Source organism: Staphylococcus caeli (assembly GCF_051413795.1).
Classification (GTDB): domain Bacteria; phylum Bacillota; class Bacilli; order Staphylococcales; family Staphylococcaceae; genus Staphylococcus; species Staphylococcus caeli_A.
The window spans coordinates 1-57,671 of the sequence record NZ_JBOIRQ010000012.1; the positions used below are offsets into that span (position 1 = coordinate 1).

General features: G+C 32.1%; 51 protein-coding genes and 1 pseudogene (1 of these 52 running past the window's edge). 14 read left to right on the forward strand and 38 right to left on the reverse strand.

Annotation, left to right across the window (positions count from 1 at the left end; all coding sequences use genetic code 11):
* Positions 1–112 precede the first annotated feature (112 nt).
* Positions 113–718 (forward strand): LysR family transcriptional regulator substrate-binding protein, encoded by a 606-nt coding sequence (locus tag ACSULM_RS07540; protein WP_436861817.1) that lies wholly within the window; start codon positions 113–115, stop codon positions 716–718.
* A 327-nt stretch (positions 719–1,045) separates the two neighbouring features.
* Here ACSULM_RS07540 and mprF read toward each other — a convergent pair whose 3' ends face one another.
* From mprF to ACSULM_RS07555, 3 genes and pseudogenes are all read right to left on the reverse strand, one after another.
* Positions 1,046–3,571 carry a bifunctional lysylphosphatidylglycerol flippase/synthetase MprF gene (gene mprF, locus ACSULM_RS07545; protein ID WP_436861820.1) on the reverse strand — a complete coding sequence of 842 codons (2,526 nt, stop codon included), beginning with the start codon at positions 3,569–3,571 and terminating at the stop codon, positions 1,046–1,048.
* 240 nt (positions 3,572–3,811) lie between these two features.
* Positions 3,812–5,038 (reverse strand): AI-2E family transporter, encoded by a 1,227-nt coding sequence (locus tag ACSULM_RS07550; protein ID WP_436861823.1) that lies wholly within the window; start codon positions 5,036–5,038, stop codon positions 3,812–3,814.
* Between the two features lie 449 nt (positions 5,039–5,487).
* Positions 5,488–6,545: pseudogene (locus tag ACSULM_RS07555) on the reverse strand (acyltransferase).
* Positions 6,546–6,799: 254 nt separating this feature from the next.
* On the opposite strand from ACSULM_RS07555, the gene ACSULM_RS07560 reads away from it, so the two are divergent.
* Positions 6,800–7,372: a hypothetical protein gene (locus ACSULM_RS07560; RefSeq protein WP_436861826.1), complete on the forward strand. Its 573-nt coding sequence runs from the start codon at positions 6,800–6,802 to the stop codon at positions 7,370–7,372.
* Positions 7,373–7,518: 146 nt separating this feature from the next.
* Here the strand turns inward: ACSULM_RS07560 and glcT are convergent, their stop codons facing one another.
* From glcT to parE, 4 genes are all read right to left on the reverse strand, one after another.
* Entirely contained in the window at positions 7,519–8,367 is an 849-nt protein-coding gene (glcT, locus tag ACSULM_RS07565; RefSeq protein WP_436861828.1) for a glucose PTS transporter transcription antiterminator GlcT, read from the reverse strand.
* Positions 8,368–8,580: 213 nt separating this feature from the next.
* Positions 8,581–10,023 carry an alanine/glycine:cation symporter family protein gene (locus ACSULM_RS07570; protein ID WP_436861831.1) on the reverse strand — a complete coding sequence of 481 codons (1,443 nt, stop codon included), beginning with the start codon at positions 10,021–10,023 and terminating at the stop codon, positions 8,581–8,583.
* 208 nt (positions 10,024–10,231) lie between these two features.
* Positions 10,232–12,634 carry a DNA topoisomerase IV subunit A gene (gene parC, locus ACSULM_RS07575; RefSeq protein ID WP_436861833.1) on the reverse strand — a complete coding sequence of 801 codons (2,403 nt, stop codon included), beginning with the start codon at positions 12,632–12,634 and terminating at the stop codon, positions 10,232–10,234.
* Positions 12,631–14,625, reverse strand: coding sequence for a DNA topoisomerase IV subunit B (parE, locus tag ACSULM_RS07580; protein ID WP_436861921.1), 1,995 nt, complete (start codon positions 14,623–14,625; stop codon positions 12,631–12,633). Before parE ends, parC begins: the two co-directional genes overlap by 4 nt.
* A 201-nt stretch (positions 14,626–14,826) precedes the next feature.
* Between parE and plsY the strand changes: the two genes are divergently transcribed.
* Positions 14,827–15,435 carry a glycerol-3-phosphate 1-O-acyltransferase PlsY gene (gene plsY, locus ACSULM_RS07585; RefSeq protein ID WP_069996500.1) on the forward strand — a complete coding sequence of 203 codons (609 nt, stop codon included), beginning with the start codon at positions 14,827–14,829 and terminating at the stop codon, positions 15,433–15,435.
* Between the two features lie 326 nt (positions 15,436–15,761).
* Positions 15,762–16,058, forward strand: a complete 297-nt coding sequence (locus ACSULM_RS07590) for a HesB/YadR/YfhF family protein (protein WP_436853786.1) — start codon at positions 15,762–15,764, stop codon at positions 16,056–16,058.
* Between the two features lie 158 nt (positions 16,059–16,216).
* Here the strand turns inward: ACSULM_RS07590 and menI are convergent, their stop codons facing one another.
* From menI to ACSULM_RS07605, 3 genes are all read right to left on the reverse strand, one after another.
* Positions 16,217–16,681, reverse strand: coding sequence for a 1,4-dihydroxy-2-naphthoyl-CoA hydrolase MenI (gene menI / locus ACSULM_RS07595; RefSeq protein WP_436861836.1), 465 nt, complete (start codon positions 16,679–16,681; stop codon positions 16,217–16,219).
* Between the two features lie 237 nt (positions 16,682–16,918).
* Entirely contained in the window at positions 16,919–19,627 is a 2,709-nt protein-coding gene (gene acnA / locus ACSULM_RS07600) for an aconitate hydratase AcnA (RefSeq protein WP_436861838.1), read from the reverse strand.
* A gap of 309 nt (positions 19,628–19,936) precedes the next feature.
* A complete protein-coding gene (locus ACSULM_RS07605; RefSeq protein ID WP_436861840.1) occupies positions 19,937–21,580 on the reverse strand; it encodes a glycine betaine uptake BCCT transporter in 1,644 nt (547 codons plus the stop codon).
* A 209-nt stretch (positions 21,581–21,789) separates the two neighbouring features.
* On the opposite strand from ACSULM_RS07605, the gene mscL reads away from it, so the two are divergent.
* Entirely contained in the window at positions 21,790–22,146 is a 357-nt protein-coding gene (gene mscL / locus ACSULM_RS07610; RefSeq protein WP_069996495.1) for a large conductance mechanosensitive channel protein MscL, read from the forward strand.
* Positions 22,147–22,224: 78 nt separating this feature from the next.
* Here the strand turns inward: mscL and sbcC are convergent, their stop codons facing one another.
* From sbcC to sosA, 7 genes are all read right to left on the reverse strand, one after another.
* Positions 22,225–25,254 carry an exonuclease subunit SbcC gene (gene sbcC, locus ACSULM_RS07615; RefSeq protein WP_436861842.1) on the reverse strand — a complete coding sequence of 1,010 codons (3,030 nt, stop codon included), beginning with the start codon at positions 25,252–25,254 and terminating at the stop codon, positions 22,225–22,227.
* A complete protein-coding gene (gene sbcD / locus ACSULM_RS07620) occupies positions 25,255–26,385 on the reverse strand; it encodes an exonuclease subunit SbcD (protein WP_436861844.1) in 1,131 nt (376 codons plus the stop codon).
* A 225-nt stretch (positions 26,386–26,610) separates the two neighbouring features.
* Complete coding sequence (locus tag ACSULM_RS07625; protein WP_436861846.1) at positions 26,611–27,078, reverse strand: CcdC family protein; 468 nt, start codon at positions 27,076–27,078, stop codon at positions 26,611–26,613.
* A gap of 202 nt (positions 27,079–27,280) precedes the next feature.
* Complete coding sequence (locus tag ACSULM_RS07630) at positions 27,281–27,520, reverse strand: YneF family protein (protein ID WP_436853779.1); 240 nt, start codon at positions 27,518–27,520, stop codon at positions 27,281–27,283.
* Between the two features lie 196 nt (positions 27,521–27,716).
* Positions 27,717–29,705 carry a transketolase gene (gene tkt, locus ACSULM_RS07635; protein ID WP_436861848.1) on the reverse strand — a complete coding sequence of 663 codons (1,989 nt, stop codon included), beginning with the start codon at positions 29,703–29,705 and terminating at the stop codon, positions 27,717–27,719.
* A 76-nt stretch (positions 29,706–29,781) separates the two neighbouring features.
* Positions 29,782–30,030 (reverse strand): DUF896 domain-containing protein, encoded by a 249-nt coding sequence (locus ACSULM_RS07640; protein ID WP_436861850.1) that lies wholly within the window; start codon positions 30,028–30,030, stop codon positions 29,782–29,784.
* A gap of 123 nt (positions 30,031–30,153) precedes the next feature.
* A complete protein-coding gene (gene sosA / locus ACSULM_RS07645; RefSeq protein WP_436853776.1) occupies positions 30,154–30,387 on the reverse strand; it encodes a DNA damage-induced cell division inhibitor SosA in 234 nt (77 codons plus the stop codon).
* 142 nt (positions 30,388–30,529) lie between these two features.
* Between sosA and lexA the strand changes: the two genes are divergently transcribed.
* Complete coding sequence (lexA, locus tag ACSULM_RS07650) at positions 30,530–31,153, forward strand: transcriptional repressor LexA (RefSeq protein ID WP_436861852.1); 624 nt, start codon at positions 30,530–30,532, stop codon at positions 31,151–31,153.
* A gap of 201 nt (positions 31,154–31,354) precedes the next feature.
* Here the strand turns inward: lexA and ACSULM_RS07655 are convergent, their stop codons facing one another.
* The 3 genes from ACSULM_RS07655 to rpsN all read right to left on the reverse strand — a co-directional run bounded on the left by ACSULM_RS07655 (position 31,355) and on the right by rpsN (position 33,826).
* The gene (locus tag ACSULM_RS07655) at positions 31,355–32,377 is read right to left on the reverse strand and encodes a CAP-associated domain-containing protein (protein WP_436861854.1); all 1,023 of its coding nucleotides are present in this window, start codon (positions 32,375–32,377) and stop codon (positions 31,355–31,357) included.
* Between the two features lie 10 nt (positions 32,378–32,387).
* Positions 32,388–33,365, reverse strand: a complete 978-nt coding sequence (gene guaC, locus ACSULM_RS07660; protein WP_436861856.1) for a GMP reductase — start codon at positions 33,363–33,365, stop codon at positions 32,388–32,390.
* A 191-nt stretch (positions 33,366–33,556) separates the two neighbouring features.
* A complete protein-coding gene (gene rpsN / locus ACSULM_RS07665; RefSeq protein ID WP_436861858.1) occupies positions 33,557–33,826 on the reverse strand; it encodes a 30S ribosomal protein S14 in 270 nt (89 codons plus the stop codon).
* 207 nt (positions 33,827–34,033) lie between these two features.
* On the opposite strand from rpsN, the gene rpmG reads away from it, so the two are divergent.
* Both rpmG and ACSULM_RS07675 read left to right on the forward strand, forming a co-directional pair.
* Positions 34,034–34,183, forward strand: coding sequence for a 50S ribosomal protein L33 (gene rpmG / locus ACSULM_RS07670; RefSeq protein WP_017724369.1), 150 nt, complete (start codon positions 34,034–34,036; stop codon positions 34,181–34,183).
* A gap of 272 nt (positions 34,184–34,455) precedes the next feature.
* On the forward strand, positions 34,456–34,851 hold the full coding sequence (locus ACSULM_RS07675) for a YxeA family protein (protein ID WP_436861860.1): 396 nt from the start codon (positions 34,456–34,458) through the stop codon (positions 34,849–34,851).
* A 108-nt stretch (positions 34,852–34,959) separates the two neighbouring features.
* Here ACSULM_RS07675 and ACSULM_RS07680 read toward each other — a convergent pair whose 3' ends face one another.
* The gene (locus tag ACSULM_RS07680; RefSeq protein WP_436861862.1) at positions 34,960–36,447 is read right to left on the reverse strand and encodes a catalase; all 1,488 of its coding nucleotides are present in this window, start codon (positions 36,445–36,447) and stop codon (positions 34,960–34,962) included.
* Positions 36,448–36,671: 224 nt separating this feature from the next.
* Here ACSULM_RS07680 and ACSULM_RS07685 point away from each other — a divergent pair, with 224 nt between their 5' ends.
* Together ACSULM_RS07685 and ACSULM_RS07690 are read left to right on the forward strand one after the other, a co-directional pair.
* Positions 36,672–38,117, forward strand: coding sequence for an amino acid permease (locus ACSULM_RS07685; protein WP_436861864.1), 1,446 nt, complete (start codon positions 36,672–36,674; stop codon positions 38,115–38,117).
* A 200-nt stretch (positions 38,118–38,317) separates the two neighbouring features.
* Positions 38,318–38,632, forward strand: a complete 315-nt coding sequence (locus ACSULM_RS07690; protein WP_436853768.1) for a hypothetical protein — start codon at positions 38,318–38,320, stop codon at positions 38,630–38,632.
* A gap of 53 nt (positions 38,633–38,685) precedes the next feature.
* Here ACSULM_RS07690 and ACSULM_RS07695 read toward each other — a convergent pair whose 3' ends face one another.
* Genes ACSULM_RS07695 through ACSULM_RS07710 form a run of 4 tightly spaced genes read right to left on the reverse strand, consistent with a single transcriptional unit; the run spans position 38,686 to position 42,806 of the window.
* Complete coding sequence (locus tag ACSULM_RS07695; RefSeq protein WP_436861866.1) at positions 38,686–39,492, reverse strand: Cof-type HAD-IIB family hydrolase; 807 nt, start codon at positions 39,490–39,492, stop codon at positions 38,686–38,688.
* 44 nt (positions 39,493–39,536) lie between these two features.
* Positions 39,537–40,457 carry a homoserine kinase gene (gene thrB, locus ACSULM_RS07700; RefSeq protein WP_436861867.1) on the reverse strand — a complete coding sequence of 307 codons (921 nt, stop codon included), beginning with the start codon at positions 40,455–40,457 and terminating at the stop codon, positions 39,537–39,539.
* 1 nt (position 40,458) lies between these two features.
* Positions 40,459–41,520, reverse strand: a complete 1,062-nt coding sequence (thrC, locus tag ACSULM_RS07705) for a threonine synthase (protein ID WP_436861868.1) — start codon at positions 41,518–41,520, stop codon at positions 40,459–40,461.
* A 5-nt stretch (positions 41,521–41,525) separates the two neighbouring features.
* Positions 41,526–42,806, reverse strand: coding sequence for a homoserine dehydrogenase (locus ACSULM_RS07710; protein ID WP_436861870.1), 1,281 nt, complete (start codon positions 42,804–42,806; stop codon positions 41,526–41,528).
* Positions 42,807–42,996: 190 nt separating this feature from the next.
* Here ACSULM_RS07710 and ACSULM_RS07715 point away from each other — a divergent pair, with 190 nt between their 5' ends.
* Complete coding sequence (locus ACSULM_RS07715) at positions 42,997–44,367, forward strand: aspartate kinase (protein ID WP_436861872.1); 1,371 nt, start codon at positions 42,997–42,999, stop codon at positions 44,365–44,367.
* Positions 44,368–44,522: 155 nt separating this feature from the next.
* Here the strand turns inward: ACSULM_RS07715 and ACSULM_RS07720 are convergent, their stop codons facing one another.
* Together ACSULM_RS07720 and ACSULM_RS07725 are read right to left on the reverse strand one after the other, a co-directional pair.
* Positions 44,523–45,116, reverse strand: a complete 594-nt coding sequence (locus tag ACSULM_RS07720) for a hypothetical protein (protein ID WP_436861873.1) — start codon at positions 45,114–45,116, stop codon at positions 44,523–44,525.
* A 111-nt stretch (positions 45,117–45,227) separates the two neighbouring features.
* Entirely contained in the window at positions 45,228–45,683 is a 456-nt protein-coding gene (locus ACSULM_RS07725) for a hypothetical protein (protein WP_436861874.1), read from the reverse strand.
* A 268-nt stretch (positions 45,684–45,951) separates the two neighbouring features.
* Here ACSULM_RS07725 and ACSULM_RS07730 point away from each other — a divergent pair, with 268 nt between their 5' ends.
* On the forward strand, positions 45,952–46,815 hold the full coding sequence (locus ACSULM_RS07730) for a hypothetical protein (protein ID WP_436861876.1): 864 nt from the start codon (positions 45,952–45,954) through the stop codon (positions 46,813–46,815).
* A 71-nt stretch (positions 46,816–46,886) separates the two neighbouring features.
* Here the strand turns inward: ACSULM_RS07730 and nucI are convergent, their stop codons facing one another.
* Positions 46,887–47,417, reverse strand: a complete 531-nt coding sequence (gene nucI, locus ACSULM_RS07735; protein ID WP_436861878.1) for a thermonuclease NucI — start codon at positions 47,415–47,417, stop codon at positions 46,887–46,889.
* Positions 47,418–47,587: 170 nt separating this feature from the next.
* On the opposite strand from nucI, the gene ACSULM_RS07740 reads away from it, so the two are divergent.
* Positions 47,588–47,779, forward strand: a complete 192-nt coding sequence (locus ACSULM_RS07740) for a hypothetical protein (RefSeq protein WP_069995823.1) — start codon at positions 47,588–47,590, stop codon at positions 47,777–47,779.
* 91 nt (positions 47,780–47,870) lie between these two features.
* Here the strand turns inward: ACSULM_RS07740 and ACSULM_RS07745 are convergent, their stop codons facing one another.
* The 9 genes from ACSULM_RS07745 to hflX form a co-directional block, all read right to left on the reverse strand.
* On the reverse strand, positions 47,871–48,473 hold the full coding sequence (locus ACSULM_RS07745; protein ID WP_436861879.1) for a response regulator transcription factor: 603 nt from the start codon (positions 48,471–48,473) through the stop codon (positions 47,871–47,873).
* Positions 48,470–49,564 carry a sensor histidine kinase gene (locus ACSULM_RS07750; RefSeq protein WP_436861880.1) on the reverse strand — a complete coding sequence of 365 codons (1,095 nt, stop codon included), beginning with the start codon at positions 49,562–49,564 and terminating at the stop codon, positions 48,470–48,472. The genes ACSULM_RS07745 and ACSULM_RS07750 overlap by 4 nt, the downstream gene beginning before the upstream one ends.
* Positions 49,561–50,295 carry an ABC transporter permease gene (locus ACSULM_RS07755; protein ID WP_436861882.1) on the reverse strand — a complete coding sequence of 245 codons (735 nt, stop codon included), beginning with the start codon at positions 50,293–50,295 and terminating at the stop codon, positions 49,561–49,563. The genes ACSULM_RS07750 and ACSULM_RS07755 overlap by 4 nt, the downstream gene beginning before the upstream one ends.
* A gap of 1 nt (position 50,296) precedes the next feature.
* Positions 50,297–51,163, reverse strand: a complete 867-nt coding sequence (locus tag ACSULM_RS07760) for an ABC transporter ATP-binding protein (protein ID WP_436861883.1) — start codon at positions 51,161–51,163, stop codon at positions 50,297–50,299.
* 203 nt (positions 51,164–51,366) lie between these two features.
* The gene (locus ACSULM_RS07765; RefSeq protein WP_436853754.1) at positions 51,367–51,564 is read right to left on the reverse strand and encodes a hypothetical protein; all 198 of its coding nucleotides are present in this window, start codon (positions 51,562–51,564) and stop codon (positions 51,367–51,369) included.
* Between the two features lie 611 nt (positions 51,565–52,175).
* Positions 52,176–53,516, reverse strand: a complete 1,341-nt coding sequence (gene glnA / locus ACSULM_RS07770; RefSeq protein WP_436853753.1) for a type I glutamate--ammonia ligase — start codon at positions 53,514–53,516, stop codon at positions 52,176–52,178.
* A 20-nt stretch (positions 53,517–53,536) separates the two neighbouring features.
* Positions 53,537–53,905: a MerR family transcriptional regulator gene (locus ACSULM_RS07775; protein WP_436861885.1), complete on the reverse strand. Its 369-nt coding sequence runs from the start codon at positions 53,903–53,905 to the stop codon at positions 53,537–53,539.
* A 243-nt stretch (positions 53,906–54,148) separates the two neighbouring features.
* The gene (locus ACSULM_RS07780) at positions 54,149–55,375 is read right to left on the reverse strand and encodes an aminotransferase class I/II-fold pyridoxal phosphate-dependent enzyme (protein WP_436861887.1); all 1,227 of its coding nucleotides are present in this window, start codon (positions 55,373–55,375) and stop codon (positions 54,149–54,151) included.
* Positions 55,376–55,390: 15 nt separating this feature from the next.
* On the reverse strand, positions 55,391–56,626 hold the full coding sequence (hflX, locus tag ACSULM_RS07785) for a GTPase HflX (protein WP_436861888.1): 1,236 nt from the start codon (positions 56,624–56,626) through the stop codon (positions 55,391–55,393).
* A gap of 103 nt (positions 56,627–56,729) precedes the next feature.
* Between hflX and ACSULM_RS07790 the strand changes: the two genes are divergently transcribed.
* Positions 56,730–57,203 (forward strand): glutathione peroxidase, encoded by a 474-nt coding sequence (locus ACSULM_RS07790; RefSeq protein ID WP_436861890.1) that lies wholly within the window; start codon positions 56,730–56,732, stop codon positions 57,201–57,203.
* A gap of 135 nt (positions 57,204–57,338) precedes the next feature.
* Here ACSULM_RS07790 and ACSULM_RS07795 read toward each other — a convergent pair whose 3' ends face one another.
* On the reverse strand, positions 57,339–57,671 hold the 3' portion of the coding sequence (locus ACSULM_RS07795; RefSeq protein ID WP_436861892.1) for an Ada metal-binding domain-containing protein. It continues 249 nt past the right edge of the window; only the last 333 of its 582 coding nucleotides appear in the window; its start codon lies beyond the right edge, outside the window; its stop codon occupies positions 57,339–57,341.

A 57,671-nucleotide genomic window follows, 5' to 3' on the forward strand; every position in this document is an offset into this window, starting at 1 on the left:
ATAAATCATCGACCAAGAAAGTGTCTTAATTGGTGTACACCTTATGAAATTTTCACTGTAAGTCTGTTGCAGTTAAATTGACAATTCATCAATGAAAAAAGAATTAGAATCTTTGAAAGAATTAACCACAGCATCAAACGGAACGGATATAAGAATTGGATTACTCCCTAGCTTTTCTTTATATAAATTAGATAAAAATATCCAACAAACGTTCGGCAAAGGGATATCAATTAAAATAGAAAGTAATACACATAACTTATTAGAATACTTATATAATGGTGATATTGATTTACTCATTGGTGATACAACCTCAATAAAGCACCATCAGTTATTTACAAAATCATTGTATAAAGAACCTTTTATGGTTGTTTTCTCGCAACATAATCTATTAAATGGTATGAACTCAATTAAATTAAATGACATATTAATGCAAAATATTTTTGTGCTAAATTCACCTTGCGATACGTTAACGTTTATTAAAAATGCTTTTTCTGAACATAGGCTAAACTTAGAATATAAATCTGATTTAGAGTCCATATTCGCTAGTATTAAAAATAATCAAGGTATAACCATCATGCCTCAATCATTAGCAAACAAAGTAGAACATATGAATCTAATATATAAACCTTTAGCACATTATGTAAGAGAAGTAGGTTTAATCGCCTATAGTGATCAAACTGTCGACCAGGTTTTCAATATTTTAAAAGATAAACATTGAAAACGCATTACTCCTTAACACGCTATAAGTATACTAATACACTTATATTCCAAAAAGAAATGATAAAGATAAAATAACTACTATAAATAAATTAATATTGCATTTCATCATTGAAAGCGTTTTCTATTGATGATATATTATGTGCATACCTAAATAAGAGGTAATTAGAAATTCAAACGTTAGAGTCAAAATGGTATTTAGTCAATATCATCGTTAGTTTATTACGTAGTTAATGACTTCTCCAGCAATTAACTACAAAAACCATTAAGCACTAATAACTCCTTAAAACACCCCACATACATATAGCATGTGGGGTGTTTCGTCTATTTATTTACTTTTTCTAATAACACGCATTACTTTTAACATACTCACCCATAATGAATGACGTTTACGATATACAAGAAATCTTGGTTCCCAATTTGGATTGAATTTTTCTTTATATTTCCTTAATCCTTGGAATCTATACAAGCCATTAAAGTGTTCAAATACACGTCCTGCTATACGTTCACCATAAAATGAGTAAGGAATCTGTCCAACATTGGACAACGTAGCCATCCCCATATTAAATCGTTCATAGTCATTGGCTTGTGACCAGAGCAGCATATTTAAATATAGTGCATCCATCAATGGTAATTCTATCTCAGGATTCCATCTAATCAAATCTACCGACATCGTACTTCTATAATACGTAGGCATCAACGAGCAAAATGCAATAATAGATTGATTTCCGTCTTTTAAAATTGCAATCGGTGCTTTTGATAAATAATTTTCATCAAAACTTCCCACTGAAAAATGCATTTCTTCTTTATCTGCTAACCATTCATCACTGATATGTTTCAACTCACTAATCAACGCTTGTGAGAATGGTGGCTCTAACACTTCAAAACTAATATTCAAATCATCTAGTTTATTAAGCGTTGCACGAAGCCCACGTTTCTTCTTACCAGAAGTTGTAAATGTTGTTAAGTCTATCACAGACTCTTCGCCCAATTTGAAAAATTGATTACCAAAACTATGGTATAAAGACATATTACGGTCCGTTACTTGATAGAAAATGATATCGTAACCCAAATACTCTGCTTCACGATAAAACACCTCTAACAAATGGTGGAATGCATCAGGGTTTCCAATTGGGTCACCTAACACGATATATGCATTATGTTGATAGCGATACATTAAAAATGCATCTTGTTTTTCATTAATAAAAAATTTCTTATCTCCACTATACATCAAATGACTTAAATAATTACCACCATATTGTTCTACAATAGCGGCACACGCCTCAATATCGTCACGCGTATTTGATGATCTATAACGATATTCAAACCACCAAACAATAACACCTACGATAATAGCAACTAGCAAAACTGTAAACCAGAAATAATATCTTAGGATAGAAGTATCTACTTCTATGTGATAAATATCTAATGTATAGAAAGTAGTAGAAATAACTAAATGATTAATATATAAAATAATGGCGCTAATAACAAAACTTAAGAATAGTTTATTATATCTAAATGGTCGTTTTATTACACGAGCCCTTCTATAAAATACTAACAACAATATTAGCATGACAATAAGCCAACTTAACAACATAAATGATGCATAAGTGTAAGCAGTCGCAACAAATATTAAAACTATCGAAATAATAGAAAATAAAATCGCACGTTTAGACAAGCGATATACGCCTACAACATTCAATAGCAATAACAAACACGCGCAAGTATGTACTGACACGATGATATAGTAAATATAATGATTCGGATCATACAAACCATCGTAGATAATTGTTAAATTGTTCAGGAAGAATACTAAACTTGTAAATAACAGAAGTACTGCAATTGAAAATGAAGGTGCACGCGCAATAATGTCTTTTTGATATGAGGCTAATAGCGATGTCATATCTTTAACAGGCACTGATATTCTTGAATCTTCCCAATAGCGTTTAGCAGTACCACGGAATTCGAATGTTGATAAAATCAATGCAACCAACACAGGGAATAGATAATATGCAAAACGATATAATAATAATGCTAAAACAATCTCTTCTTCAGGAACATTTATATGTTTTAGTCCTAAGAGTAAAACAAGGTCAAACGTACCAAATCCGCCTGGAATAAAACTAATTAAGCCTGATAACGCTGCAATTATAAATATCCCCATGAATGTTGAGAATGGCAATTGTACTCCAACCATCATTAAAGCCATATATAATACTAATGCGGCCACAAACCACTCTACACCTGAAACGATCGTGCAGTAAACACCTAGCAGTCTATGCGCTTTTTGTACTGGCTTTAAAATTGTCATAATTACAAAAGCTGGTAAAAATAACGCAACCACATACATCAACCATTTTATCCATGGATAAGGACTAAAAATATGTGATACATCAAATATATGCAACACTACTAAAATTGATAGCAAACTTAGCCCCGTTAACATTGAAATTAATACGATAGATATCGTATGAATGAGTGCTTTTTTATCTTCAGTTGCATTTTTATAAAATAAGAAACGGACACTTGCACCTATGAAACCACCGAAGCCTACAACAGCATTCAAAGCATTCACAATGTAACCGACACGAACCGTTTTTAATAACGATATTTTTAAATTTAGCGTTTTTGCTAATATGACATCATACATGGAAAGTACAATAATAGAGGCTCCACCAGCTAAAAATAACAACACAAGTGACACTCTATTTATTTTTCCAAATGAATGTAAAGTTTCTTTTAAATTTATATGCGATAACTCTTTATATAGTGTAAATACAACAATAATAAATAGTGCTACCGCAAAAACTATTTTCAATATAGAGAATAATCTACTTCTCATTTCCTTAGACATGTTTTCACTTCGCTTTTTGTTAATCTAATCTTCAATAAAAATATAGCACAATAATAATATATAAGAAATGAATTTTTAAGAATATATTCTAACATAATTGTTAGATGAATTATATAAATAAAAAAGTACAGTAATATACGATCAACACTAGAATTCGATCATATATACTGTACTTATAGAATCACTATCAATAGCAGTTAATAGCTATCCTCGAAATTTCAATAATATAATATTAACGCTTTATCGCGCGTCTTCTTCAGATGTAATTTCATATTCACCAGCATCCTCACCATAGTATTTGTTATATCTACGTTTATACATAGAGTATAAATGCGACACTAGTACTTTTAATATCGCATATGCAGGGATACCTAGTATCACACCTACTACACCTAATAGGTTTCCAGCACTCAACAAGATAAAGATAATTGTTAATGGATGAATTTTTAGTGTTTTACCCATGATATTCGGTGATATGAAATGTCCTTCAATAAATTGAACAGCCGTCCACACAACAATCAACTTTAATAGCATAATTGGTGATGTGATAAGCGCGATAATAATCGCTGGTGATATAGCAATCGTTGGTCCAATGTATGGCACAACACTTGTTACTGCCGCAATACAAGCTAAAATCAAGCTATAATCTAATCCAATAATACTATAACCTATGAATAGTAGAATACCGATACAAAATGACACAATAATTTGTCCTTGTATATACGAACCTACTTGAACACTCATTTTATCTAATAAATCATGAAAATCTTTTCTGAATTTTGGTGGCATTAATTTTGTTGAAAAATCTTTGAAACGATGGCCATCTTTAAGCATAAAGAATAATACAAATGGTGTCGTTGCGATGACAACACCTACATTAACAATCGCCTCAGCAAAGTTTCTTACTTTTGAACCAAAACCATTAAAATAGTCAGAAACCATAGATGGTAACTTTTTAGCTAAATCATCCAATTGTGTTTGAATTTGTCCATAAAAATTAGAAATCAAGGAATTCTTGGTAACATTATCGATAAATTGATTTACTTTATCTACATAATATGGGAAATTGTTGCCAAAAGTTTTAAACTGAGTCCCAATAACTGGAATCAATAAGTTAATTGCTAAGGCAATCACGCCAATGATAACCAAGAATAAAATGATAACGCCCCATAAACGTGATATATTATAGCGTTCCATTAAGTTGACTAATGGATTTAACAAATAATACAAAATAATCGATACAACAATCGGTGCTGCAATTGTGTTAAATACGATTATAAATGGTTTGAATATATAAGATACTTGATCAAATATAAATATTGCAATACCTAAAAGTATCAGCAAAAACAAACCAAATAATAAATCTTTACCGCCCATAAATTTCATGAAGCGGGTTTCAGGAAAACTAAGTCTTAATTTTTCTTTTTTCTTTTTTTCTTCTTGTCTTACATTGTCTTCATTCGACATATATAACTCACCATACCTTAACTTAATGCTTTGAATTTGCAATTATATATTCTATTCGATAATATACTGTACAAAATTATATCATAGAATGGCTTAATCGTCTTAATTACTTCGATTCTATCATATCACATACATACTATTACACATATTTATTCTATACCTTAACAATTACTTTAAAGTATGTAATTTCCATAAAAACAAACACATATAATAATATTTCTATATTAATTTTTATTTTAAAATTAAATCGAACAGAAGCTGGTGTTAACTAAGACGTTTTCATAACCATTAATGTCGAAGGAAATTCGGAATAAAAAGTTTGATATAAGCACATTTTCACTTCAATTATTTACCGACTAATTGAACAGGAGTCCGAAACAACTATTTTTGTCTCAGACTCCTGTTTTTTTACCTTCTATTTTTAATTGTAATTATATTTTTTTAGCGTACTATACGCTTGTATTTGTTGTTTTAGCCGCTTTTTTCTTTGGAATAGGAACAATATAATTACCATATGGTAATTTACCAATAAGGTAAACAATCAGTACTGAGAGCGCAACTGTTAATATAAACACACCAACAAATTTACTTTTAGGCGCAATGCTTTCTATCACTGGTAGACGCTTTACAAATTGAATTGCTACGTAATGTACTAAATAAATACCCATAGAGTAATTGCCAATTAAAGTTAATGTTTTTAGAATTATTTCATTTTTTTGACATGCTCATATAAATAATTTAGAAAAACAATAAAGAATGGAATATATATCATATTCGATATCGTAATAGAGCTTTGTAAATTGTTTAAATCGATGCTTAATAATAAATCAATCAATAAGAACCCTATAATAATTGATAAAATGGCCTTATATTTAAATATTAGTTTTCTAATTTCATTATAAAATTTAGCATATACAATACCTAGCATAAAGAACGATATCCAATTCATAATAAATAATTTATCATTTACAAAACGCTCAATACCACCGCCACCTAGAGAAACAGGTCCCATTCTAATCCAAATAATATTGGCGATAGTAGCTAAAATATAGATTCCAATAACTGGCCAACCTTTTTTGAATTTTTGTAAAATTGGAAATAAAAAATAAAATTGGATAACTGTCAAAATAAAATAAAGGTGGAAATTAGCTTTTCCATATATAAAGTAATTCAATAATTTTCCATCTTCTTCAAGGTTATGTAAGTAGAAAGCTCTGTATATTAAGTAAAATACAGTCCAAATGATATAAGGAATAAATATTTTACTAAAACGCGATTTAACAAAATAATCAAAATTAAATCCTCTGTTAACTACTGAAATTGTTAGTAAAAAGGCACTAATTACTGCGAAAATAGGTGTACCTAATCTTGCTATTTGATTAACGTAACCCAAACCATCTGATGCAAAGGCACTTCCCGATAAGGCAATGCTATTAACTGTATGTATAGCAACAACTAACATGGCAGCTACAGATCTTATTATAGGTATCTCATCGTAATACTTCATCTGTATAAATCCTCCTAATCTCAAATTAGACAGAATATTAAGTATAATATAATCCAACTTTACGGTAAACTGTTTTTACAATTAAAAAATAAAGTTAACAACTTTATTACGTGCAATTCATATTTCCAATAGTTACCTTTAAGTTCCATACCAATAAATATTTTATTTTCATTAAAATCACTTTATTTAACATAAATAAAATTGTATAATGTATCAATACATATATCACACAACTTAAATACAGGAGTATTTCATTGAAAAAGACAATTATCATTTTATTCATTTTTTTAATCAGTGTAGCTGGTTGTAGTTACACTGGAAGTTCTAAAAAGCAAATAAGTGACCCTATGTCATTTGCAAAGGCAAGATTAGGTAGTACATTCTATTCTAAAAACGACAACACAACTTATAAATCAATTCAGAAATTCACAAATAATAACACAACTCCAGACGGTATCACTTCAACAGATAATAAAAATTTTAAAACAAAGTTCAGTTATTTAGTTGTTGAAAATACAAAAACCCATGAACGTTACTTAGGTTACTTTGGTGACATCATTAATGAAACACCAAACCCTATAAAATTTACTGGCGATGTAAAAATAATAATAGGAAAAAATACTGTTCTAGATATGCCCAAACCTACTTCATTAGTAGATGAATTAGATGTAGGTACTAAAAAACGTGGATATGCACTTACTAAATTAGATTCTAAAAAGCAACTCAAACATATAGAAATTGAAATTAACAAACCATTAGATACATATCACCAACAAGATTATAGTGAAAAAGTTGAAATAACACTTTATGATAAACACAAAAAATAAACCAATTAAGGATGCACTTTCATCAAATAGTTTGTTTATATGAAAACACACAAAAAACCGAATGCGACTAATGGCATTCGGTTTTTTGTTGGTTATAAATTCGAATTAGTTCGTAATTTAAGTGTAATTACAATTTATTCAGGATCTCATTCAACCTTTTGATTCTCCATAAAGTGATAAACATGTAAAGTTAGATAAATTACTTCAGCTTCATATACTTTAACATTTAATTCCTGTTGTAAAAACTTCATGATTTTCAATGCAATATTAAATGCAACTGGATATTGCGTTTTTAATAACGCTTCAAACGCATTCTTTTTTTGCAATGATTCACCGTTTCTCAATCTTTTAATCAAAAATTGTATGTGCCTAATAAACCTCTGATATTGAATTGATTCCTTATCTATTTTATGTTTTAAATCATGTTCTAAAATAAAAATACTTTTATTAATTAATCTATTAATTAAATCCATTTCTCTCATCGATAATGATTCTGTATTAGATGCAATATGTAATGCGATAAAGCCAATTTCATCTTCTGGAAACTGTACGTCAAGTACATGATTTAAACGTTCAATTACTTTTTCTGCTATTTCATAAGCTTCGCTATATAATTGTTTTGTTTCCTCCACAAACGGATTATTAATCAATTGATTCTGTTTTAATCGTTTATACGCAAAAATAATATGATCTGTTAAAGAAATGACTAACTTTTGATTATCTACTTTCATCACAGCGTTTGTAATGATATTAACTGCATCAATGACAGCTTGAATTAATGTATCATCTGCCAATTCCATCAATGTTTTATAGTGATCTTGTTGCGGTTTTTGATCCAAAATATATACTTTTTCAATGGTCTGATTGTCCTGTAGTATCATTCCACTTTTCTTATTAAATCCAATGCCTTTAGCAATTAGTACAAATTCCTGTTGAGCTTTAGTACAAATAATAACATTATTATTTAACACCTTAGTTATTAGGTATGCATTCACATCAATCATCCTTCTTTTTATGTCAATAGATATTATATAGCGAATGATTAAAAATTGAAAGAAATAATCCCATGTGATATATAATTCTGAATTCCTAAATATACTTTTTTAATAATTAAATAAAGCGTCTTTCAAATGAACACATTTTCGTGCTCGCTTCGAAAGACGCTTACAGTTTTTATCGTAAGTCATATTCAATTAATTTATTACGCTTTACTTTTTCATGCCCCAACTTTCAATACCAAATAAATTGATTTCCAATTCTTCTGGTCTGAACACAGGTTTTTTACCTGCTTTACGTTGACGCTGATAATCGTTCATTACTGCAAAAGCAATATTCGATAAGCCAATAATTGCAACTAAGTTGACGATTGCCATTAGTCCCATAAATACATCTGCAGTGCTCCAAACTGTCTCAGTTTTAATAACTGCACCTACAAATACAAGTACGACAACTAAACATCTAAAAATAAATAAAATTGATTTGTTTTTAGATAAAAACTCAATATTGGATTGTCCGTAGTAGTAATTACCCACTACAGAAGAGAATGCGAATAGTGTAATGGCAATAGTTAAGAAAATACCACCTGCACTACCAAGGTGTTCATTTAATGCTGATTGTGTTACTGCAACCCCTTGCGCTGCATTTTCACCAAATTCTAATCCTGAATAAAGTAAAATCATAATTGCAGTAGCAGTACACACTAACATCGTATCAAAGAATACACCAAGTGACTGAATAAGCCCCTGCTTCACTGGGTGAGGCGCAGCTGCTGTAGCAGCTGCATTTGGCGCTGACCCCATACCAGCTTCATTGGAGAAGAGGCCACGTTTTACACCTTGAAGTATAGCTGCACCTACAGCCCCACCGGCTGCTTGCTCAAATCCAAATGCACTTTTAATGATTGTTGTAATCATTGGAATAATTTGATCATAATTTATAATCAAAATTACAACTACTAAGCCAATGTATATAAGTGCCATAACTGGAACTATAATCGATGATAGTTTAGCAATGCTACGCACACCACCGAATATAATAACTGCAGTTAAAATTGCCAATATAATACCTGTAATAAATGGACTAACATTGTATTGCGTTTTTAATGATTCTGCAATTGTGTTAGATTGAACGGTATTAAATACAAATGCAAATGTAACTGTGATCAATATGGCAAATACAATACCTAGCCATTTTTGATTTAAACCTTTTGTAATGTAATACGCCGGTCCTCCACGGAAGCCACCTTCTTCATCAGGTACTTTATATACCTGTGCAAGTGTTGCCTCAATAAATGCACTGGCTGCACCAATAAAAGCAATAAGCCACATCCAGAACACGGCACCAGGTCCTCCAAGGACTATTGCCGTAGCAACACCAGCAATATTACCCGTTCCAACTCTTGATCCTGCGCTGATAGCAAATGCTTGGAATGGTGAGATTCCTTTTTTACCACTATCTAATGTTTCTGGTTTCTCACCAATTGCACGAAACATTTCTGGTATCCATCTTAATTGAACAAACTTAGAGCCGATTGTAAAGAATATACCGGCTGTAATTAACAGTCCAATCAAATATTGCGACCAGATTAAATCATTCCCGACTTGAACAAATGCTTTGAACCAATCCGGAATTAAACTATCAAAATCTTTCAATTTAATCCCTCTCATCTATGTAATTTTCAATATCAAATTAGAGTAAGAGACTTATAGCCAGTAAAATAAGAAAAAGTGTGTACCAGGCTAAGGCCTAGTACAACGCTTTTTTGACTGCTATAAATCTCTCTTTTTAAATATTTATTGCACCTAATTGGTATTTTATCACTATATAGTTGTATTTACTAATAATTTTTTAAAAGCTGTATTAGTAAACCTCTAAATCTATAATTTCACCAAACTCATTGGTATCAACAATAAAGCTACCATTCGTGTATTGTTCAGATAAATGGATATCTTTAACTGCACCAGATTCATGTTTCTTTTCTGAATAAATTGTATAGCTTACTTGATGAGGCTGTACAACTTTGGCTGCTACAATACGATGAGGTGTCTTTTTAAGTTCTTTCAATAACGTAATACCTCGTTGTGCACGTTTCGCTGTTTGCAGTACTTTAAAGGCAATACGTTTTAACGCGCCTCTTTGTGTCGCCATTAATATTGTATGCGCTTCGTTAACTACTTGTGATAACACAACAAAATCGCCATCTTTTAAATTAATCGATTTCACACCTGCAGCTCTTAAGCCAGTATCTGACAATTCGTCACTGCTATATGTGAGCGACATTCCTTTATTCGTAAGAACAGTAATCAATTCTGGTGTATCAATACGCATAACGTCAATAATCTCATCCTCACTTTTCACTTTCATAGCAACAAGGGGTTTATTATAACGGGAAGTTTTAAACATAGACACATTACTACGTTTAATCATACCATTTCGTGTAGCTAACACATAAAATGCTTCAGGTTTAAAATCACTTTCACAATACGCGTCTACAACAAACTCACCCTCGTCAAGTGGCACAATTTGCGAAACATGTTGTCCTAAATCCTTCCACTTAATTTCAGCTAATTTATGGACAGGTATAAAGAGATAGCGTCCTTTATTAGTAAATACGAGTGCTGTATCTAGCGTATTAACTTCTTGATATTTCATCATCGCGTCGCCATCTTTAACACCAATTTCTTCCACACCACTTGCATTGAAACTACGCACAGATGTACGTTTAATATATCCATGTTTAGTTATGCTCATGATAACAGTTTCACTAGGTATCATTACTTCTTTATCAATTTTAATTTCAGTAATTTCTGCTTCAATCGCAGACAAGCGCCCTTGTTTAAATCGATTGCGAATGTCTGTTAATTCTTCTTTGATAACATTAAGTAGCGCATCATGATTATCTAAAATATTTCTTAGACTTTCAATAAGTGCTTTTAACTCGTCGTGTTCTTGTTGTAATTGCACAATATCTGTATTTGTTAAACGATATAATTGTAAAGTTACTATCGCTTCAGCCTGTGCTTCTGTAAAATCAAATTCAGCGACTAAGTTATCTTTTGCATCTTTTTTATTTTTAGAAGCTCTGATTAATTTAATAACTTCATCTAGAATAGATAAAGCTTTCATTAGACCTTCAACAATATGCATTCTACTTTCTGCATGCTCTAACTCATAGCGCGTACGTTTCGTCACTACATCAATTTGATGATTTAAATAGCTATCAATAAATTGGCGCAGCCCCATTAATACAGGACGACCATCACTAATTGCGACCATATTAAAGTTATAAGCAACTTGTAAATCTGTATTTTTGTATAAGAAATTTAGCACAGCTTCACTATTTACATCTTTTTTCAATTCAATCGCAATACGTAATCCAGTTCGGTCTGTTTCATCTCTGACTTCAACAATACCTTCAACTTTCTTATCTGCTCGTAGTTCGTCCATTTTCTTAACAAGTGCACTCTTATTGACTTCATAAGGTACTTCAGTCACTATTAATTGTTTTCTGCCATTACGTAATTCTTCGACTTCAACTTTTGAACGAACGATAATTTTACCTTTACCGCTTTCATAAGCTTTTTTGATTCCATCAACGCCCTGAATAATACCACCAGTTGGAAAGTCAGGACCTTTAATATATTTCATTAATTGACTAACAGTGATATCCGGATTATCAATATATTTCAATGTGGCTTGTATGACTTCACCAAGATTATGCGGTGGAATATCTGTAGCATAACCAGCTGAAATACCTGTACTACCATTTATTAATAGGTTCGGCAATCTAGCTGGCAATACCATTGGTTCCATTGTCGTATCATCATAGTTAGGCATAAACGGTACAGTTTCTTTATTAATGTCACGTAGCAATTCTTCTGATATACGGCTTAATTTCGCCTCTGTATAACGCATTGCTGCGGCTGGATCATTATCAATACTACCGTTATTCCCTTGCATTTCAATAAGTACATGGCGCAATTTCCAGTCTTGACTGAGTCGAACCATAGCATCATAGACAGACGAATCCCCATGAGGGTGGTACTGTCCAATCACGTCACCGACTGTTTTAGCACTTTTACGGAAATTTTTATCATATGTATTCCCGCTTGAATACATTGCATATAAAATACGTCTTTGAACAGGTTTGAGCCCATCACGAACGTCTGGCAATGCACGCTCTTGAATGATGTATTTACTGTATCTACCAAAACGATCGCCAATAACATCTTCTAGCGATAAATCTTGAATTATTTCACTCAATTTACTTCCTCCTCATTCGGATGATCCTGTTCCAATATTTGAATTTCATTATTATCTAAAATACTTTGCTCTTCTTGTAGACCAAATTCAACGTGCTTTTCAATCCATTCACGTCTTGGAGCAACCTTGTCACCCATCAACGTTGTTACACGCTTAGACGAACGTAATTCATCTTCAACCTGAACTCTGATTAATGTTCTAGTATCTGGATTCATCGTAGTTTCCCATAATTGGTCGGCGTTCATTTCACCTAAACCTTTATAACGTTGCAATGAAAAACCTTTACCTAATTGTTTTTGTAGCTTTTCAAGTTCTTCGTCAGTCCAAGCATACTCTATTTTTCTAGATGCACCTTTACCTTTTTCTAATTTATAAAGTGGTGGCAGTGCAATAAACACTCTTCCAGCTTCAACAAGCGGTTTCATATATTTGAAAAAGAATGTTAATAACAACACTTGGATATGGGCACCATCTGTATCGGCATCTGTCATAATAATAATTCTATTATAATTACTATCTTCGATTTTAAATTCATTACCCACACCTGCACCTATAGTATGGATGATCGTATTGATTTCTTCGTTTTTGAAAATATCGTCTAAACGTGCTTTTTCAGTATTAATTACTTTACCTCTAAGCGGTAAAATTGCTTGATATTTACGATCTCTTCCTAATTTTGCTGAACCACCCGCAGAATCACCCTCAACTAAGTATAATTCTTTCTTCTCAGTATTTTTACTTTGTGCGGGTGTTAATTTCCCTGAAAGCAATGTATCTTTGCGCTTATTCTTTTTACCTGAACGAGCGTCTTCACGCGCTTTACGTGCAGCTTCACGTGCTTGTTGTGCTTTTAGTGCCTTTTTAACAAGGGATTTTGATAATTGTCCTTTTTCTTCTAGATAATAAGGTAATTTATCTGCTACGACAGCATCGACAGCACTTCTTGCTTCAGGTGTACCTAATTTAGACTTTGTCTGTCCTTCAAATTGTAATAATTCTTCTGGAATACGAATCGAAATGATTGCAGTAAGTCCTTCTCTGATATCGTTTCCATCTAAATTCTTATCTTTTTCTTTTAATTCATTGATACGACGCGCATAATCATTGAACACTCTTGTCATTGCAGTCTTAAATCCGACTTCATGGGTACCACCATCTTTAGTACGCACATTATTAACAAAACTCAATATTCCTTCTGAATATTGATCGTTATATTGAAACGCAACTTCTACTTCAATATTATTTGCTTCTCCAGTAAAGTCTGCTACATCATGCAATACTTCTTTTCCTTCGTTTACATAAGCTACGAATTCTTTAATACCATCTTCATAATGGAATACATCTTCACGTTCTTTTCCAGCTCTTAAATCTTTTAATGTGATTCTTAGGCTTTTCAATAAAAATGCTGATTCTTGTAAACGTTCACTTAAAACATCGTAATTAAATGATGTAGAGGCAGTAAATATTTCAGGATCTGGTTTAAATGTAACTTTTGTACCTGTTCTCTTTGTTTTACCATGTTTTTCTAGACCAGTTGTTGGTTTGCCACCATCAGCAAAACTTTGTGTATAAATATTGCCATCTCTATGTATTTCAACTTCTACCCATTCACTTAATGCGTTTACTACAGACGCACCAACACCGTGTAATCCACCTGATGTTTTATAGCCACCTTGTCCAAATTTCCCACCTGCATGAAGTACTGTGAAGATGACTTGTACAGTAGGTTTCCCTGATGTATGAATACCTGTAGGCATCCCACGTCCATCATCTTCTATCGTAATACTTTCATCCTTATTAATAGTCACTGATATTTCATTTCCATAACCATTTAATACTTCATCGACGGAATTATCGACAATTTCATATACTAGATGATGTAATCCACGTTTATCGGTAGAACCAATATACATCCCAGGTCTCTTTCTAACGGCCTCTAATCCCTCAAGTACCTGGATGGAATCATCCGAATAATTATTTTTCTTATTCATTGTCAATCGTTTCGCCCTCCTACAAACGTACGTTCGTTTTTAAAACTATACATTAGTTATTCTTATATATTTCACGACAAATTGCAAGTATCAAATCCATTTTCAACTAATAAATCATAATCTCTTTCAAATTTTTATTCGTCTTTTCATGGTCTTATATGGTAGAATAATTTTAATGTCATTAAAGGATGTGGATTATATATGATGATAGTAATCATGTTAATACTAAGTTACCTTATTGGTGCTTTTCCAAGTGGCTATGTAATAGGTAAATTATTTTTCAAAAAAGATATTCGTCAATTCGGTAGTGGTAATACGGGGGCAACAAATAGTTTTAGAGTATTAGGAAAGCCTGCTGGTTTCATTGTAACTTTCCTAGATATTTTCAAAGGATTTATTGTCGTATTCTTCCCACTTTGGTTGCCAGTACATGCAGAAGGTCCGATAAGTACATTTTTCACAAATGGTCTCATCGTTGGTGCTTTTGCTATACTTGGACATGTGTACCCAGTTTACCTCGGGTTTAAAGGTGGTAAAGCCGTTGCAACAAGTGCGGGTGTCATACTTGGCGTTAATCCAGTCTTATTATTAATATTAGCAGCAATTTTCTTTGGAATATTATATTTAACAAAGTATGTATCCCTTTCAAGCATTATTGCTTCGATTTGTTGTGTCATTGGCGCACTATTAATTCGGGATTATATCTTGTTTATTGTGAGTATTGGCGTAGGTGTACTGCTTATAATTAGACACCGAACTAATATTGTTAGAATATTCAAAGGTGAAGAACCTAAAATAAAATGGATGTAGCTATTACAAAGATCACTGAATAAAGTTAAATACTTATAAAATTTAAAGTTGAGCCGGAGTCTTAAAAACTCCGGCTTTTTGCATTTTTAGATATAAATAGTTTATCATTTATATCATAATATATTTATAATAATTAAAAGTCATTGCGATAAACCTATGACTGTCTAATTCACAGTTTTGTAGAAAACAATAACATAATTTATTGCAAAATTATGTTATACTATCTTTAATATTACTGAAAATGGGTAATATATATACACACTAATTTATATTAGTAACCAACGCGCACAAGTTTATTACTTGTGAATCGAAAGGAGATTTTTATAGTGAAAATAGAACTTTCAGATAAGGCTGTGTCTTGGTTCAAACAAGAGCTTGAGTTACCTGAAGATGACAAAGTGTTACAATTTTTTGTTCGATATGGTGGAGAATTCCAGCTTAAACAAGGCTTTAGCCCAGCATTCAGCGTAGATAAGAAAGAAGATATAGAAATTGGTTACGAAAATCATTATGACGGTCTAGACGTTGTAATTTCAGAAAAAGACTTATGGTATTTTGAGGATAGTGATTTATTTATTGATGTGAATGATGGCATCGATGAAATTTCATATACTGCAAAATAATCATTTTTAATATGAATAGTTTCAAGTGAATATGTTTTCTTTTGTGGAATTGATAATTCGACTTGAAACAAATTTTAAAAAATAGCGGCACGCATTGATATTTGCGTGTCGCTATTTTTTTACATATACTATATGAATTGTTTTATTGATACCAATCTCTACAATGAAATACCCTCTGTTATTTCAAAATCTTCTTCCATCTTATTACGTTTATCAACTTCTGCGTATACTTTATGCCACTCTGGAAAATACTTATCTAACCGAATGGGCTTAAAGTCTTCTTTTTTTATACATGTCAATGTAGTAGAACCCGTTGTCGCAAGTTCACCTGATTCATTATAAACCTCATATTTATAAATCGAACGCAGTCTTGAATATTTATCCACCCACGTCTTTATCGTTACTTTTTCTGGATAAAAAATAGATTTAATATATTTGATATCTAAATCTACTACTGGTGAAATAACACCTGAATCTTCCATATCTTTGTAACTAAAACCTAACTTTGATATGTAATCCGTTCTTGCTACTTCAAACCATGTAGGATAATTACCATGATAAATAACACCCATCTGATCCGTTTCTGAATAACGTGCCTCAATTGTTGTTAAACTATAAATCATCTTATTGCCCTCTTTTCAATCTTTCATTTCATACACTTTTACTATTTAAATATTAACATAAATCACGTCCTGATACAGAAACCCCATTATTTTAAATAGAAAAATCTAATATACCAATTCTTAAAAACGAGAAATTTTCGGGATAAAATGCCTGCTTCAAAAATCTATCTGTATTCACTGCATTATAAAAAGAGGTTGAAGCAATATCGCCCCAACCTCTGTAAGTTAATAATTTAATTAATTTTGGCCTGCAAGTTTATTTCTTAATACAAGTTGTAAGATACCACCATGACGATAGTAATCCATTTCAACATTTGAATCGAAACGAGCAATTGCTTTAAATTCAATAACTTCGCCATTTTCTTTCTTAGCTTGTACTTTTACTAAGTCATGCGGCTTAACATTTTCATCAATGTCAACAGAGATAACTTCAGTACCATCGATACCTAAACTATCAGCTGATTCACCTTCTTGGAATTGTAACGGTAATACGCCCATCATTACTAAGTTTGAACGGTGAATACGTTCATAACTTTGAGCAATAACCGTTTTAACACCTAATAAGTTTGTACCTTTAGCTGCCCAGTCACGTGAAGAACCCATACCATAGTCATTACCTGCTAATACAACTAATCCAGTACCGTCTTCTTTGTATTTCATAGCTGCGTCAAATATAGACATTTGTTCGCCTGTTGGCCAATAAGTAGTATAACCACCTTCTGTACCTGGCGCTAATTGGTTTTTAATACGAATATTGGCAAATGTACCACGTACCATAACTTCATGGTTACCACGACGAGAACCATATGAGTTAAATTGACGAATTGGTACGCCATGTTCGATTAAATATTTACCTGCTGGTGTATCTTTACCGATTGCACCTGCTGGAGAAATATGGTCAGTCGTTACAGAGTCACCAAATTTGCCCATTACACGTAAGTTATTTAATGCATCAATTGTTCCAGGTTCTTTAGATAAACCTTGGAAGAATGATGGATTTTGAATATATGTTGATTCTGGATCAAAATCATATAATGGCTGATCCGTAACATCAATTTCATTCCACATTTCATTGTTGTTATATACAGTTTCATATTCTTCTTTGAATAAAGCTGGTGTTACAACTGTATCTACAGTGTCTGAAACTTCTTTGATTGATGGCCAAATATCTTTTAGATATACATCTTCGCCATCTTTACCTTTACCAAGTGGTTCATTTTGCAAGTCAATATCAACCGTACCTGCTAATGCATAAGCAACAACTAATTGTGGTGATGCTAAATAGTTTGCTTTAACTAATGGATGAATACGACCTTCAAAGTTACGGTTACCTGATAATACAGACGTAACTAGTAAATCTTCTTTAGCAATCGCTTTTTCGATTTCTTCTAATAATGGACCAGAGTTACCAATACATGTTGTACAACCATAACCAACAAGGTTAAAGCCTAAATCATCAAGATATTTATCTAATCCTGAATCTCTTAAATAACCTGTTACAACTTTAGAACCTGGCGCTAATGAAGTCTTAACATATTCTGGTACTTCAAGCCCTTTTTCAACTGCTTTTTTAGCAACAAGTCCAGCACCTAACATTACATATGGGTTAGATGTATTTGTACATGATGTAATAGCAGCAATCGCTAAATCACCAGTCTTCATCGTTGTTGAAGTGCCATCTTTAAATTCGATTGTTGCAGTCTTATCAAATTCGCTTTCGTCGAATCCATGACCTTGGTTACCAGCTGGAGCAGTAACAGATTTTTCAAATTCTTTCTTCATATCACTTAAGAAAATTAAGTCTTGAGGACGTTTTGGTCCTGATAATGAAGCTTCAACTGTAGATAAATCTAACTCTACAACATCAGTGTAGTCTGGCTCATCTTTATCTACTGTAAAGAACATGCTATTTTCTTCTAAATATGTTTTAACAAGTTCAATTTGTTCTTCTGAACGACCAGTTAAACGTAAATATTTTAATGCTTCTTCATCAACTGGGAAGAAACCACATGTTGCACCGTATTCAGGAGCCATGTTAGCGATTGTTGCACGGTCAGCTAATGGTAAGTGTTGTACACCAGGACCGAAGAATTCAACAAATTTACCTACAACGCCTTTTTTACGTAATTCTTGAGTAACGCGTAATGCTAAGTCTGTTGCAGTAGCACCTTGTGGTAAAGCATTAGATAATCTAACGCCTATAACTTCTGGAATTGGGAAGTATGAAGGTTGTCCTAACATACCTGCTTCGGCTTCAATACCACCTACACCCCAACCTAATACACCAAGACCATTGATCATTGTTGTATGAGAGTCCGTTCCTACTAATGTATCTGGGAATGTAACTGTTTCACCGTCAACTTCACGAGCATGAACTACATTCGCTAAATATTCTAAGTTTACTTGGTGAACAATACCAGTTGCTGGTGGTACAGCACTATAGTTATTAAATGCTTTTGTCGCCCAGTTTAAAAATTGGTAACGTTCATAGTTTCTTTCAAATTCTAATTTCATATTACGTTCTAATGCATCTGGATTTGCATAACTATCTACTTGAACAGAGTGGTCAATGACTAAATCCACAGGTACTTCTGGATTAATTTTATTTAAATCGCCACCTACATCGTTCATCGCTTTACGTAATGAAGCTAAATCTACGACTGCAGGTACACCTGTAAAGTCTTGTAAAATAACACGTGATGGTTTGAAAGGCACTTCACCTTCTGAACCTTTAGTAAAATCAGACAATGCTTTAATGTGCTCGTCAGTAATTACAAAACCATCTTCTTGTCTTAACACTGATTCTAGTAGTACTCTAATTGAATATGGCAATTGCGATACCTTAGTTAAACCTTGTTCTTCTAAAGTATTCAAATCATAGTAAGTGTATGATTTCCCGTTTAAATCAAACGATTTTTTCGCTTGCTGCTTAATATTAGAAGCCATATAAATCCCCCTTGAAATTTTTGTTATATATGCCGTTAATTAAATTGTATAATTATATGTAGTTTAAAACAACTAGATAGCGTTAGAAACCTCTGCAATTTAGTTTCGAATTTTCAATCGGTATGTATAAGAAATACTTATCATTAGCTAACTGTGTAATAAGTTATTATTATCAATTGAGAATCATTATCACTTCTATTTTCTTTAAAATCTCTAATCATACTTATTTTAAAGTTAAATTATGCATTGAATAACATAAAAAAGCTAAGGACCTCAATGATCCTTAGCTTTTAAAAATGAACAAAACTATTACTTTTCTGATTTTTCAGCGTTTCTTAAAGGTGTACGTTTTTCAATAATATCTTCTTCATAATCTTCTTGTTGATGTTGAACATAATCTTGTAATCTATGTTTATTCGGTGTCAATGTTAGACCTAAGAATTTACGTTCTTGGTTCGCATCTTTATAGAATGAAATCATCATCATTATTACTACAAAGGAGAACGGCAAGGCACTTATGATAGCGGCACTCTGAATTGCATTGAGTGCTTTTGCACCGTCACCGCCACCAGCAAATAATAATACGAATGCGATTAATGATTGTGACACACCCCATGTTACTTTAACAACATTTGAAGGCTCTAAAGAACCATATGTCGTTTGCATACCTAGTACGAATGTAGCTGAGTCTGCTGATGTGATAAAGAATGAAGCGATTAGCACTAATGCGATAATGGATAATATCATTCCTAATGGAAGATGGTTAAACACACCAAATAATTGTGTTTCAGCAGTCATGTTGAATAGCTCTGGATGTTTTTTACCTGTTTCAATGCCTAAGACACCAAATACACTAAACCAGATAAAGCTAATAATAACTGGTACTAAAAGTACGCCTCCGATAAATTCACGAATTGAACGTCCTTTAGAAACACGTGCAATGAATATACCTACGAATGGGCTCCAACTTAACCACCAACCCCAATAGTAAAGTGTCCAACTAGACATCCATTCACGTTTTTGAGGGTTTTGCGCTGCAGTATCAAAAGTATTTAATAAGAATGAATTTAACAAGCTACCTGTTGAACTTGTCATCATGTTTAATATTAAAACAGTTGGTCCAATGATTAATACTGCAATCATCAATATTGCACCTAAGCTAATGTTTAAGTTACTTAAGTATTGGATACCTTTACTTAAGCCTGACCAAGCACTCATAATAAATAACACAGTTACTACAACTATGATTATCGCTTGTACCCAAACATTATTTGGTATACCGAATAAGTAATGTAGCCCACCATTGATTTGTAATGCTCCCATACCAAGTGATACAGCAACACCTACTACTGTAGCGAATACAGCAAGTACATCAATGATTGTCCCAATTGGGCCTTCAACTTTATTTCCTAAGATAGGACGTAATGTTCTTGAAATCAAACCTGGTTCGCCTTTTCTAAATTGGGCATATGCAAGTGCTAATGCAACTACGCCATAAATTGCCCAAGCATGGAATCCCCAATGGAAAAATGTTGAACGTAGAGCTTCTGTATATGCGGCAGTAGTTTTTGGATCTGCATTAGGTGGTGACGCAAAATGAGCCATTGGCTCTGCTGCACCATAGAATACTAACCCAATCCCCATTCCAGCACTGAATAACATTGCAAACCAAGAAACCGTGTTGAATTCTGGCTTGTCATTCGGTTTTCCTAATTTCAATTTACCAATCGGGCTAAAGATTAGGAAAATACAGAAGAAGACAATAAATGTTGTAAGAATTAAGTAATACCATCCAAGTTTATCCGTTATCCATAGTTTTATGTTATTAGTAACTGAATCAAATTGTGCTGGCATAATCGCACCAATTATGACTACAATTGCTACTAATATTGCACTATAGATAAAAACCGGAGATATCTTCTTACCATTAGGTTGGTTACTAGAAGAATTCATAATTAATTACTCCCTTTCTTATCATATTAAATTTTCGAACTCCAAAATAGAAATTTTAGCTTTTCTAAATATCTCTATTTTATGTAATAGCCACGTATTACGATAACAAAACAATGAGTTAATTTCAAATTTCGTTAAAAAAACTATTTTCTTAAATTTCAATTTAATGTATACTAATCTTTAAATTCAATTTAAGAGGAGTTAATTATATGTTTAAGGAATTTAAAGAGTTTGCACTTAAAGGCAACGTATTAGATTTAGCAGTAGCTGTAGTTATGGGTGCAGCATTCAATAAAATTGTTACAGCCTTAGTTTCTTACATTATTATGCCATTAATTGGTTTAATATTCGGAACAGTTGATTTTGCTAAAAGTTGGTCATTTATGGGGATCAAATATGGTATGTTCGTTCAATCAATCATAGACTTTATTATCATTGCATTTGCATTATTTATCTTTGTAAAAATAGCAAATACTTTAATGAAAAAAGAAGAAGAAGAAGAAGAAATCGAAGAAAATACAGTATTGTTAACTGAAATTCGCGATTTATTACGTGAGAAGAACTAAATATTTTTAAAAGACCAATCAGATGGATGCATTTGATTGGTCTTTTCTTATATTCAATTACAAATAATGAAGGTACAGTTATTGTTTCTTAAATTGTGCTGAACTTTGATATTGTTCTGTTATAACTTCTAAAATTATTGGAATTCTCTGTTTCAACTCACTTACATGTGAAATAATACCTACCATTCGTCCACTAGATTTCAAACTTAAAAGTGTATCTAATGCCGTTTCTAAAGTTTCTTGATCTAGCGTACCAAAACCTTCATCGACGAACATTGAATCTAATGCTATTCCACCCGACTCTTGTTGAACAATCTCACTTAATCCTAGGGCTAAAGCTAATGAAGCTTGGAAAGTTTCACCACCAGATAAAGATGTAATATGTCGTGATTGATTTGAGTGAGAATCAAACACGTCAATTTCAAGTCCACTGTAGCCTTGTGAAATTTGTGATCTTCTCGTTAATTGATATCTTTGACCAGTCATTAGTGCTAATCTTTGATTAGCTTGAGCTAGAATTCTTTCTAAGTAGTAAATTAATACATAGTTCTCAAGTGTTAATTTTTGATCATTTTTTCCTGCTAAAATCTCTGCTAACTGGAAAATTTCTTGTTGCGTTTGCAACGCATTGTTTAGTGTTTCTATTATAGTTTTTATTTCGTTTATTTTTTTCTGGTTAAATGCCATTTTATAATCATGTTGATTTAATGTTGTGGATATCGTTTCTAGGTTTATTTGCTTATTTTTATAGTCTTCAGTTAACTTTTCTATATCTTCTGGTTTTCTTCCCCTAGTTTCTTCATTTAATTGGTTAATTATTAATTCAAATGATTGTTTCGATTTTTTAAATGATTCTACTTCGTTTTCTAGTGTTTCTTTTTCTGATGATTGAGCTGTTGCTTGATAAACTTGGTCAAGTGATGTAAATCCGATACTCTGCATTTCTTCTTGGATTTTACTGTCATTTTTTTCAATATCATTTTGTAACTCATTTTTATTTTTATCTAAATAACTTTTACTATTACGTTCCACTGCTAGCGTACCATTTAAATTTTGAATTTTTTGTTCTAATTCAGTTGTTTTATTGTCAAATTCACTCACTTTATTAAAATAGTGGTTAAAAATGTCAACGAATTGACTTACAACCTTATAGCCTGTTGTGTTCTCAAAATCGTTAATAATCGTTTCATTATGTGTTAATTTATGCTCTTTATTTTGTATAACTATCTGCAATTCATGATAATTTTTTTCTAATTTCTGCTGATTTAAGTTCAATTTTTCGATAGCTTCATTTTCTTTTTCAACTATAATTTTTTCTTCTTGTTTATTAGAAACCTCTAATTCAAGTGTTTTGTAATCAGTTAATTCAATCGATTTCAAATCATATTTAAGTAATTGTTCGTCAATATATTGCAATTCACTCTCATATTTTATTTTACTTTCCTTTAATTTATTTCTTTGTGTTTCGAGTTCTGTGAGTTGCTTTTCTCTTTTGATTAATTCTTCAAAATTAATATGTTCTTCTATAGTATCGATATGACTTCCACAAATGGGACAAGTATCTCCTAATTGGATTGAGGATTGTATTTGCAGGATTATTTCTCTCTTATCATTCAAATGAATATTTGTCTTATCGATAGTTTGATATTTATCTATTAATTCAGCTAATTCACATTCCGTTTCTTTCAAAACCGCTTGCTTTTGTGCCTTCCTTTTTGACAATTCATCATAATCTCTTTTATCTTGTTCGTTTTGTTTTAACGTTTTAATTTCGTTTTTTAAATCATATATTTCTTCATTTATATATTCTAATTTTTTATAATTTGGTTGCCGTTGTTTTAATTGATTTTGTATATCTATTATTTTATTTTTTTCGCTTTCTAATTGGTCACCCAATTTCGAAAGTTCCACTTTATATAACGTGTAATGATTATATGCTTGGCTATATTTTGAAGATTTATCATAAAAAACCTTCGTTTTATCAATAAATTCACGATATTGTTTTATTTTATCTGCATTTATTTTATACAAATCTAATTCATTAATACTTTTTTTAATTTTTTCTTCAAGCTCTTTTAAATACTGCTTTTTTTGCTGTATTTCAATATTTATTTTCTCGTTTTTTGAAATTAAATTTTCTTTTGAGTCTAATAGATTTGCAATTGGTCGTACTTCATTAATTTCTTTAATACGTTTCATTTTATTTTTGATTTCATCTTCATTTAGCAACAATAAATTATATTCTTTTCGTTTAGCCTCTAATTGTTTTAATGATTCTTTTAATTTCACATTATCATTTAATTTAATTTCTGCTTGGTTTAATAGTTCTTGATTGGATTCCTTTTGTTGCTTCAAATCCTTTTGAATTGCTATCGCTTGCTGTTCAAATTCTGGTAATACTTCGAGCAAATGATTCATTTGTCTAGCATTAATCATTTTGTATTCATATAAATTGTCATCATCAAATGTTTCGATTTCTTGCCAAAAATTTTCTAACGTATTAAATTGTTGTTCAATGTGTTGTCTAACCTCTTTCACATCATCTGTGAGTTGTTTTTGTATTTCTTCAAACCTTTGGCTATTAAACAAAGTTCTTAAAATCTCTTGTTTTTCTGAACTTTTTGATAACAGAAATCTTTTAAACTCTCCTTGAGGTAAAATAAATAACTGTCTAAATTGTTCTGCATTTACACCTAATAATTGTTTGATATATTGATTTCCATTGTTTATTTTACTTTCTCTAAGTATAAATTGATCATTTTCTAGTTGATATACTGCTAGTTGACCCAGTGTTTTATTTTTATTTCCTTCTTTTATAAAAGCACCTTGCCGTTGAATTTTAAAAACATGATTACGTAAGTTGAATTCAAATTCAACTTTCATAGGCATGTTATTTTCCGCAAAATGACTTCTTAAATCTCCTTCTTTTCTGTCTTTGGTTGAAGCTTCACCAAATAATGCATATACTATTGCATCGAAAATCATAGTTTTACCGGAACCTGTTTTACCACTAATTAAAAATAGTTGATTGTTATTCACATAAGTAAAATCTATCGTTTCATTCAAAAATGGTCCAAAATTATTTAATTCCAATTTAATAGGTCTCATTTAGTTAGTATCTCCTTCTAGTAATTGAGACATAATTTTTCTTACTTTTTCATTTTGACTTTTAGTAAGTTGTTCATCTGTAATACTTTGATAAAAATTTTCTATTATCGTCGTATCATCTAGTTTTTGTATTTCAATATTTTCATGATGTAATGGTGTATTAAAATCAAATGTCTGATTAGTAAGCGCCAATGTATTTGGATATATTTGTTTTAAATGCATCATTGGATCATTCACATGAGACATATGCTTTAATTTAAAATGAAAATAATTATCCTTATGCTTAACGGCTAATTTTTCTTGAATGGCATCTTCATAATCTCCTTCAATAACTTCCAATTGTCGTAATGGTTGTAATTGAATAAATTTATCAGTAATCTTGTTTTCTATAATTTCTAATTTCTTATATCCTTTAGGTTGATTCGCTTCTGAAAAAGAATACTGTAAAATTGATCCACTATAATTAATAAAATTTGATTTGATACTAAAAGGATGGTGCAAATGCCCTAGCATGACTCTATCAAATTGATGAAAAGCGTCCTCAGACACAGATTCCACTGTACCAATTGTGAGTGGCCTTTCCGATTCTGATCGTATCCCGCCTTGCACAGTTAAATGGCCAATTAAAATGTTAATTTTTTCTTTATCCATAACTTCTGACATTTTTTCCAAGGATTTTTTTAGAGCCTGTTGATGTGTCTCTATAGATTTATCATCAAAAAAAGATTGTACCTCATTAATAGTTGCAAATGGCAGCGTATAAAAATCAACATTCCCAATCGAAATTGGATTGTTAATATCTTGAAGGTTCGTACGAATATACATTCTAGACTTTTCAAACCATTTTGCACCATAGTTTAACCGCTCTCTACTATCATGGTTACCATTTGTCATTATTAAAGGTATATTCATCTTCAAATTCAAAGTATCAATGACAGATTCTAATAATTGTATCGCATCTTTATTTGGATAACTCGTATCATATAAATCTCCTGCAACTACAATGACATCTGGTTGTTCTTCTTCCATTGCCAATATAAATTTATCTAGTATATACTGTTGATCTTCTAATAGAGATTTACCATTTAAAATTCTTCCCAAATGCCAATCAGCCGTATGTATAATTTTCATATAATCACCCTCCACAGAACATTTGTTCGTATATAATTTTAGCTCAATTTTCCCTTCTTATCAACTAAAAAAAATAAGGCTGGACAATTTTGTCACAGTCTCTAAGTTATAGTTTTAACAATCAATGACTGATTGAAAACAAAAGATATTAATCTACTCTAATCTATTTATTAAATCTATCCTAGTACGTATTCAAATTGCTAAGTTAATTTTGAATATATTACATTATTTTATTAACGTTTTTTTAACTTTCTTATATTTATATAGCATAGCTAAACGCCAAGGAACAATCATGCAAAAAGCGAGTAAGAAAAACATACCAGCTATTTCTCCAGGATCTATTTGATTACTAATAAAAATTTTAATTACCGTACGTATTAACAATAGTGAAATTAAAATGATTGGAAAAGCTTTAGATCGTTTCATATATATTTCACTACCTTGCGTTTCAAACCTAGAAGTCCAAATTAAAATTGTAGAAAATAAGACTCCTAGTATAATACATTCTATTATTTCTAATCCTGTTAACCTAAAATATGGTACGACATACATTAATGCACCTGTCGCCATGAAAAAGGGTGGAAGTATAATTTTCTTTTCATTAACCGGAAATTGCTGTGCCTTCATTCTTATAATGATTACGCCAATACCCATTATAAATGCAAAAGCAATCGAAAAAATTAAATACAACATGCTTACACCTTCTTTACGTCTCTAAAAGTGATATTTACTTTCGTTAGTATATCATTTAACAAAGTAATAATCAGTAATTATAAATCGAATTCTATATAATTTTTAGATAACTAAATGTTCTTATCACCATAACCCCGCCACAGACAAAAATAAGGGCTGACAACTACTTCTTGGAAGTAGCTCTCAGCCCTTTAATGATGCGTTATTTAGACTTTTTCATTTGGTCTTGTTGATTTTTATTCATCATAGACATCATTTGATTTATTTTCTTTTGAGAAGGTTTTTGACCCATTTGCATCATCATCATACGTAGCATTTCTTCATTGATTGGTGGGTTCTTTTTAAGATAATCCATCATATATTTTCTTGCAAGTAAAAATCCACCTACTAAACCTAAAATTAATGCTAACACGATTAATACAATTGCTAACCAAGTTGCCATTGTTTCACCCACTTTCCTATCCTAATGAATTTTACTAAAATAAGTGCTCCATTTCAAGAGCAATAATATTTATATTACTTTCGACTTATGTATTATATCAACTCGAAAATCATTTTGTAAATATTAGCTTTTATATCACAGAAAAATGGTATGAGCGTTTAATTCTCATACCATTTAACTTAGTACCTATTTCAAATTAAAATGTTTGAATTTGATTCAAAATATTTTCTTTTGTAAAACCATATTTTTCAACAACTAAATCACCAGGCGCACTTGCTCCAAAACCATCGATACCGATAACTTTACCTTCAGTGCCTACATATTTATGCCAACCAAGCGGTGATGCCATTTCGATAGCTACACGTTTAGTGATTGATGCTGGTAATACAGATTCTTTATATTCATCTGATTGTTGATCAAAAGCATTCCAGTTTGGCATAGATACAACACGTACGCCTTTACCTTGTGCTTCTAAATCTTTAGCAGCTTCTATTGCTAAATTAACTTCAGAGCCTGTAGCTAATAATAAGAACTCTGCAGCTTTATCCGATTCAAATACTACATATGCACCTTTACGCACACCTTCTTCTACGGTCTTTTTGTCAAGATCCATTGTAGTTAAGTTTTGACGTGTTAATACTAATGAAGTTGGTGTTGATTCTGATTCTAATGCTACTTCCCACGCTACTCTTGTTTCGTTACCATCAGCTGGACGAATTACATTCATGTTTGGAATTGCTCTTAAACCTGCTAATTGTTCAATAGGTTCATGTGTAGGTCCATCTTCACCAACAGCAATTGAATCATGTGTAAATATGAATGTAGAATTAAGTCCCATAATTGATGATAATCGTAAAGCTGGTTTTAAATAATCGCTAAATACGAAGAAAGTTGCTCCATATGGGTGTAATCCACCGTGTGCAGCCATACCATTCACTGCAGCACCCATTGCAAATTCACGTACACCAAACCAGATATTTTTACCTTCTGGTGTCGCTTTATCAAAATCTGGCGCTTCTTTTACGTTAGATTTATTTGAACCAGCTAAGTCTGCTGAACCACCAAAGAATGAAGGTACCGTCTTGCTTAGCGCTTGTATTACTTCACCTGAATCTGCACGAGATGCACCACTATGTCCAGCTTCAAAATGCGGTAATGCCTCACTATAATCTACTGGTAATTTCCCACTAATTGCTAATTTGAATTCTTCTGCAAGTTCTGGATACTTAGTAGTATATTCTTCGATAAGTTTATTCCATGATTCTTCTTTTTCATTTGCACGTTTTAACATACTTTGTTGGAATATTTCATATACTTCTTCAGGTACATTGAAACGTTTTTCAGGATCTAATCCATATTTTTCTAACGCTAATTTTCTTTCATCTTCTCCTAATGGCGCTCCATGAACACCATGCGTACCTTCTTTGTTTGGTGCACCAAAACCTATAATTGTTTTAATTTCAATAATAGTTGGCACATCTTGAGATTTAGCTTCTTCAATCGCTTTATCAATTGCGTCTAAATCATTACCATCTTTAACAAGTATGTGTTTCCAACCATATGCTTCAAAACGCCCTTTAATGTCTTCAGAAAATGCTTTATCCAAGTCACCATCTAATGAAATATCATTTGAATCATATAGTACAATTAGTTTATCTAATTGATTATGACCAGCTAATGAAGCTGCTTCATGTGATATTCCTTCCATTAAATCTCCATCAGACGCTAACACATATGTGTAATGATCAACAACTTTAGCATCTTGTTTATTAAATTTACCAGCTAAATGTTTTTCAGCCATAGCCATACCAACAGACATTGCAAACCCTTGTCCAAGTGGACCTGTAGTCACTTCAACACCATCTGTATGTTTAAACTCAGGATGACCAGGAGTTTTTGAACCCCATTGTCTGAATTGTTTTAATTCTTCTAATTCTAAGCTTCCTGATACATGTAACAAACTATATAAGAGAGCTGAACCATGACCTGCTGATAACACAAAACGATCTCTATCAAAGAAATTTTTCGATTGGGGGTTAAAGTTCAAATGACGCGTCCATAATGTATAAGCCATCGGAGCAGCACCCATAGGTAATCCTGGGTGTCCTGAATTAGCCTGTTCAACTGCATCGATACTTAACGCTCTAATCGTATCGACTGCTAATTGATCTTTTTCTTTATTCATCTATATGACTTCCTTTCTTCTAGCAAGATTCTAACCTATTATACCTTATTTATTATTCATTTAACAAAAAATTGATTTAGTCTTTTCCTTCTTGTTCTTTTGCATCTAAAATATTTTTTACTTTGTCAGGAGTAACATCATTTCCTTCTGGGTCAATAACTCTTGTACTCTCTATTTGTTGTTTGAATTTTTTTCTGAACGATTTTAAATACGCTTCTCTTAATTTAGATTGCTCTTTAGCTTCTTTTTCTGTCAATCCTTGTTCTTTTTTCTTTTTTGCCAATTCATTAATTCGTTCTAAATCTACGCCATCTACATTAGTCATGACATACCTCCGTTATTTTTTCATATAGAAAAATATAACAAAAAATTGAGCGAAACAAAATCGTTTCGCTCATTATCCCCAGTCTCTTCATACACCTCTATTCTATTTATATATACGCTGTTACTAATGTACTGAAGCAAAAACAGGTTGAGCTTCATGTTCGCTTTTTTGCTCTGTTTCAACATTTTTTTGTTCGTTGTCACTTGATTGTTGCACCATTTGATGATCTGTCATTTCGTACGTTTGTTCTGAATTCGCATTGTTATGTGCACTTAATATAAATAGTGCGCATAGTACCATTGTTACAACTAATACTACCATATAAGCTTTTATTTGAGATTTATTTATTTTTATCATTTAAGGTCACTCCTAGAACATTTGTTTGTAATAATACTTTATCAGAACGCTTGTTCTGTGTCAACACCGAAACGAACAAACGTTTGTAATTTATAGTTACACATGCTATAATTAAGTCAAATTAAATTAGGGAGTGCCTATTATGAGAGAGTTAACAAAAAGACAAAATGAAATATTTGAATATATAAAACAAACTGTTCATTCGAAGGGATATCCACCAAGTGTAAGAGAGATTGGCGAAGCTGTTGGCTTAGCTTCTAGTTCAACTGTGCACGGACATTTATCTAGATTAGAAGAAAAAGGCTATATAAGAAGAGATCCAACTAAGCCACGTGCTATCGAAATTGTAAACGAACAATTAGGTGAACCAATTAACATGGAAGAAACTATCCATGTTCCTGTTATAGGTAAAGTAACTGCAGGAATACCTATAACAGCTGTGGAAAATGTCGAAGAATATTTTCCTTTACCAGAGCATTTTACTTCGACACATAATAGCGATATATTCATATTAAATGTTGTTGGGGATAGTATGATTGAAGCTGGGATACTTGATGGTGATAAAGTAATTGTTAGAAGCCAAACAATTGCTGAAAATGGCGATATTATTGTTGCTATGACCGAAGAAAACGAAGCTACTGTTAAACGTTTTTTCAAAGAGAAAACGCAATATCGCTTACAACCTGAGAACAGCTCAATGGAGCCAATATATTTAGATCAAGTTGCTGTACTAGGTAAAGTAGTAGGATTATTTAGAGAAATGTAATTAACTGAATCAACAAATCAAAGACACTCTCAAAAAAATAAGAGGTTGCGCATTTTGCGCAACCTCTTATTTTTCATTCTTTTTCTCTAAAATATCTTTCACTTTTTCAAGTATATCTTCTGTTCGATCTTCTTTATTAGTTGTCATAAATTATTCATCCTCACACGTTTAAGGATACCCTTATGCAACACAAAATAAACATTAACCAGAATAATTTTCTGTCCAATATGGTTGTCTATCTTCATTGAAATCAACACCCACACCAAGTGTTTTAAAGTCTTGTTTTAATATATTTTTTCTGTGTCCTAACGAATTCATTAATCCTTCGTGTGCATAAATACTGCTTGTTTGTCCATAAGCTAAATTTTCGCCAGCGGTATTAAAATCATGACCATCAGCTTTTAACCTGTCAAATGGAGACTCCCCTGATAAGTTATTGTGATCAAAATAACGATTATCAGCCATATCCTTACTGTGTTTTCTTGCAGTATTGGATATACTTTCTGAATAATTTAAAGGCTCTAATTGATGTTGAACACGTTCAGCATTGACTAAATCAAAATTTTGCAATTCAAAACTTTTAGCCAATCCATCTGAAGGTGCGCCATACTGTTCTTGCAAGCGGTTCTCCATCTTATCACTTACTTGTAGAAGTGCCGTTAAATTATTATCTCTATGCTTATCATAGAACACAGTTGTATATATTTGATCTTTATGAAAATTATCAAAACCATCATCTTGAACGTCGAATTTTACTCGTCCTTTTTGCTTTTCAGTAATAGGCTGACCTAATCGTTCTCGCACAACTGATTTAGGCGAGCCATACTTTATCTTTGATTTAGAAGAAATAACATTTTGATTACTATATAAAGCATGTACTTTATGATCAATGTAACTTACCATTACAAATGATTTATAATTGTTAGAGAAGTACGTATACCATTTTGTACCATATTCGTTTGATGTTACTCTTTGAGGCGTACCAAGTTTATCTTCAACATCTTGTTTCGACATATTCATTTGAATATTGTTTACAGCAAAATCTTGTTTACTAGGTACTTTTAATGTATCGGTTGTCATTGATTTATCCGTAGTCCAACTATTCACTTTAGATTTAAAAGTTTGCTGTAATGAAACCATTGGTGCTGCTTCTTTAATAGGAGCTATTAGGACAATCGCCAAGAAAATTACTACGTATAATAAAAATTTTCTAATTTTATACACCTACTAAAATTTAGTCTCTATCACCATTAAAAATTGAATTTCTAACAATAACATAATCCACTTTTCTTAATGAATTTAAATCTTTGCCACCTGCATATGAAATTGAACTTTGTAGATCCTGTTGCATCTCAATTAATGTATTAAATAAAGAACCTTTGTGTTCAACAAACATTTTTTTACCTTCTACATTCTTATGTTCACCCTTTTGGAACTCTGATGCACTACCGAAATACTCTTTATACATTTTGCCATCTAATTCAACAGTTTCACCTGGTGATTCTTCATGTGCAGCAAATAATGATCCAACCATAACCATTGATGCGCCAAAGCGAATAGATTTTGCTATGTCTCCATGAGTTCTAATACCACCATCAGCAATGATTGGTTTACGTGCCGCTTTACTACAGTGATTTAATGCAGATAACTGCCATCCACCCGTACCGAATCCAGTTTTAATTTTAGTAATACAAACTCTACCCGGACCAATACCTACTTTAGTTGCATCAGCTCCAGCATTTTCTAATTCGCGAACACCTTCAGGCGTACCTACATTACCAGCAATTACAAAGACTTCTGGAATGTGTTGTTTGATATGTTTAATCATATTGATAACAGAATCAGAATGACCATGTGCAATATCAATCGTAATATACTCAGGAATTACATTTTCAGCTGCTAATTTTTCAACAAAATCAAATTCACGGTCTTTCACACCTACAGAAATAGAAGCAAACAAACCTTTATCTTGCATTTTTTTAGTAAATGGAATTCGGCCTTCTTCATCAAATCTATGCATAATATAGAAATAATCATTTTCCGCAAACCACTCAGCTAATGTTTCGTTCATAACAGTTTGCATATTCGCTGGAACAACTGGTAATTTAAAGCTTCTTGGTCCAAATTCAACAGTTGTATCACACTCAGAACGACTATTTACAATACATTTATTCGGTATAAGTTGGATATCTTCGTAATCAAAAATTTTCATTATTTAACAAACCCCTAACATTTTTAATAAAACATTTATATAATGGTAAGATTTTCATTATAAATATGATAATTACTGTAGAAATAATCAATTGATTCGCTATAATTCCCGAACAATAATATTTATATTATCTTAACCAATAGATAATATACATTGTTTTAAACTAAATGTAAATGGACTTGAGTCTGAAATTACCAACTTGATTTTTTAACACCTGGAATTTGCCCTTTGTGTGCATATTCCCGTAATGCAATTCGTGACATTCCAAACTTGCGATATACACCTCTTGGTCGTCCTGTGACCTTACAGCGACGGGTTAACCTAGTTGGCGATGAATCTCTAGGTAACTTTCTTAACGCTTCGTAATCTCCCTTTGCTTTTAATTCTTGACGCAATTCAAAATATTTTGCTACCATGCGTTCTCTTTTTTGTTCTTTTGCTATTTTAGATTTTTTAGCCATTATAATTCTCTCCTTACTTTTAAATCGTAATAATTACGTTTTATATCATAACATAAATACTTCTCAGTTCAACTCTTATTTTTATATACAGTAATTTTTTCATTTTAAATAGAAAATTAAATACCTTTAAAATTTGATTGAAAAGCTCAAATCTATGTGCTAAAATTATAAAACGTAATCATTACTGTTAAGAAAGAGGTGTGCAATTTGCGCGTAAATATTACATTAGCATGTACAGAATGTGGCGATCGTAATTATATTTCTACGAAAAACAAAAGAAATAATCCTGAACGTATTGAACTTAAAAAGTTCTGTCCAAGATTAAATAAATATACATTACATCGCGAAACAAAATAATATAATGCAAATCTTATCTTTTAAATACGACAAATTTAGAAATTAATGAATAGCATTGTTTTTTAGACCAGTACAATTAAGTACTGGTCTCTTTTTATGTACTTATATTAAATACTTTAAAAATATTCACCTATATAATTTTATCTACCTACAAAGCTCTTCTCATTATCGTCAAAGTGAAATTCATCTTACATGACATGACATTTCTGTTCGTTGTTTTATTAATTATTATCCCTATATAATATATGCAACAACTAAAGGAGATGAACAAAATGAAAAAAGTCTTTTTATTATTAACTGGTTTCTGTTTTATAATTTTATTGTCTTTAATAGCCTTATCAGTGTTAGCGTTTTCCAAATCCAATAGTGAAAGCGAAATATCGCAAATCATCGATCAGTATAATCCACTAGTAAAAAAACAACACTCGTACCTCATCACTAAACAAAACCCGGATCAATTATTAGAACATGGCAGAGTAAGCTATACTCAAAATGCTGTTGATGAACAAGGAAATGTAACTCAACTAACATTTACAGCAATTGAAAAGTTAAAACCAAATCGCTATTTGAAAGTGACACACAAAAAAGATTATGTTAAAACATATGAAGAAGTTAATGAAAAAGAAGTCCCTACTAAAGCTTTAAAAGAATTATATAAAATGAAATGACACTAATTAAGCGACCCTATATATACCCAAAAAAGCCAACGAAACTAATTGTTTTCGCTGGCTTTTTGCATTAAACATATATCACTTTTTTAAATTTGAATTATCGAATTAATCTTTAATTTCTAAGTCAACGTCATTAATATCAATGCCTAGTGCTTTAGCTACACCTTTACCATATTCACTATCTGCTTTGTAACAATGACGAATATGACGATGTTGTACTTCTAATGTTGTTCCTTGCATTTCATTCGCTGTGTTCTGGAAGATACGTTCTTGTTGTTCTTTAGACTGTAATCTAAATAAACGACCTGGTTGTTCGAAGTAGTTGTCATCATCTTGACGATAATCATATTCATAAGCTTCTCCTTCAACTTTTAGACCAGGTTTTTTAAATTCTGGTTGATCCTCAAATGCGCCGTTACTATTTGGATAATAATGTGTGCTACCACCTTGATTATTGTCTAGAATTCTCATTTGACCGTCTCTACTAAACGGACAAATATTTTCAACACCTACACCTTTAGGTTGGTTGACTGGAATTTGCCAATGGTTAACGCCTAATCTATAACGTTGTGCATCACCATATGAGAAGATACGTCCTTGTAACATTTTATCTGGTGAGAAATCAATACCAGGAACTATGTTTGTTGGAGCGAATGCCGCTTGCTCTACATCTTGGAAGTAGTTATCTGGGTTACGGTTAAGTTCCCACTCACCAACTTCGATTAATGGATAGTCCCCTTTATACCAAACTTTAGTTAAATCAAATGGATTATCTTTATGATTTCTTGCTTGTTCTTCTGTCATAACTTGGATGTACATTTTCCATTTTGGATAATCTTTATTTTCAATTGCTTCGAATAGATCACGTTGCGACGATTCTCTATCTTCTGCAATAACTTTTGCCGCTTCATCAGGCTGTAAATTTTCAATACCTTGTTGAGTTCTGTGATGGAATTTTACCCAAACTCGTTCGCCTTTATCGTTATACATTGAATACGTATGTGAACCAAAACCATGCATATTTCTAAAACCTTTTGGAATACCACGATCAGACATCAAAATAGTAACTTGATGCAATGCCTCTGGTAATGATGTCCAAAAGTCCCAGTTATTTTGTGCACTACGCATATTTGTTCTTGGATCACGTTTAACTGCGTGGTTTAAGCTTGCAAATAATTTAGGGTCTCTAAAGAAGAAAACAGGCGTATTGTTACCTACTAAATCCCAATTTCCTTCATCTGTATAAAATTTTAATGCGAAACCACGGATGTCACGTTCTGCATCTGCAGCACCACGTTCACCTGCTACTGTTGAAAAACGCGCAAACATTTCAGTTTGTTTACCAACTTCAGAAAAAATACTAGCTGATGTATATTGTGTAATGTCATTAGTTACTGTGAAAGTACCAAATGCACCAGATCCTTTAGCATGCATACGGCGTTCTGGTATAACTTCTCTATCAAAGTGAGCCATTTGCTCTAAAAAGTACCAATCTTGCATTAATAGTGGGCCTCTAGGACCTGCAGTCATACTATTCTCTCTATCTGAAACAGGCGCACCAAATAGGCTTGTTAATTTTTTATTATTACTCATTATATTTCCCCCTAACATGGTCTAAATAATAATTATTATTATCTAACACTTATTTTAATGTATAGTTATTACAAAAGCAACTTATGACTTATTAATTTCATAGACAATTTTCGAAATATTTAAACATTTTGTGTCAATTGCTCAATAAAAGCATTGATTGTGCTATATAAAAGCATTAGAATGGAGTGTATATAAATTTTTAATCAATTACAGGAGACTTTATTATGGCACAAAATAATATGAATCGTGGTCTTAACTCTCGTCATATTTCAATGATTGCAATTGGTGGCGCAATTGGTACAGGCCTATTTGTTGCAACAGGAAATGTGATTTCACAAGCAGGACCTGGTGGTGCTATACTCGCCTATTTAATTATAGGAATAATGTTATATTTCTTAATGTCATCCATTGGCGAATTAGCAACATTCTATCCAGTTTCAGGTTCTTTTAGTTCTTATTCTACACGTTTTGTAGATAAATCTTTAGGTTTTACTATGGGATGGTTATATTGGGCAATTTGGTTACTAGTAACAAGTGTTGATATCATCATTGCTTCAAGCGTACTTTACTATTGGGATGCTTTTCAATTTTTCAGTCCAGTAACATGGAGTATTATTTTTTTAGTTATACTATTTTTACTTAACATCTTTTCCGTCAAAGCCTTTGGAGAAACGGAATTTTGGTTATCACTGATTAAAGTTATCACTATTATCGCTTTCATCGTTATAGGCATATTGACTATTGCTGGTATTCTCGGTGGCAAAACATATGGTTTAACAAACTATACAACAGGTGAAGCTCCGTTTGTAGGCGGTATTTCTGGATTCCTAGCTGTATTACTAGTAGCTGGGTTCTCAGTTGGTGGCACAGAAGTAGTTGCGGTTACAGCAGGTGAATCATCTAACCCTGACAAATCAATGCCAAAAGCAATTAAGCAAGTTTTTTGGAGAATATTGTTATTTTACGTGTTATCTATTGCCGTAATTTCAGCTATTATTCCATATACAGATCCAATGTTATTAAATAAGGATGAATCTGTTTCACAAAGTCCTTTCACAATTGTATTTGACCGTGTTGGTATTGCTTTTGCAGCTTCAGTTATCAATGCAGTCATACTGACTTCACTGTTATCTGCTGCAAATTCCGGTATTTATACAACGAGTCGTATGCTATTTTCAATGGCTGAAGATAAACAAGCACCAAGATTCTTAGCGAAGTTAAACAAAGCAACTAGATTGCCGATAGTTGCACTTATAGCAACTTTTGTAATCGTCTTAAGTATTATTGTATTAGCTCAATTTAAATCAGATATTGTGTTTACGTTACTTAACATTATTGGATCACTTATTATTGTGATTTGGGGAGCGAGTATATTAGCTCAAATAAGACTTCGCTTAGCAATCAAAAAGCAAAATAAAGATCCGAATCTTGTATTACCATACAAAGCACCATTTTATCCACTAGGTCCGATTATTGTTATTGTGGCACTATTATTCTTATTTGTCGGTAATTCACTAGGATCGATAATGTCTGGTGATTTTGCAGCATTATTTAGAAACTTAGCGCCTATGTTTATCTTATTAATTATTTATTTAACACATAAATGGATTAAGAAAACAAAAATAGTTAAACTTGAAGAAATAGATTTAAAACGACATGATTTTAATTAACTATTAGCATTGAAGCAGTTTGATTTTGAAAACTGTTTCAATGCTTTTTTCTTAGTGAAAAATCAACAACAAATTCTAAATTTAATATCTATAGCCTTATAGTTTCAAAATTATATATAACTTCAGTCACTAATATTTTCAGGTCGAAAGAAATATAGTATAATACACATAAATAATGAACTTACCTAGAGGTGGAAATTATGATTGGACAAACGAATTTATTCGATGACATTTTAGAAACAGAAGAACGTTTCGTTATTGTTGTACAATCACTTGAAGATCGTAACCAACGCTTAATCAAACGTACTTTACGGGAATATAGTAGTTTAGATCATGCTCAAATGGAACGCTTATTTGATCATCTCAAGGATTTATTTTTAGAAGAAGCATTTGAAGAGAATCAATCGGCTTTTTCCATCACTGTTTATACAAATCTAGATTATGCAGCTGACAATGTTTATGCACATGTGAAAAGACATCGTGGCAAAAATGAGTGGACACATACTGCTAAATAACTTTTATGCAAAATAGGTTCAGACATCGTTAATGTCTGAACCTTTTTTAGATACTATTTTAATATTTGTTTAAGTGTGTGTGGAATCCCATTGTCACTATTACTTAAAGTAACTTCATCTGCAACAGCTTTCACTTTATCGTTTGCATTCCCCATGGCAACTGCATGTCCAACTACATTTAACATTGAAATATCATTTGAACTGTCACCAAAGGCAATAACTTCCGACAATTGAATATCTAGTTGTTCACATAGTGCTGTAACAGCATTTCCTTTTGAAACGCCTTTTGCCATAAATTCTAAGAAATAGGGTTTACTTGTTGTCACATCAACCGTTTCATTAAAATGACCACCTAGCTCTGTCTGTAATTTAGATATTGTTGGCACATAATCAACACCCATTACTTTTGGTACATCATTTTGAATATAGGCTTTCATATCACCAACACGCTTCATCGGTAATCCCGTTAGTTCTGATTCAATATTCATGTATTCATGGTCACCTTCAAATATGATTTGACCTTCATGATAAGTTAATACAAATAATTGATGTTCTCTACAAAAATCGACTATAGCATCAAAATCTGTTTTAGTGATACCACGACTCTTTTCCACTATTTCAGTGGCAACATTAACAGTTTTCCCACCATTATAGCTAATGACATAACTTTGGAAACCGTCTAATTTTAATAACTTAGCTGTCGGTAACATACCTTCTGTAGGTCTACCTGAAGCCAATACTACTCTGTAGCCTTTTTCTTGTACTTCTAATAAATAGGATTCTGTTTCTGGACTCATCTGATTCACTTCATTCATCAATGTATCATCCATATCCATTACAATCATTTTATACTTACTCATGCAGTCCTTCTCCCTTCAACATCTTCACTTTATATTACAACAAATTAAAGAGATTCGTACAACACTTTTGTTGAAACACCGCTTTCGTTAATTGTTACTAGTTCAGAACGGCAATGTTTAAATTCTGATTTTAAAGTACGTACCAATTCACCACTTCGTTCAGGCGCAATCATAGTAAGTACAGCCGGACCTGCACCACTAATTACTGTTGCATAAGCTGCATAGTCTTTAGCAATGCGTTTAATTTCCTTGAATTCTGGAATTAAATGTTGTCTGTAAGGTTCATGGAATCCGTCTTGCTCCATCATTTTACCCGCTAGTTGATAGTTATGTTGAATTAAAGCACTAATCATTGTGTTACTAATCGCGCTATTTTGTACAGCTTTTGTATGTGAAAATGTATCAGGTAACGCTTGTCTAGCATCACTCGTTTTTAGTTTATAAGGTGGCACTGTAATAATGATATCTACTTTAGGTGTATCAATATATGAAATATCTGTTACTTTCGTTTCAGGATTATAATATCCTAATACCAAACCACCATAAATTGTCGGTGCAACATTGTCTGGATGTCCTTCAAATTCAGTCGCAAGTTGCAGTAATTCATATTTCGACAATTCAATATCACCAAAATAATTCGCGATATATAATGCGCCAACCAGGGCAGATGCTGAAGATCCTAAACCGCGTGCCAATGGAATTTCGCTCCGCATTTCTATTTTTAAATTTGGCAAATTTACATCATGTTTTTGCGCAACCATTTGAGCAATTTGAAAAATATAATGGCTTTCATCCGTTGGTAAGCCATCAACATTGGGCCCAATATGGTGAAATGACCACTTGTTGTCTTCATTTATTGTGACCGTCAAATATAAATATTTATTCAAAGCCATACCAATAGAATCAAAACCGACACCTAAATTTGCAGTAGATGCCGGTATTTTTAAAAATAAACCTTCTTTCATGCTATAGAGCCCCTTTGATGTAATCCAAAATACTTTGTCTATCATTTGGCAATGGTTTAATTGGATTATCTAATAATGAAATAGCCGTGTCAGGATCTTTGAGTCCATTTCCTGTTAACACAGAAACAACTTTTTTACCTTGAGGTAATTTACCTGCACGATGTAATTTAATTAGTCCTGCAATGGAGGCATTACTAGCTGGTTCACTAAAGATACCTTCTTTACGTGCCATTAATTGATAAGCTTCTAAAATTTCATCGTCTGTCACACTATCGATATACCCGTTGGATTCTTCAAGTGCACGTGTAGCTTTATCCCAACTTGCAGGATTACCTATTCTAATCGCTGTAGCAACTGTTTCAGGTTGCGCTACAACTTTATTTTGAACGATAGGCGATGCACCTTCAGCTTGAAACCCATACATATTCGGCAACTGAGTATCATTTTTTTCATGATATTCTTTAAAGCCTTTCCAGTATGCTGAAATATTACCAGCATTTCCCACTGGAATAGATAAAATATCTGGGGCAGCACCACCTAATTGCTCGATAACTTCGAAAGCACCTGTTTTTTGTCCCTCAATACGGTAAGGATTAACAGAATTGACCAATGCAATTTCTCCATTTTTTGCCACTTCTTGAACAATTTCCAATGCTTCATCAAAGTTTCCTTCGATTGAAACAATTTCTGCACCATACATTACTGCTTGAGATAATTTACCTAGGGCAATTTTCCCTTCTGGAATAACTACAATTGCTTTCAAACCAGCACGCGCTGCATATGCAGCAGCAGACGCTGATGTATTACCTGTTGAAGCGCAAATCACTATTTTCTTTCCTTCTTCTTTGGCTTTCGCCATCGCCATGACCATACCTCTATCTTTAAATGAACCTGTAGGATTTGCACCTTCATATTTCACATGTAATTCGATGCCAAGCATTTTAGACATAGCTTCACAATAAATTAACGGCGTATGCCCTTCGTTCAATGATAATGATGGTGTTGCTTCATTTACTGGTAAATATGACTTGAATTCTTCTACTAAACCTTGCCAATTTTTCATAATAATTAAACCCCTTCAACTGGATAAATTTTCTTAACGATATATCCTGCTTCTGTAATTGCTGATTCAGGATCTTCATCAATACCAATAATTACGATACCGGCAGTATGTGCATCTCGTTCAGTAATATTTAACGATTTATGGAATGGTAAGTTACCTTTTAATGCAGTTTCAACTTTATTAGCATCTTGTCCATCCGTTTGCACAACAAAATAGTAACTTGCTTTATCTTTTAATGAAACCGTATCAGCATCTTCCATTATTGCTTTGGTCTTCTCAGTTTTTAATTCAAAATGTGGTGGCAGTGTGTGTAAATTTGATTCAAAATGTAACGTTACATTTAATAAGTCACTAACAACTGCACTGCCCGTTGCTAAACTTCCCGCACCCTTACCATAAAACATCGTTTCACCTACTGCATCACCGATTACATAAATAGCATTAAATTCGTCTTCTACTGCAGCAAGTTGATGTGATTTATGTATTAAAGTTGGGGCAACCGACGCTTGTACTTGACCGTTCTCATAAGTACCTTTACCGATTAATTTAATCTTATAGCCTAATTTATCTGCAACCTGTATGTCTGAAGGTTCTACATCACTTATGCCATGTCTATCTACATCATTTAAATTAATCACTTGGTTAAATGATAAATAGGAAGTAATAACAACTTTCCTCGCAGCATCGATACCTTCTACATCATCAGTAGGATCTGCTTCTGCAAACCCTAAGGCTTTAGCTTCGTCTAATGCATCTTCAAATGATGACGATTCTCTCGTCATTTTACTTAGAATAAAGTTAGATGTTCCGTTTAGAATACCCATAAATTTGCTTATATTATTCGCGTTCAAACCATTGTTAATTGCATTAACAATTGGAATTCCACCTGCAACACTTGCTTCGTATTTAAGCGCAACATCATTTTTTTGCGCTAAATCCTCTAAGACGTTTAAATGTACTGCCAATAAATCTTTATTAGCTGTTACAACATGTTTCTTTTGACTCAATGCACGTTTCAACCAATCTACTGTTGGTTCAATACCACCCATTACTTCAACGATGATATCAATACTCTCGTCATTTAAAATTTCATCGATATCTTCAGTTAAATGATAATTCGACACATTTATTGAGCGTTTTCTTGATTTATCTCTGACTAAAATGTGTCGAATATTAATATCTTTATTCATTGTTTCTTTAATCTGTGCTCGATTTTCTTCTATAATTTTGACTACACCAGACCCTACAGTTCCTAAACCGAGTAAAGCGACGTTTAATTCTTTCATGTTTTCATTCCTCCGATTGTTCTTCTTAAAAATACAATTGTACAGTTGAAAAATACTTGAATATGGTATAGTATAAGTTCATTCATTCTTTTTGTAAAGTTCGAAACTACTAATCTTATATCTATCCTATCACTCCAGTGATAAAAACTAAACAAAATTTTCTGATTTTTTAGAAAGGTTGGTATCTACTATGAAAGTTGCCAAATTTGGAGGTAGTTCTGTATCAAATGCAGAACAAATTAAAAAAGTACTCAATATTGTAAATTCGGACGATAACAGAAAGATAATTATCGTATCTGCACCCGGAAAAAGACATGCGGAAGACGTAAAAACAACAGATTTACTCATTCGTTTATATGAAAAAGTAATTCAAGATTTAGACTATGCTTCTAAAAAACAAGAAATTATCCAACGATATGCCGATATTATTGAATCATTACATATGCACGATGGATTATTAGCCAAGATTGACCAAACATTAGAAAATTATATTTCTACTTTAAAAGACAAGCCTAATCGTTTATTAGACGCATTATTATCATGTGGCGAAAATTTTAATGCTCAATTAATTGCTGAATATAATAATAGTCAAGGCATACCTACCCGTTACATTTCACCAGGAGATGCAGGTATTCAAGTTACAGACTTACCTCAAAATGCACAAATTTTAGATCAATCTTATGAAGCATTATATAAATTGAGAGACTACAAAGAAAAATTGATTATCCCTGGATTCTTTGGTGTCTCAAGACAAAATTATATCGTCACTTTTCCTCGAGGGGGATCAGATATTACTGGTGCGATAGTCGCACGTGGTGTAAGAGCTGATTTATACGAAAATTTCACTGATGTATCTGGCATTTTTAGAGCGAATCCAACTATTGTTAAAAATCCTGAAGTGATTGATGAAATTACATATCGAGAAATGCGTGAATTATCATACGCAGGATTTGGTGTTTTCCACGATGAAGCACTACAACCACTTCACAAAGACAGAATTCCTGTTGTCATTAAGAATACAAATAAACCAAACGATACTGGTACATTTATTCGTCATGATAGAGAAATCAATTCCAATAATATTATTAGTGGGATTAGCTGTGATAAAGGGTTTACTGTATTAAATATCAAAAAATATTTAATGAATAGACAAGTTGGTTTCACTAGAAAAATTCTTGCTATTTTAGAAGATTATAATATTTCTTTCGATCATATGCCTTCTGGAATTGATAACATAAGCATTATCATGAGATCTAAAGAAATACAGAATAAAGAAGAACAAGTGTTGAGTGATATACGTTCAAAATGTGACGTGGATGAATTGAGTGTGGAGCATGATTTGGCAATATTAATGATTGTAGGCGAAGGTATGCACCGAATAATTGGTACAGCCAATACGATTACACATGCATTAGCTGAGTCTAAGATTAATTTAAAGATGATGAACCAAGGTGCGTCCGAAATATCTATCATGTTTGGTATAGATGTTGCAGATGCTGATAAAGCAGTTAAGTCTACTTATGAATATTGTTATAATGGCAAGTGTTTAAAATTCCAATAGTAATTCAATATAATCAAGAAAAGTAATATATTCGTTAATCTTCAAAATAAATTCAACTAGTTTTGATATACTTTGAAACGAGCTTTAACACAAAGTAAAAATCCTTCAAATTCATTGTTGTTATTCTTACAAACAGTTCAATGATTTGAAGGATTTTATATTGCTTTTTTCTCTGAAATAAGTGCCTGATTAATTCTTTCATCACCCACAACTAGTCTTAAAATAACAAATTGATAGTAACTTAATGAATCGATAACACTTCTATAATTAGGTAATTGATGATAATCAATTGGATCTAAAAGTTCATACATTAACACAATTTCTGGCTTGATATAATCAACATTCCATTTTATCGAATGAAAATAAATATTTTTTTCTGGTAATCTAATATTATGATTCCATCTAAACATCCATTCTTCATTCTTCACATCATAAACAATGATAGTCATAATTAATTTTTCATCATCAAAAATTTCTGCATGTGTAATCTTAGAAAAATCTAACTCATCATATTGAGATGAAGCCCGTTCAGTGTCATGTAAAATGATTTGATGCACGCTAGGAATATATTTTAATACTTCACCTAAGAACTTTCTTTCAACACTAATATCGACTTTACCATTTAAATTGAACTCATCTTTCAAAAATAATTGCTTAGCAACTTCACCATTAAATTTAATTAAGTTAGGTACTTTTTCATTTAATGTCTTTACAATATTCTTCACATTATCAATACTTTTATTATTCAAATAAGCACCTCCTAGATAAAGTAAGCGTTTCCAATAATTCATATTATATAATTTGTAGGTGCTTTTTTCAATGCATTAATTATAAAAATGTGAAACAAAACACAAAATATGTTAAAAACAACCAATTTCATTATAATTGTGTTGTAATTCTGATGATATTATTTCTGGCCTATTCATTAAAAGTATTTGTTCAGCACGTTCATTTAATGTAAGCTGCATATCAGCTATCGTTTGATTGTCTTGAAATAATTTGTCTTCAGTCATGTGAGATGCCGTAGCAAAATAGTATTGAATTTGATATTTAGCAAAAGTTTGTGTCACATCAGGCCCTATAATATTATGATTCGCACTATCAACAACCCCGTTAGGAATAATAATATTAAAATCCGTGTTTTTTGAAACATATCTAATAATATCGGTTGAATAGCTAATTACAGATATTTTGATTTTCAATTTATATAAATCATCAATTACTCTATAAGCAAAAGGATGATTATCAAATGCGATTGTATCATCCCAATGAATTGTATTTATAATTTGTTTAAAGTAAGATCTTATAGCGCTCAAATTGGACTGCCACCTTCTCGTATCTTTTATTTTACATACCATTATTATATCCGTAACTCCTACTAAGTTAAACCAATATAAATCTACATACCCTTTATATGTTTTTCCAAATTATTTATGGGTAAAAAATACATGTTACCAATAATCATTCTTTATTATATATATTCACATATTCTAAAGAATCTCGATTTATATAATTTGTACAAAGTTAAATAAAGTCGTAGAATAAGATATAAATAAAACTTTAATAAGATTAGGATGATAATCAATGTTTTTCCCACTCATATTAATAATCATAATAATTCTTTTAGTAGTTATAATGATTATCAATCATCGCGTAATGCAACATAAATTGGAGACTGAAACCTACGCTAAAGATCAATTAGTTACAAAAATCAGCACAATTACGCGCGAAAACACGTATTTAAAGAATCAAATGTTAGACATGCATTCGAGCAATGATACGCATCATCATGGCTTAAGAAAGGCCAAACATGACTTAAATAGTATCTTAACTCAATATAAAAATGAAGGTCATATACAAAATTTCGAAATCATTGCTACAAGTAATCTTGCGGTGAAGCACCCTCTTTTCGAATATGCTAGAACTTTTGATTATATAGCCATCACTGATAAAGGGATTTTTAATATTAATGTTAAAAATTGGAAGCAAAAAACGTTTTATCACTTTACTGCTAACGATACGGAATCAGATAGTAATGTTAGTAGCGATTCGCTTAATCAAACGATTGGACGCTACATTGTAAATCAATTTCATAGCCAATTTCAATCTACACGTTCAACGACTTATACCTTTATTGAACGAATTAAGAATAATTCAGTGACTTATGATTTTTATAATCATGATCCATTTGAGCAGTCATCTACCAATACACAAGCTTTAGAAGCCAAAATTCATGAAAAATTAAATCAGCACATTAAAAATGTAGGGCTTGTTTATTTCACAGATGGTAGTGTGAATATTATTGATGGACCGGCGACAAGAAGTAAATATGTTGAAACTGTTTCTTCAAAATCATCATTGCAACAAATTATTGGAGAAACTATTGAATCAACAGATAAATGTTTAACTGATGCGCAATATGAACAACTCGTTGCACGCTTTAATTAAACAAACGAACAAATTATATAAGCAAAAAAGGAATCCGCTAATATTACGGATTCCTTTTTTATGTTCACCTTTTAACTCCAAATATTAAGATGCTTATTTTTAGCATTTTGTTCTGCTTGCTTAAAAGCTTCTCTATATTTGCCATTTGGTGAAAAATATTTTTCTTTTGCCAAACCATTTTTTACTAATTGTTCATTAAACATCGTCTTATCATCAATCCACACATAAGCTAGTGTCCTACCATATCTATCTTCTTTTTCTTTATCATATTCTAAATATACATCTTTATTGGTAAGGTGTTTTTTGGAATAATCTGAAGCTTCTTTTCCATATGGTTGCACTGGTGTATTAGGTTTCACCGTTTCAGGAGTATCTACACCTATTAGCCTTACTTTAAGTTGTTCATTTTGCGTATTTTTAGCAACCAATGTATCACCATCTACGACTCGTTCGACATGTACCTTTTCAGTATCATCTGGTCCAGACGAAGTATCTGTAGTACTATTTTGAAAAGGACCACTATGATTGATATATTGAAATGCTAATACGCCTAATACAACAATGATGACGACGATGCTAGTCATCGTTTTCTTTGATTGCACAGTTGCACCTACTTCATTTTATTGTCCAAATCATCATATAGAAGATTAATGTTACCGTCAAGACAACATTATACACATTGCTTTACTAAAACATAAAAACCTTCTCTTTGTATCTATTTATTTAAAGAATTAAGTCATGATATAATATGAAATGGATAGGAGTGAACAATTTGAGTACTTTCAAAGAAAACATGGTTACAATTATTGCTGTCATCATCGCGATTATCATAGGACTGACATTACAATATCAATTCGATTTACCACTAATAGTTTCTGCCGTAGTAGCAATTTTCTTAGGGCTTTTCATCGGATTTATTGTATTTATTATTCAAACGATAATCACAAAAAATAAGCGTAAATAATATATTGAATCTAAAAAACTTCTCACCGATATATCAGCGAGAAGTTTTTTATTTATCTTAAGATCCCTCGTATTCACAACATGAATTACGATTATAACCACCCTTTATTTTCCGCAATATTCCATGCTTCAAAGCGATTTTCAGCTTCTAGTTTATCAATGATGTTAGATGTATAATTTCTTATTGTCCCATCTGATAAGAAAAGGTTTTTAGCAATTTCTTTACTCGTAAGTCCCTTTCCAATTTCTTTTAACACGAGTTGTTCTTTAGGTGTCAGTGGATTTTTTTCTGTAAATAATGAAGTCATCAATGATTTACTGTACTCTTTCTCATTGTTGAGAACTTTTTCTATAGTGCCTACCAATTCATCAATTGAGCGCTCTTTTAATACGTACGCATCAACGTCATTCGCCACAGCAGATTCAAAATAGCCAGGACGTTTAAATGTTGTAACAATAATCACCTTGACATTGAGGTGATTATCTCTAATCTCACGTAATATTTCTAAACCATTCATACCAGGCATTTCAATATCTAATATAGCTACTTGAGGTTGCTCCGATTTAATTATATCTAATGCTTCCTTACCATTACCTGTACTCGCTACAACTTCTAATTTTTCATTTAAATTCAGTAGTTGAACCATAGCTTCTCTTAACATTGTTTGGTCTTCTGCTAAAGTAATTGTAATCATTGCGTTTCACCTCTTGGAATTTTTACTGTAAGACATAACCCATTATCTGATTTTACATCTAATGTGCCATGCATTAAGGCCACCCGTGTTTTAATACTCTTTAAATCATCAGACTTGAGATGATCGATGCCCACACCATTATCTTCAATTACAAGAGTAATATCTTGTGATGAGTCGATTAAACGCCCTTCCACGCACGTTGCTTGCGCATGTTTCAATATATTGTTTATAGCTTCTCTTAAGAGCATCGCTAGTAAAGACTGCTTTGAAGGATTTATGCCGTTCGCAAGTTCAACATTTTGAAATTTAAAATTTAAATTTGCATTGTTTAATAAGGCGTGCATAGATTTCACTTCATCTTCGAAAGATTGGATTTTTAAATCATTCACAATAGCACGAACTTTATTTAATGCTTCTTTCGACATCGTATTAACTTCCAACATCTGCGCCTTTGCTTTTTCTGGATCACTATCAAGCAATTTAATAGCAAGTTCGGATTTCAAACTCAAACTCGCAAACACATGACCCAACGTATCATGTAAATCTTGACCAATTCGATTACGTTCTTGTTCTGCAATCAATACATTAATATGTTTATTTTTTTCTTCTAAAGCTTGTTTGATTTTTATATTCTCTCGTTGTTTAAAATTACCAATCGTAATTAACAGTATCGCAAGGTACATGATACATAAAAAGCCTACACTCATCGGATCAACTAAATAGGTTATCAGTAAATTCAATAGCAACACAATTAAAAACATGATAAATACTGCAGATTTCATAGTTACCTTCAATATAAATGGCAATAAAAATGAGCTGAAAAATAAATATAAGCTCGTAGCAGGACCAAGTGAATAGACAAAATACATAATGCCTAGATAATGAATAACTAAGCATATATATATCCACTGTGTTGATAACATTTTTGAAAATATTGCTAAAGAAACATAGGAAATTGTAAATATTATAAATATAGCAACATATGCCCAATAGCTGCCCTTGATATCAAATGTAAATAAAGGAATTACTATAAAAATTAAATATACTAAACTTGATACATCTAATATACTTAAGTTTAGTTTTTTGATCATATATCCACATCTCTTCTTTTTTGAATAATTAGTGCAGCAGTTAAAAACAGTATACTATAAATAAGTAAGACGAACAGAGAGATATAGTTCAGTGCGTCCCCTTTTCCAATATCATATGCAATTTGTTTTAAATGATATGTTGGTGTGACATAAGCAATTTTACGCATCCATTCCGGAAATTGACTCACAGGGAACCACAAGCCACCTAAAATAGCTAATCCTAAATACAAAATATTGCCGATACTACTCGCTTTTTGAATTTCATTAAGCTGAGATAATAACACCCCTACTGATAAAAAAGTGCTTGCGCCTATCCATAAAACAAACCCTGAGAGCATCCAATCATACGTTGACATTGTAACACCTTTCATTACGTGCGCTACAATAAAAATAAGTACAATTGCCAAGATAAATTGAAACATCATTTTTAAGATTTTCACCATATAATATTGGTAGGATTGAAGTGGTGTACGCATCAAATTCTTATACCAACCCGTTGTTTTATCATTGATTAAATCTATAGGAAATTGCATTAAACAAAAGCTAGTTAAACTAAATGCTGTCATACTATACATATATTCTTTATAAAATGGCTTTTTGGCTGCTTCTGGTAAATCAAGTATTGAAGTAAATAGTATATAAAAAGCTAGCGATAATAATATAGACAGTACCAAATACACTTTTTTTCGAAATAATAATTTAATTTCTGTTTTCAAATAATAATTCATCATATTACTTCATCCCTTCCGTATCGTTATCAGTAAAAATCGTTTCTAACAGACTCGCCTTAGTGATTTCAATTTCATTTAAATCTATTTGATGTGCTATAAATGTTTCTATAATTGCTTGAACATTATCTGTTGATATACGCAATTTATTGTTCTCACTTGTATATGCTAACTCTTCGGCTGAATCAACTACCGCCTGATACTTTGAAGGTAGGTATATAATTGAGGTTTGTTGACGATCTTTGATTGTTTCAGGTTTATCATTTAATATCACTTTGCCTTTTTCTAATACAATTACATGATCGGCCATACGTTCTACTTCTTCAATATAGTGCGAAGTATAAAATAGAGTGACACCTTCATTTTTAAGTTCTGTAACAATATTCCAAAAATGTTTTCTCATCTGAACATCCATTGCGCTTGTTGGTTCGTCTAAAAATACACATTGTGGTTTCCCTATAAGTGATAACGCAAAATCAAGAATTCGTTTTTGCCCGCCTGATAGTTTATTGGCATATTGATTTAATTGATTATCATCAAATCGCGTAATCATACAAAATCTTTCTAAAGAAATCGTATCTTTATATAAATTTGCAAATAGTTGGTACAATTCTTTTACTTTTATCAAATCTGGAAAATTTGTTTTTTGAAACATAATCCCTAAATTTTGTGATTGTAACAGCCCTTGTTCATCTTGAATATTGCCGGAGGTTGGATGACGATCTCCAATAATCATATCGATAAGTGTTGACTTACCCGCTCCATTTGGACCAATTAATGCCGTACATTTCCCCTCTAAAATACTAAATGTCGCATTATCAACGACTTGCTTTCTGTTATACGTTTTAGTTAAATGATTGATTTTAATCATATAATCACTCCCTTAATATCTTAATATCATTATGACTGCATAGCTTTCATTGAAGTAGTGCGTTATGTCATAGATTACTTATGACAAATGTCATTATTTTGGGAGATACATTATATAACAGGTTTACATAATAAGATTATGGTTTTAAAACACAAAAAAATACTGTGAAGCATATCGCCTCACAGTATTTTTTAATATGCAATTTAAACTTCTTTTGTAAAAGTTAAAAAAGCGTGAAATTCTTGCTCATTTGCAGAAAAAGTACGTTCTTCTACTTCGCGAACGGTTGAATTCAGTAGTTTGTAGTTTGATACTTCATCGCTCTTTAAATAATCATTAATACTTGTTTCTAATTCACTCAATGATCCAGCTTTTAATGTTTTTAATTTTACTTCTTGCATCATTCTATCCCCTTAAAAGTTTATTTTATTAGCGTTATTATACTATGTGTTTATATTGTAGACAAATAATTTTGCTATTTATTATTGTAATATCCATATTAAATTGAAATCATTGGTCTAAGTTGAATTTCAGTTGATATTATTTTACTATTAATATTCACTCTATAATAGTGAGGTGATTATCTTCTTAAAATCAAAAGAATTGCGTGCGTTTATTATTTACTTTTTAGTTAGCTTTACATTAATTGTCTTATATTTAATACCCTTTTCGCACGCAATATTCGGATAAATCATTCCGATAATAATTAGTTAGTAATCGTCTAGAGATTGGGACACATCGATGTTCTAATCTCTTTCTTTTTCAATATGATTAGTTGTTCTCTTTAATTTAAATTTTATGCTTATTACTATTTTGGTCTGCTTCACATATCATTTTGCCTGTATATTCCTCAATCGTTTATCTTATGAAATTGTTCAAAAATATTCTGCACCCAAATTGCACCCATTTTATAAATTACACAATGAGCGGGTGCAAAAAAACAACCCGAATCATTCATTTAGAATAACTCGGATTGCTTATATACCTAGTGTTTAACCCCTTTGTTCAGCACCTAGTATTGTTTAATATATTGTTCTCTTTCCCATTCAGAAACTTGTGTTCTGTAGTAATCCCACTCAATTGATTTAGAGTTTATAAATTGATTATAAATGTGATTACCTAAAGCTTTCTTGATAGGTTCGTTGTCTTTCATTGCTTTGATTGCAGTATATAACGTTGAAGGAAGGTCTTCAATACCAACCGCTTCACGTTCTTCACGATTCATCTCATAAATATTTTGGTTAACTGGTTCTGGTACCTCTAATTTGTTCTTAATACCGTCTAATCCAGCTTGTAAAATAGCTGCTAAAGCTAAGTAAGGGTTAGCTGCTGGGTCAACTGAACGTACTTCGACACGTGTAGACAATCCACGAGAAGATGGTACACGGATTAATGGTGAACGGTTTTTACCACTCCAAGCGATGTAACAAGGTGCTTCATAACCAGGAACTAAACGTTTATAAGAGTTTACAAGTGGATTACATACGCCTGTGAATCCGCGTGCATTTTTCAAGATACCAGCGATAAAGTGATACGCGTCTTTAGTCATTTGCATGTCGCCATCTGGATCAAAGAATGCATTTTCTTTGCCTTTGAAAAGTGACATGTTAAAGTGCATACCGCTACCATTCACACCGAATAATGGTTTTGGCATAAACGTTGCATGTAAATTATGTTGACGTGCAATTGTTTTAACAACAAGTTTGAATGTTTGAATATTATCACAAGCCGTAATTGCATCTGCGTATTTGAAATCAATTTCATGTTGACCAGGTGCAACTTCATGGTGACTCGCTTCAATATCGAAGCCCATATCTTCTAATTCTAATACGATATCACGGCGGCAATTCTCACCTAAATCTGTTGGTGCAAGGTCAAAGTATCCACCGTCATCATTTAATTCTAGCGTAGGTTCGCCTTTATCATCTAATTTGAATAAGAAGAATTCTGGCTCAGGCCCTAAATTCAAATCAGAGAATCCAAGTTCTTGCATGTCTTTTAAAACGCGTTTTAAGTTTGCACGTGGGTCACCTTCGAATGGCGTACCATCTGTTTTATAAATATCACAAATCAAACGTGCAACTTTACCTTGTCCAGCTGTCCATGGGAAGATTACCCATGTATCTAAGTCAGGATATAGATACATATCAGATTCTTCAATACGTACGAAACCTTCGATAGATGATCCATCGAACATCATTTCGTTGTCTAATACTTTTTCTAATTGACTTACTGGTACTTCTACGTTTTTAATAACACCTAATATATCTGTAAATTGTAATCTTAAATATCTAACATTTTCTTCTTTAGCAAACTTATGAATATCTTCTTTTGTAAATGAACGTTTTGGCATAATATAGGTCCCCCGTATTTTTATTTAATAAATCGTGATAAATCGCCACGGTTTATTGGTATTGCTTCTCGTTGTGGTTTCTGAGTCGCTTCAACTATCATTTGTTTTCTAGTTTCTTGTTCATCATCAGTAAGGTGATCTTGTTCATTTCTAATAATTTGTTTAATACCTTTAATATTAAAGCCCTTTTCAATTAATTTCTTAATTTCAAGCAAGCGTTCCAAATCATTTAATGAAAATAATCGTTTATTACCTTCTGATCGTTGTGGTTTAATGAGTTCATGTGTTTCATAATAACGAATCTGTCTTGCAGTTAATTCGCTTAACTTAGTGACAACACTCATAGGGAAAACCGGCATATTTCGTCGTAATGTATCATTTGACTGCACTCCGATCACCTCTACTTTTGAACTTGATATAAATTTAGCATAAACTTCGATGAATTACAAAAATATGTCAGGTTTTCTGACATGATAACTGAACCTATTGGTATCACTGAGTTTAATGGATATGTACAGATTTTAATTTTTAATTTTCTGAAATTTCTTTTCAAAAAAACACTTCCGTGACATACTCATATGTAGCGAAAGTGTTGAAGGTCATTTTATATTATTAAACTAAAAATACTGAAATTAATTTTGTAAACTTTGTGCTGCTCTCGTCACAGCTAACTTAACATGCTCATACGTCAAACCACCTTGAACATAAGCTTCAAATGGCGGACGGATAGGTCCATCTGCGGTCAACTCTATCGAAGACCCTTGAACAAACGTACCTGCAGCCATAATAACGTCATCTTCATATCCAGGCATATAGGCTGGTTCTGGACTGAAATGCGCATTAATCGGAGATGCTTGTTGGATGCTTTGACAAAATTGTATCATTTGCTCTTTAGTCTCAAACGCTACAGTTTGTATCAAATCTGTTCTAGGCACATCGTAACGTGGATATGTACGCATATTCATTTTCTCTAACAATAAACTCGTGAATAATGCACCTTTTAAACTTTGGCTAACTACATGAGGTGCTAAAAAGAATCCTTGATACATTTCTTGCAATGAATTTAACGATGCCCCCGCTTCTTTTCCAATACCTGGAGCTGTTAATCGGTAACCACAGCGTGCAATTAAGTCTGCCTTTCCTGCAATATAGCCCCCAATTTTTGCTAAACCTCCACCGGGATTTTTAATTAATGAACCTGCGATTAAATCCGCACCACACTCAATAGGTTCTCGCGTTTCCACAAATTCACCATAACAATTATCGACAAAAATAATAATATCTGGATGTTGTGCTTTGATTTGTTGAATAGCTTTTTCAATTAAATGCAGTCCAAGTGATGGTCGTTGATCATAACCCTTAGACCGTTGAATAGCGATGACTTTTGTTTGAGGATTGATTTGGCGCAATACCTCTTCAATATCGATGTCTTCATCTTTTAAATCCACTTTATTGTACCTTACACCGTGTTCTTTAAGGCTTTCAATACCGTTCCCATTAATACCAATCACTTCTAGTAAAGTATCGTAAGGATCACCAGTTATGTAGAGTAACTCGTCTCCATATTTCAATGTACTTTGTAACGCCAATGTGATTGCATGTGTTCCGGAAATGATTTGCGGTCTTACGATTGCATCTTCAGCTTTAAACGTATGCGCATAGATTGCCTCTAAATGATCTCTTCCAAAATCATCATACCCATATCCAGTAGTACCTTGTAAATCACTTTCTGATACCTTTACTGCATGAAACGCATCCAATACCTTTTCTTGATTGACATATGCAACTTCTTCTATTTTCTTAAAAAATGGTACTAATGTTGCCTCTGTTTCTGCAACACGTTGTTTCATCGTTTCCATATTTCATTACTTCCTTTATTCTTTTTTGTATCCTTTAACTTCATACATAGCCGTTGTTTCGTCAAAATTCAAATCTGAAACGAGCGTATGTTGCTTTAGAAAGTATAGTCGATCAGCATCCGAACTCGGTACAGTTTCTTCGTAATAAGTGAGTACTTGTTTTACTTGATCAAATAATAATTGCTTCACTTTAGTAATATCATCTTCGCTTTTACTTGATACAAATACATGTGGCTTATTCGTAGCTGGTAAACTGCCCTCGTGTAAATCTTTTTTATTAAAAATGATTGCTTGGGGTATATGCGCCATATCCAAATCATTAATAATCTGATTCACCGTATCATATTGTGCTCTATGTTCAGGATGATTACTATCTACAACATGTAATAATAAATCTGCATTTTTCGCTTCTTCTAAAGTCGATTTAAATGCAGCAATTAATGTAGTTGGTAATTTTTGAATAAAACCTACCGTATCTGAAATAATTAAATTAAAGCCATCATTAATTTGAATTTGTCTTGTTTTTGGATCAAGCGTAGCAAATAATAAATTCTTTTCGTATGTCGTTTCTTTTGCCAAAGCATTAAACCATGATGATTTTCCAGCGTTGGTATAACCAACTAACGCCACTTGAAAGACATGATTCTGCTCACGCTTAATTCGATATCTTTCTCTATGTTCAACCACTGTTTCTAATTGATGTTTAATTTCGTTCATTCTCGTTCTAATATGACGACGGTCCATCTCTAATTTCGTTTCACCTGGACCTCTAGTCCCTATGCCCCCACCTAAACGTGATAAGCTACGTCCATGGCCTTGCAATCTTGGCATTAAGTAGTCTAGCTGTGCTAATTCTACTTGTAATTTACCTTCTTTGCTACGTGCACGCAAAGCGAAGATTTCTAAAATTAATTGCGTCCGGTCAATAATTTTCACATTCAAGTTACCATTTAATGTTTTTGATTGTGCCGTTGTCAATTCGTCATTTGCAACTACGACATCAATATCATGAAATTCAACATAATCTTTAATTTCATCTAATTTACCCTTACCAACATAATATTTATTATCAAAACGCGTTCTATTTTGAGTAAATTGTTCTTGCACATTTAACTGACACGTCATAGACAAGGATGCGAGCTCTTTCATCGTAGACTCAAAATTAAAGCCGTCATCTGACTGAGCATTTACACCGATGAGGACCGCTTTCTCTAATTGTTGCTCAGTTGTATGTGTTTCGTGTTGAGTCATAACATGCACCTCTTTTCAAAGTTTTCTTAGCCATTCTATCACAGTGCCAATATAAAGACTATATCCTTCTTTTATGTTAAATTATTAACAAGAGGTGACTAAAATGAGCATATATGATATTGAAGTACAAAAGTCGAATGGTGAATCTTATAAGTTAGATTATTATAAAAATAAAGTAATGCTAATCGTAAATACCGCAAGTGAATGTGGTTTTACGCCACAATTTGAAGGATTACAAGAATTATATGAAACATATAAAAATCAAGAATTTGTAGTGTTAGGTTTCCCTTGTAATCAATTTGGTGGACAAGAACCTGGAACGGGTGAGGAAGCAACACAAAACTGTAAAATTAATTATGGCGTGTCATTTCCAATGCATGAAAAAGTTAACGTCAAAGGTGACAATCAACATCCATTATTCAAATTTTTAACAGAAGCACAAAATGGTTTCTTAAATGAAAAAATCAAATGGAACTTCACTAAATTTTTAGTCGATAAACAAGGTAATGTTGTCCAACGTTTTTCACCACAAAAGAAACCAAATCAAATAAAATCAGAGATTGAAGCATTACTATAATTTCAAAAATATGAAGCCCTATATCTTGATTAAAGCATTGTATTGCGAATAATATGAACACTATTAATATTTAAAACGAAGCAAGCAAGTCCGTATTTAGGATTTGCTTGCTTTTTCTATACTTGATACATTAAGTCATTGTGATTTTTGCACCATCAACCTTTCACTATTTATAAATTTTTTCGGTGTTTGTCCATAATATGCTTTAAAATGTTTAATAAAATGACTCGTCGACTTGTAACCAACCTGTTCTGCTACCTGGTTAATGGCTAATTGCTCATTATGAATTAACTCCAATGCCTTTTCCATTTTCACCTGTAATTGATACTCCATAATCGACATACCATTCTCCTGTTTGAACAAGCGTGACAAATGAAATTTACTACCATGACAAAGTGACGTAATCTCAGATAGTGACAAGTTATCCTTATAATATTTTTGAACAATATTTTTAATTTGCAACGACCA

What these genes read in the sequence shown, in the direction of transcription:
- mprF (WP_436861820.1), bottom strand. Translation starts at nt 3,571, where the DNA reads ATGTCTAAGGAAATGAGAAGTAGATTATTCTCTATATTGAAAATAGTT.
- ACSULM_RS07550 (WP_436861823.1), bottom strand. Translation starts at nt 5,038, where the DNA reads ATGTCGAATGAAGACAATGTAAGACAAGAAGAAAAAAAGAAAAAAGAA.
- parE (WP_436861921.1), bottom strand. Translation starts at nt 14,625, where the DNA reads ATGAATAAGAAAAATAATTATTCGGATGATTCCATCCAGGTACTTGAG.
- plsY (WP_069996500.1), top strand. Translation starts at nt 14,827, where the DNA reads ATGATGATAGTAATCATGTTAATACTAAGTTACCTTATTGGTGCTTTT.
- menI (WP_436861836.1), bottom strand. Translation starts at nt 16,681, where the DNA reads ATGATTTATAGTTTAACAACAATTGAGGCACGTTATTCAGAAACGGAT.
- acnA (WP_436861838.1), bottom strand. Translation starts at nt 19,627, where the DNA reads ATGGCTTCTAATATTAAGCAGCAAGCGAAAAAATCGTTTGATTTAAAC.
- ACSULM_RS07605 (WP_436861840.1), bottom strand. Translation starts at nt 21,580, where the DNA reads ATGAATTCTTCTAGTAACCAACCTAATGGTAAGAAGATATCTCCGGTT.
- mscL (WP_069996495.1), top strand. Translation starts at nt 21,790, where the DNA reads ATGTTTAAGGAATTTAAAGAGTTTGCACTTAAAGGCAACGTATTAGAT.
- sbcC (WP_436861842.1), bottom strand. Translation starts at nt 25,254, where the DNA reads ATGAGACCTATTAAATTGGAATTAAATAATTTTGGACCATTTTTGAAT.
- sbcD (WP_436861844.1), bottom strand. Translation starts at nt 26,385, where the DNA reads ATGAAAATTATACATACGGCTGATTGGCATTTGGGAAGAATTTTAAAT.
- ACSULM_RS07625 (WP_436861846.1), bottom strand. Translation starts at nt 27,078, where the DNA reads ATGTTGTATTTAATTTTTTCGATTGCTTTTGCATTTATAATGGGTATT.
- ACSULM_RS07630 (WP_436853779.1), bottom strand. Translation starts at nt 27,520, where the DNA reads ATGGCAACTTGGTTAGCAATTGTATTAATCGTGTTAGCATTAATTTTA.
- tkt (WP_436861848.1), bottom strand. Translation starts at nt 29,705, where the DNA reads ATGAATAAAGAAAAAGATCAATTAGCAGTCGATACGATTAGAGCGTTA.
- ACSULM_RS07640 (WP_436861850.1), bottom strand. Translation starts at nt 30,030, where the DNA reads ATGACTAATGTAGATGGCGTAGATTTAGAACGAATTAATGAATTGGCA.
- sosA (WP_436853776.1), bottom strand. Translation starts at nt 30,387, where the DNA reads ATGATAAAAATAAATAAATCTCAAATAAAAGCTTATATGGTAGTATTA.
- lexA (WP_436861852.1), top strand. Translation starts at nt 30,530, where the DNA reads ATGAGAGAGTTAACAAAAAGACAAAATGAAATATTTGAATATATAAAA.
- guaC (WP_436861856.1), bottom strand. Translation starts at nt 33,365, where the DNA reads ATGAAAATTTTTGATTACGAAGATATCCAACTTATACCGAATAAATGT.
- rpsN (WP_436861858.1), bottom strand. Translation starts at nt 33,826, where the DNA reads ATGGCTAAAAAATCTAAAATAGCAAAAGAACAAAAAAGAGAACGCATG.
- ACSULM_RS07675 (WP_436861860.1), top strand. Translation starts at nt 34,456, where the DNA reads ATGAAAAAAGTCTTTTTATTATTAACTGGTTTCTGTTTTATAATTTTA.
- ACSULM_RS07680 (WP_436861862.1), bottom strand. Translation starts at nt 36,447, where the DNA reads ATGAGTAATAATAAAAAATTAACAAGCCTATTTGGTGCGCCTGTTTCA.
- ACSULM_RS07685 (WP_436861864.1), top strand. Translation starts at nt 36,672, where the DNA reads ATGGCACAAAATAATATGAATCGTGGTCTTAACTCTCGTCATATTTCA.
- ACSULM_RS07690 (WP_436853768.1), top strand. Translation starts at nt 38,318, where the DNA reads ATGATTGGACAAACGAATTTATTCGATGACATTTTAGAAACAGAAGAA.
- ACSULM_RS07695 (WP_436861866.1), bottom strand. Translation starts at nt 39,492, where the DNA reads ATGAGTAAGTATAAAATGATTGTAATGGATATGGATGATACATTGATG.
- thrB (WP_436861867.1), bottom strand. Translation starts at nt 40,457, where the DNA reads ATGAAAGAAGGTTTATTTTTAAAAATACCGGCATCTACTGCAAATTTA.
- thrC (WP_436861868.1), bottom strand. Translation starts at nt 41,520, where the DNA reads ATGAAAAATTGGCAAGGTTTAGTAGAAGAATTCAAGTCATATTTACCA.
- ACSULM_RS07710 (WP_436861870.1), bottom strand. Translation starts at nt 42,806, where the DNA reads ATGAAAGAATTAAACGTCGCTTTACTCGGTTTAGGAACTGTAGGGTCT.
- ACSULM_RS07715 (WP_436861872.1), top strand. Translation starts at nt 42,997, where the DNA reads ATGAAAGTTGCCAAATTTGGAGGTAGTTCTGTATCAAATGCAGAACAA.
- ACSULM_RS07730 (WP_436861876.1), top strand. Translation starts at nt 45,952, where the DNA reads ATGTTTTTCCCACTCATATTAATAATCATAATAATTCTTTTAGTAGTT.
- ACSULM_RS07745 (WP_436861879.1), bottom strand. Translation starts at nt 48,473, where the DNA reads ATGATTACAATTACTTTAGCAGAAGACCAAACAATGTTAAGAGAAGCT.
- ACSULM_RS07750 (WP_436861880.1), bottom strand. Translation starts at nt 49,564, where the DNA reads ATGATCAAAAAACTAAACTTAAGTATATTAGATGTATCAAGTTTAGTA.
- ACSULM_RS07755 (WP_436861882.1), bottom strand. Translation starts at nt 50,295, where the DNA reads ATGATGAATTATTATTTGAAAACAGAAATTAAATTATTATTTCGAAAA.
- ACSULM_RS07760 (WP_436861883.1), bottom strand. Translation starts at nt 51,163, where the DNA reads ATGATTAAAATCAATCATTTAACTAAAACGTATAACAGAAAGCAAGTC.
- ACSULM_RS07765 (WP_436853754.1), bottom strand. Translation starts at nt 51,564, where the DNA reads ATGCAAGAAGTAAAATTAAAAACATTAAAAGCTGGATCATTGAGTGAA.
- glnA (WP_436853753.1), bottom strand. Translation starts at nt 53,516, where the DNA reads ATGCCAAAACGTTCATTTACAAAAGAAGATATTCATAAGTTTGCTAAA.
- ACSULM_RS07780 (WP_436861887.1), bottom strand. Translation starts at nt 55,375, where the DNA reads ATGGAAACGATGAAACAACGTGTTGCAGAAACAGAGGCAACATTAGTA.
- hflX (WP_436861888.1), bottom strand. Translation starts at nt 56,626, where the DNA reads ATGACTCAACACGAAACACATACAACTGAGCAACAATTAGAGAAAGCG.
- ACSULM_RS07790 (WP_436861890.1), top strand. Translation starts at nt 56,730, where the DNA reads ATGAGCATATATGATATTGAAGTACAAAAGTCGAATGGTGAATCTTAT.